Here is a 42,573-nt window from a genome sequence, read left to right as displayed (position 1 = left end):
GAGTCACCCCATGACCTCTACCGACAGCGCACAGAAGGCTCCCGCCAAGGACCCCTGGGACCTGCCCGACGTCTCCGGACTCGTCGTCGGCGTGCTCGGCGGCACCGGGCCGCAGGGCAAGGGACTCGCCTACCGGCTCGCCAGGGCCGGGCAGAAGGTGATCATCGGCTCCCGGTCCGCCGACCGTGCCCAGGCCGCCGCCGGGGAACTCGGCCACGGCGTCGAGGGCGCCGACAACGCCGAGGCCGCGCGCCGCAGCGACATCGTGATCGTCGCCGTACCGTGGGACGGCCACGGCGACACGCTGAAGTCGCTCAGTGCCGAGCTGGCCGGCAAGCTCGTCGTGGACTGCGTCAACCCGCTCGGCTTCGACAAGAGGGGCGCCTACGCGCTCAAGCCCGAGGAGGGCAGCGCCGCCGAGCAGGCCGCCGCGCTGCTCCCGGACTCCCGGGTCACCGCCGCCTTCCACCACCTGTCGGCCGTGCTGCTCCAGGACCCGGAGATCGAGCGGATCGACACCGACGTCATGGTGCTCGGCGAGCAGCGCGCCGACGTGGAGATCGTGCAGGCGCTCGCCGGGCGCATCCCGGGCATGCGGGGCGTCTTCGCGGGCCGGCTGCGCAACGCCCACCAGGTCGAGTCGCTGGTCGCCAACCTGATCTCGGTCAACCGCCGCTACAAGGCGCACGCGGGGCTGCGGCTCACCGACGTGTGACCTTCGTCCGGCGGGTCCGGGCCGACCTTCCTACGAGCCGCCGCCGGCCATGGGGGACACTGTTCGCCGTAGCAGTGTCCCCCGACAGGAGCCACCCGTCATGCCCCGCATCGCCCTCTACACCCTCGTCGTCTGCGTGCTCTCCGTGGCCGCGGCCGTGGTCTCCTTCGTCCAGGGCAGCTGGCTGGGGATCGTGTGGGTGCTGCTGGCGGGCCTGTCGTCCAACATGACCTGGTACTACGTCAAGCGGGCCCGCGCCGCCGCGCAGGACGGGCCGGTCACGGGCTGAACGTGCACACCTCGGGGGTGCCGTTCCAGAACCGGTACAGCCAGTAACCGCAGTCCGAGAAGGCGGTGTCCACGCCCAGCCCGCGCAGGATCGTGTCGATCAGGGAGAAGAACGCGGTGTTCAGCGACGGCACCCACAGCAGCGCGAACACGAACAGCAGTCCGAACGGCGCGAACGGCTCCACCTGCCGCTTCACCCGGTACGACAGCCACGGCTCCAGCACGCCGTAGCCGTCCAGCCCCGGCACCGGCAGGAAGTTCAGCAGCGCCGCCGTCACCTGGAGCAGCGCGAGGAACGCCAGCGCGTACCGGAAGTCGCGCGGCACGCCGTCCAGCGCGTGCAGCCAGAACGGGGCGGTGCACACGGCCGCGAACAGCGCGTTCGTCAGCGGGCCCGCGGCTGAGATCAGGCTCAGCCGCCGGCGGCTCCGGATGCGGCCCCGCTCGATGAACACCGCGCCGCCCGGCAGCCCGATCCCGCCCATGATCACGAACAGCACCGGCAGCACGACGCTCAGCAGCGCGTGCGTGTACTTCAGCGGGTTCAGGGTCAGATAGCCCTTGGCGCCGATGGTGATGTCGCCGCTGTGCAGGGCGGTGCGGGCGTGCGCGTACTCGTGCAGGCACAGGGAGAGGATCCAGGCCGCCGTCACGAACAGGAACACCGCGACGCCGGGCCGCGCGGCATAGCCGGTCCAGGTGGCCCAGCCGGCGACCGCCGTCACGGCCAGGATCCCGACGAAAACCGGACTGATCCTCCGGTCGCCGGGTCGGATGGTGGCGGTGGTCATGGGCGGCTCCTGCTCCTGCGACGGGCGGACGGATTGAGACGGGCGGACGGATTGATCCGGGAGTTCCCGGCGGACACGGGGAAAACGTCTCGCACGCGCCGTCCGGTTCCTGGACAGTATGCGAATGCCACGCAAGAGGGTGTTCTACGAGGACTGGCAGCTGGAGTGCTGCGGCACGCCGTTCGCGGTGGGCGACGAGGTGACCTGGACGCTGGTCGCCTGCGCCGGGACGGACCGCCGGTACGGCGCCGAGGCCTGGGTGCAGAACCACGGCGGGACCGACGGGCGGACCGCGGGGCGGGTCCGGGAGATCGAGCTGGTGCACCAGGAGTACACCTGCCGCCCGGTCGCCGTCGAGCCCCCCGGCCCCGGGCAGGGGCTCGTCCTGCGGTCCACGGGACGCGGGCTGGAACCGGTGCCCGGCTCCGTGACCCGGGAACCCGTCGACCGCTGTCCGGAGTCCTTCGAGGAGCGTGACCTCGGCACGGCGGACGGCCTGAGCCGCGTCCGTCGTACCGTTGGCGTCCTCGTCACCCTCGACCTCGACGGGGCGGCCGGCCCCGGCCGGTGACCGCCCCCTGACCGCTTCCCGAGCCTCGGAGACAATGAACCCCGTGCGTTACCGCCTCCTCGGCCCCACCCAGGCGCTCCGCCCCGACGGCACGGCCGTCCCGGTCGGCGGGGCGCGGCTGCGCGCACTGCTCAGCGTGCTGGCGCTGCGGGCCGGGCGGACCGTGCCGGTGGGCGTGCTGGTGGACGAGGTGTGGGGCGCGGACCCGCCCGCCGACGCCGCCGGGGCGCTCCAGGCGCTGGTGGGCCGGCTGCGCCGGGCGCTCGGCGCGGACGCCGTCGCCTCCGCCGAGGGCGGCTACCGGCTCGCCGCCACCGCGGACGACCTGGACCTCACCCGCTTCGACCGGCTCACCGGCGACGGCCTCGCCGCCCTGGCCGAGGGCGACGCGGCCAAGGCGGCCGCCGTCCTGGACGACGCCCTCGCGCTGTGGCACGGCCCGGCCCTCGCCGACCTGCCCGACCACACCGCGGAGGCCGCCCGCTGGGAGACGCGCCGCCTCGACGCCCTGCGCGCCCGGCACACCGCCGCCCTCGCCCTCGGCCAGGCGGAATCCGCCCTGCCCGAGCTGACCGCCCTGTGCGACGCCCACCCCCTGGACGAGCCGCTCCAGGCCCTGCGCCTGCGCGCCCTGCGCGACCTCGGCCGCCCGGCCCAGGCGCTCGCCGCCTACGAGGACGTACGCCGCCTCATCGCCGACCGCCTGGGCTCCGACCCGGGCCCCGAACTGCGCGCCCTGCACACCCGCCTGCTGACCACGACCGACGGAGCCGGCCACCTCCCCGGACCGCCCCGGACCGACCGGTACGGCGACGGCGGTCCGGTCGGCCGGTACGGCGAGGGCACCGTGGGCGGACACGGTGGCCGATACGGCGACGGCGCCCCGGGCGGTCGCGGCGGCTTGGTCGGTGACGGCGGCCCCGGCCACCCCAGCGGCCGGTACGGCGAGGGCGCCCCGGACGGCCGTGGCGGCTTGGGCGGCCCCACCGGCCCGTACGGCGACGGCGACCCAGGCGGTCGCGGCGACCCCGGCGGTCACGGCGTCCCGGGCGGCCCCGGTGAACCGAATGGTCACGGCGAGCGGGCCGGCGCCTCCGGTCAGGGCGGGCAGGGGAACATCCCCGCCCGGCTCACCTCCTTCGTCGGCCGGGAGGCCGATCTCGCGGCGATCGGGGCCGATCTCGGGACCGCCCGCCTGGTCACCCTGCTCGGGCCCGGCGGTGCCGGGAAGACGCGGCTGTCGCAGGAGGCCGCCGAGGCGGTGCGGGACTCCGTGCGCGACGGGGTCTGGCTGGCCGAACTCGCCCCCGTGGACGACCCGGAGGCCGTGCCGCAGGCCGTGCTCACCGCGATCGGCGCCCGCGAGACCGTGCTGCACGGCGCCGGCGCCGAGGGCATGCGTGCCGTGGTCGACGGGCACGACCCGCTGGACCGGCTGGTGGAGCACTGCGCCCGGCGCCGGATGCTGATCGTCCTCGACAACTGCGAGCACGTCGTCGAGGCCGCCGCCCGGCTGGCCGAGCGGCTGCTGGCCCGCTGCCCCGGGCTGACCGTCCTCGCCACCAGCCGCGAACCCCTCGGCGTTCCGGGGGAGCTGGTGCGCCCGGTGGAGCCGCTGCCCGAGCCCGTCGCGCTCCGGCTGTTCGCCGAGCGGGGCGCCGCGGCCCGCCCCGGCTTCCGTGTCGAGGAAGACCCCGAGGCCTGCGCCGAGATCTGCCGCCGCCTGGACGGACTGCCCCTCGCCATCGAACTGGCCGCCGCCCGGCTGCGGATGCTGTCGCCCCGGCAGATCGCGGACCGCCTGGACGACCGGTTCCGGCTGCTCACCTCCGGCAGCCGCACCGTGCTGCCCCGCCAGCAGACCCTGCGGGCCGTCGTGGACTGGTCCTGGGACCTGCTGGACGCCGACGAACGCGACGTCCTCGCCCGGCTGTCCGTCTTCGCGGGCGGCTGCGACCTGGCCGCGGCCGAGGCCGTGTGCGGGCCCGTCGCCCTGGAAGCCGTCGGTTCCCTGGTCGACAAGTCCCTGGTGGTGGCCGCCCCCTCGGCCGACGGCACGATGCGCTACCGGCTGCTGGAGACCGTCGCCGAGTACGCCGCCGAACGGCTCGCCGAGGCCGGCCGGCGCACCGAGGCGGAGCGCGCCCATCTGACGTACTACCGCGAACTGGCCCGCACCACCGACCCGTTGCTGCGCGGCCCGGAGCAGCGCGCCGCCATCGCCCGGATCCAGCTGGAGTACGAGAACCTGCGCACCGCCCTCAGACACGCCGTCGCCGCGCGCGACGAGCAGGAGGCGCTGTGCCTGGTGCTGTCCCTGGTGTGGTTCTGGCAGATGCGCGACCAGCGGATCGAGGCCCGCACCTGGTGCCGCGAGGTCATGACGCTCGGCCCGGACCCGTTCACCGAGCCGGTGCGCCGCGCGGAACCGGTGTGGCAGCGCTGCACCGACACCCCGCCGCCGTACACCGGGGAACTGCTCCACGAAGCCCGGCGCGGTCTCCACCTCGCCCACATGGCCTGCATGGACACCGAGCTGGACGCCTGGCAGAGCCCCGAGGCGCGGGCCAAGCTGCGCACCGTCGCGGAGGTCTACGACGCGGGGATGCCGCAGACCTGCCGGGCGCCCGGCATGGTGTGGTTCTTCGCGGTGATGCTCACCGGCGGGGCCGAGCGGATGCGGACGATCGTCGACGCCAACGTACGCACCTGCCGGGAGACCCCCGGCTTCGAGTGGGAACTGGCCGGCGCCCTCCAGTGGCGGGCCAACCTCCTGGCCAACCGTTCCGCCTGGGCGGGTGACGCCACCCGCGACGCGGACGAGGCGCTCGCCCTGTACCGCCGTCTTGGCGACGACTGGGGCACCGCCGAGGCCCTGTCCGCGCGCGGCGAGGCCCGGGAGCGCAAGGGCGCCTACGAAGAGGCCGCCGTCGACTACCGGGCCGCCATCGAACACGCCGAACGCCTCGGCGCCCGCGCCCAGACCGCCGTGCTCTCCGCCCGCCTCGGCAGCGTGCTGATGGAGTCGGGCGAGCTGGAGGAGGGCGAGCGGCTGCTGCGGGAGGTCGTGGCGAGTCAGGAGAACACGCACAGCGAGGCGATGCCCGCCGCCCGGCTCTTCCTCGCCTGCTGGCTCGGCCTGACCGGGAACACCGGCGAGGCCCGCGAGCAGATCGCCCTGCTGCGCGAGGAGTTCAGGGTCGCCAACTTCGTCGTCTTCGACGCCGTGATCCTCTGCCAGGAGGCCCTGCTGGACGCGCTGGACGGCCGTGAGGACGAGGCCCTGGGCCGGGTCCGCACGGCGATGCGGCACGCCGATGACCCGCTCGCCGAGGCCGTCACTCCGCAGCTGCCCTCCCTCGCCCTCACCGCCGGCTCCATGGCGCTGGCCCGGGTCGCCTCCGGTGCCCGCGCCGCCGACGCCGCCCGCGCGCTGGCCGCCGCCGACGCCCTGCTGCCGGACGGGCACATCCTGTCCGGCATGGAGCAGCGGGCCCGCGCCATGGCCGAGGACCGCATCCGGGAGGCGCTGGACGAGCGGGCCTACCGGGCGGCCTACGCCGAGGGCGGTGGCCTCTCCCTCGCGGAGGCCACCGCCCTGCTCTGAGCCACGGCGGACGTCAGCTCTTCGTACGGAACTTGTGGATCGCGACCGGCGCCATCACCGCGGTGATCGCCACCGCCCAGCCCACGGTCACCCACAGATCGTGCGCCACCGGGCCGCCCACCATCAGGCCCCGGGCCGCGTCGGCGAGCGTGGACAGCGGGTTGTAGTCGGTGAAGGCCCGGAGCCAGCCCGGCATCGACGCGGTGGGCGCGAAGATCGAGGAGCCGAACTGGAGCGGGAACAGCACCAGGAAGCCCACGCCCTGCACGGACTGCGCGCTCTTCAGGATCACGCCGAGGGTGAGGAAGACCCACATGATCGAGGAGGCGAACAGCGCCGACAGGCCCACGGTGGCGAACAGTCCGGGCCAGTTGGTGATGTGGAAGCCGACCAGCACGGCGACGACCATCAGCACGGCGGTCGCGAACAGCATCCGGCCCAGCTCCACGGCGATCTTCGCGAACAGCACCGAGCCGCGCCCGATCGGCAGCGACCGGAACCGGTCCATCACACCGCTGTTGAAGTCCTGGCTGAAGCCGGTGCCGACCCCCTGGGACAGGGTCATGCTCATCATCGCCAGCATGCCCGGGATGACGTACTGGACGTACCGCTCCTGGCCGCCGCCGAGCGCCTGCCCGATGGAGCCGCCGAAGACGTACACGAACAGCAGGGTGAAGACGATCGGCATCAGCAGCGCGTCGAACATCGACTCCGGGTCCTGCCGGATCCACAGCAGGTTGCGGCGGATGAGCGCGCCGGTGTGCCGCAGGTGCCCGCGCAGCGGGATACGGACGTCGGCGGCGCCCGGCGTGGCGTTGGTGGTGACGGCGCTCATACGGCGGCCTCCTGGCGGGCGTCGGCGGGCGTGGTGTCCTGCGGGGCACCGGCGCGGTGGCCGGTGAGCGACAGGAACACCTCGTCCAGGCTGGGCAGTTCGGTGGTGATGGAGGAGAGGGTGATGCCGCGCGCGGTGACCGCGCCGACCACGGCCGTCAGCTGCTCGTCGCTGAGGATCGGCACGAGCAGGGTGCCGGACTCGTTGTCCACGGTGGTGGTGGCGAGGCCGGTGATGCCCAGCTCGTCCAGCATCGTGGCGAGCGGGCCCAGCTCCAGCGGGTCCACCGGGCGCACGCGCAGGGTGCGGCCGCCGACGCGGGCCTTCAGCTCCTCGATGCCGCCGGTCGCGATCACCTTGCCGCGGTCCACCACGGTCAGCTCCGAGGCGAGCTGCTCGGCCTCCTCCATGTACTGGGTGGTGAGCAGCACGGTGACGCCGTCGCCGACCATCGCCTGCACCTCCTCCCACACCTCGTTGCGGGTACGGGGGTCGAGGCCGGTGGTCGGCTCGTCCAGGTACAGCACCGCCGGGCGGCCGATCATGGAGGCGGCGAGGTCGAGGCGGCGGCGCATGCCGCCGGAGTACGTGCTCGCCGGGCGCTTGGCGGCCTCCGTCAGGGAGAACCGCTCCAGCAGTTCGTCGGCACGGGCGCGGGCGTCCTTGCGGGAGAGGTCCAGCAGCCGGCCGATCATGTACAGGTTCTCCCAGCCGGGGAGCTTCTCGTCCACCGAGGCGTACTGCCCGGTGAGGCCTATCACCCTGCGCAGCTGCCGGGGCTGGCGCACGACGTCGTAGCCGGCCACGGTCGCCCGGCCGGCGTCCGGGGTGATCAGGGTGGACAGAATCCGTACGAGGGTCGTCTTGCCGGCGCCGTTCGGGCCCAGCACGCCCATCACCGTGCCCTCGCGCACGTCCAGGTCGACGCCGTCCAGCGCCTTGGTCTCGCCGTAGTGCTTGACCAGTCCCCGCACGGTCACGGCGTTCCGTCCGCCGCCGGGGTTCTCATCGATTCGCGTCATGGGGACGACCATGTCAGGCCCCACCGACAAACCACCGACAACCGGCCGACAACCCACCGACAGCCCCCCCGGCACCGGAGTCGTCCGGGGGCGGACAGGGGACAGCCCCGCCGACGGGGGAGGATCAGCGGGGCTGCCGGTGGTGCCGTGGTGGCCAGGGCCTCTCGTTCGGATCAGGCCGGGCTCCTGATCCAGCCTGATCCGAACGGAAAACACTAGTGGACGGAGTGCTCCTCCAGCGGGAACGCCCCGCCGACGACGTCCTCCGCGAAGGACTTCGCCGCGGACCCCATGACCTCGCGCAGGTCCGCGTACTTCTTGACGAACTTCGGGACGCGGCCGGACGTGAGCCCCAGCATGTCGGTCCACACCAGGACCTGCGCGTCCGTCTCGGGACCGGCGCCGATACCGACCGTGGGGATGTGCAGCGTCCGGGTCACCTCGGCGGCCAGCTCGGCCGGGACCAGCTCCAGGACCACCGCGAACGCCCCCGCGTCCTGCACGGCCTTGGCGTCGCGCAGCAGCTGCGCCGCCGCCTCCTCGCCGCGCCCCTGGACGCGGTAGCCCATCGCGTTGACGGACTGGGGGGTGAGCCCGATGTGTGCCATGACCGGGATGCCGGACTCCACCAGCAGCCGGATCTGGTCGTGCGAGCGCTCGCCGCCCTCCAGCTTGACCGCGCCGACGCCGGCCTCCTTGACCAGCCGGGTCGCCGAGCGCAGCGCCTGCACCGGACCCTCCTGGTAGGAGCCGAAGGGCAGGTCGGCGACGATCAGGGAGCGGCCGGTGCCCCGGACGACGGCCGCCGAGAGCATCGTCATCTGGTCGAGGGTGACGGGCACGGTGGTGTCGTACCCGAGGTGACAGTTGCCCGCCGAGTCGCCGACCAGGAGGACCGGGATGCCGGCCTCGTCGAAGACGGACGCGGTCATCGCGTCGTAGGCGGTGAGCATGGGCCACTTCTCGCCCCGCTCCTTGGCGAGGGTGATGTCGCGGACCGTGATGCGGCGGGTGCCCTTCCCCCCGTACAGCGCCTTGCTGCCGTCGGAAGGCTTGTTCTGGGCAGCCGAAAGCTGCGTCATGGCAACGGCTCCTTCAGTCATCTCGAAGCGCCCGTACGGCGTCTCCGGATCGACTCCATGGTGGCACCTCGTGCCATTCAGGGCCAGAGCACCCCCGTGATCCTTGCCGTCATCCCGAAGCCACCCTTCCGCTTCGGGCAAAGTCAACCCCCCGTACGGGTAAGTTCTCGGCAAATTAATTAAGATACGAGACGGTTCCGTATCGGAATCCGATTAGGCTCGAACACATGACTACTTCCGTCCCTGCCTCCCGGATACCCGAGGCGGTGCACCGCCGCCGCTGGGCCATCCTCGGCGTGCTGATGCTGAGCCTGCTCATCGTGGTGCTCGACAACTCGATCCTGAACGTCGCCATCAAGACCATCTCCACCCCGGCCCCGACCGGCCTGGGTGCCACGCAGAGCCAGATCGAGTGGGCGATCAACGCCTACACGCTCGTCTTCGCGGGCCTGCTGTTCACCGCCGGACTCATCGGCGACCGCCTCGGCCGCAAGAAGGTGCTGCTCGGCGGCATCGCCCTGTTCGGCATCGGCTCCGCCCTCGCCGCCGAGTCCGGCTCCCCGGGCCAGCTGATCGCCTACCGCGCCCTGATGGCCCTCGGTGCCGCCTTCGTCATGCCGGCCACCCTCGCCGTCCTGATGAACGTCTTCGAGCGCGACGAGCAGCCCAAGGCCATCGGTATCTGGGCGGGCGGCGTCGGCCTCGCCATCGCCATCGGCCCGATCACCGGCGGCGCCCTGCTCGACCACTTCTGGTGGGGCTCGGTCTTCTTCATCAACGTGCCGATCGTGATCATCGCGCTCGGCCTGATGCTCTGGCTGGTCCCCGACTCGCGCGACCCGAACCCGGGCCGTCTGGACCCGATCGGCGTCGTCCTGTCCGTCGTCGGCCTGGTGCTGCTGGTCTACGGCATCATCAAGGGCGGCCAGCTGGCCGACTTCACCGACCCGACCGTGCTCGCCACGATCGCCGGCGGCGTCGTCGTGCTCGCCGCCTTCGTCGTCTTCGAGAAGCGCAGCGACCACCCGTCGCTGGACGTCAGCTACTTCAAGAACAAGGTGTTCTCGGCCGCCATGGCCGCCATCGCGCTGGTCTTCTTCGCGCTGATGGGCGTCACCTTCTTCTCGGTCTTCTACACCCAGAGCGTGCGCGGTTACTCGCCGCTCAAGTCCGGCCTGCTGATGCTGCCGCTGGCCGCCGCGCAGATGATCTTCGCGCCGCGCGCCCGCCTGGTGGTCCAGCGGTTCGGCAACAGGGCCACCACCACCGTCGGCCTGGTGGTGATCGCGGGCACGCTCGCGACCTTCGCCACCTTCGACGCCGACACCCCGATCTGGCTGCTGGAGGTCATCTTCTTCCTGATGGGCGCCGGCATGGCGCACATCATGACGCCGACCTCGGTCGTCATCATGCAGGCGCTGCCCCGCGAGAAGGCCGGTTCCGCCTCCGCGCTGAGCAACACCTTCCGCCAGGTCGGCGGCGCCCTCGGCATCGCCGTCCTCGGCTCGGTGCTCGCCACCGCCTACCGCAACGGCATCGAGGACAAGCTGACGCCGCTGCCCGCCGCCCTGCGCGACAAGGCCGGCGACTCCATCGAGGCCACCCTCGGCATCGCCGAGAAGCTCGGCCCCCAGGGCAAGCTCCTGGTCGGCCCGGCCGCCGACGCCTTCCTGCACGCCATGCACGTCACGGCCCTGTGGGGCACCGGCGTCGCCCTGATCGGCGCCCTGGTCACGGCCCTGTTCCTGCCGGGCAGGCCGCAGCCGGACGAACAGCAGAACGAGGAAGCGGAACTGGTCGCCGCGCTGGACTGAGGCGCCGGCCACCCGGCCGACGAACCGGTGTCCACCGAGGCTCCACGGGGGGAGGAGGCGGCTGCGGGAGAATTCCCGCAGCACACCGAGAGGACGGAATGACGTGAGCCTTGCCGACAACCAGCCGGGCGCGGCCGGCCCCGCCCGGGGCCGGCCCCGCAGCGAGGCCGTGGAACAGGCCATCCTGGAAGGCGTGATGCAGCTCCTGGAGGACGGCGTACCGCTCGCCGAACTCTCCATCGAGCGCATCGCCCGCACGGCAGGGGTCGGCAAGGCCACCATCTACCGCCGCTGGAGCGGCAAGGAGGAGCTGTTCGTCGACGTCCTGCGCGCCGCCGAACCGCCCGACCCCGAGCTCCCCGGCACCTCCATGCGCGACGACCTGATCGTCCTGCTGGAGTCCCTGCGCAGGCGCGGCCTGGTCAGCCGCGCCTCCGCGATCCTGCACAACGTCTACGTGCAGATGAAGTCCAGCCCCCGGATCTGGGCGGCCTACCACGCGAGCGTCGTCGCGCCCCGCCGTGCCCTGATGCTGGAGGTGCTCCGGCGCGGGCAGCGCGACGGCGAGCTGCGCGAGGACATCGACCTGGAACTGGCCAACGACATGTTCGTCGGCGCCATGCTGGTGCGCACCACCATGCGCCCCCAGGGCGACCTCCCCGAGGACCTGGCGGAGCGGATCGTGGACGCGACCCTCGCAGGACTACGGCCCGTCAGCTCCGGTACGACATCGCACTAATGTGCCCGTTCTGTCACAGACACCCGCCACCACGCGCCCGACCGGAACTCCCCGGCACCACCCGTTCGTCCTCGTCTTGCGTACGGCCGTCATGGGACGGTGGAACGGAGCCGGTCATCCCCTAGGGTCGGACCCAGGGGGCGAACGGTGTGCACGGCAGGCAGTGAGGCAGACGGTATGGCGCAACAGGCGTACATGACGGAGACGGCTGACGGCGGCTCGGGGCCCGAACGCCCGGGGTCCCGGCTGCGGCGCCTGATGCACCGTCTGCTGGCCCCCTGGCGGGGCGACCCGGGCATCTGGCGCCGGGGCGCCGTGCTCACCGGGATCACCCTGCTCCTCGCACTGGTGATGCTGCTGCACGCGCACGTCCCGAACACCGTGGGCAACCTGGGCAGCCTCACCGAGACCTTCCTGCCCTGGCTCGGCGTGTTCGTGCCGGTCCTGCTGCTGCTCGGCCTGTGGCGGAAGTCGGCGATCACGCTCATCGCCGTGCTCCTCCCGGCGATCGTCTGGCTCAACCTCTTCGGCGGGCTGCTCACCGACAAGTCGAACGGCGGCGGCGATCTGATGGTGGCCACGCACAACGTCAACGCGGACAACCCCGACCCGGCGGGCACCGCGCGTGAGGTGGCCTCCTCGGGCGCCGACGTCCTCGCGCTGGAGGAGGTGCCCGCCGCGAAGGTGCCGGTCTACGAGCGGGCGCTCGCGCCGACGTACAAGTACCACGCGGTCGAGGGCACGGTCGGGCTGTGGAGCAAGTACCCGATGAGCGGCGTGCGGGCCGTGGACATCAAGCTCGGCTGGAAGCGGGCGATGCGGGCCACCGTGGCCACGCCCGAGGGCCCGGTCGCGGTGTACGTCGCCCACATGCCCTCGGTCCGGGTGAAGCTCAAGGCCGGGTTCACCGCGCGGCAGCGGGACACCAGCGCCGACGCGCTCGGCGAGGCCGTCGCCGACGAGACGCTGCCGCGGGTCATCCTGCTCGGCGACCTCAACGGTACGATGAACGACCGCTCGCTCAACGGCGTCACCTCCCAGCTGCGCTCCACGCAGGGCGCGGCGGGCAGCGGGTTCGGCTTCAGCTGGCCGGCGTCGTTCCCGATGGCACGCATCGACCAGATCATGGTCAAGGGCGTGGCGCCGGAGAGCAGCTGGTCGCTGCCGCGCACGGGCAGCGACCACCTTCCGGTGGCGGCCCGTGTGAACCTGGACACGCGCTCGTAACCTGCCGGAATAGCGGGCCTGGGAGACTTTGTTCATCAGCTGAACAATTCAGCTGCTCCCCCTTCGCTTTTGAAAGGCACAGGCCCCTCCATGCCCCTGGCCCTGCTCGCCCTGGCCGTCGGCGCTTTCGGTATCGGCACCACCGAGTTCGTGATGATGGGGCTGCTCCCCGATGTCGCGGACGACCTCCACATCTCCATCCCGTCCGCCGGCCACCTGGTCTCGGCGTACGCGCTGGGCGTCGTCATCGGCGCCCCGCTGCTGGCCGCCGCCACGGCCCGGATGTCCCGGCGCACCGTCCTGATCGCGCTGATGGCGCTGTTCGTGGCGGGCAACGCGCTGTCGGCGTTCGCCCCCGGCAACGGCTCCCTGCTGGCGGCCCGCTTCGTCAGCGGACTGCCGCACGGGGCGTTCTTCGGGGTGGGCGCGGTCGTCGCGACGAACATGGTCCCGCCGGAGCGCAAGGCCCGCTCGGTGTCGCTGATGTTCCTCGGCCTGACGGTCGCCAACATCGCGGGCGTCCCGGCGGCCACGCTGATGGGCCAGCACCTGGGGTGGCGGGCGACGTTCCTGGGGGTGAGCGCGATCGGCCTGGTGGCGATCGCCTCCCTGGCCTTCCTGATCCCGCGCGACCACACGCACGCCCCCTCGACGGGCCTGCGCGGTGAACTGGCCGCGCTGCGGTCCCTGCCCGTGTGGCTGGCCCTCGGCACGACGGTGGCGGGCTTCGGCGCGCTGTTCGCTGCCTACAGCTATGTGACGCCGATGCTGACCGGGGCGGCGGGGTACGCCGAGACGAGCGTGACCCTGCTGCTGGCACTGTTCGGCGTGGGCGCGACGGCGGGCAACCTGCTGGGCGGCCGGCTGGCGGACCACTCGCTGCGCGGCACGCTCTTCGGCGGCCTGGGCTCGCTCGTGGTGGTCCTCGCCCTGTTCCCGCTGCTGATGCGGACGGAGTGGAGCGCGGCGCTGGCGGTGACGCTGCTGGGCACGGCGGCGTTCGTGACGGGCTCGCCCCTCCAGCTGATGGTGATGGAGAAGGCCTCGGCCGCTCCCTCCCTGACCTCCTCCGCCAACCAGGCCGCCTTCAACCTGGCCAACGCGGGCGGCGCCTGGGTGGGCGGGCTCGCCCTGGCCGCGGGCTGGGGCACGACGTCCCCGGCGCTCACCGGGGCGGGGCTCGCGGTGCTGGGCCTCGGCGTGGCCGGAGCGGCGTACGCGGTGGACCGCCGCCGGGTGGCTCCGCCGGTGGGACGGGTGGTCGCCACGCACGTGCCCGAGGGCTCGAACGCGCTGCACCACTGACGCCCGCCGCCCGCCCGTTCCCCCGAAGGCCCGCCCGGACATCGGCCGCGGAGTCCGGGCGGGCCGCTCTCGGTGGATCAGGCGTAGGTCAGGCTGATCTGCCGGCCGTTGACCGTCCAGTGCTGTCCGCGGTCGAAGCCGTCGCAGGGCCGGGTGCGGACCTCGGGGGTGTTCCAGGTGTTGGCGAGGCAGTAGCCGGACGCGTAGGTGAGCCTGATCATGTCACCGTCGATGGTCCAGTGCTGGCCGCGGTCGAAGCCGTCGCAGGGCCGGGTGCGGACCTCGGGGGTGTTCCAGGTGTTGGCGAGGCAGTAGCCGGACGCGTAGGTGAGCCTGATCATGTCACCGTCGATGGTCCAGTGCTGGCCGCGGTCGAAGCTGTCGCACGGCCGGGTGCGGACTTCCGGGGTGTTCCACGTGTTGGCGAGACAGTAGTTGCCCGCGCGGGCGTGGGAGCCCGGTTCCGCGGCCGTCGCGCTGACGGCCGGCAGGAACGAGGCCGTCAGCGCGACGATCACCGCGGCGACGGTCCTGCGCAGTCCGAGGGTCATGGGGCATCACCTTTCACACCGGCGGGTTGAGCGACCCACGGGCTGGGCCGATGCGTTGCTTTCCAACCCATCGGGTGACAAACGGTGACACGCGCCATGTCACCCGGACGGCCCACAAATGCCATTCGGTCGTGTGACCCCCCGCCGCCCCTCCGGCTCACCTCACGAAGGCCCCGCACCGGTCGGCCAGGTCGGCCGGCTCCCGGTCCGGCACCAGTTCGCACCAGACCGTCTTGCCGCCCGGCCCCTGCTCCACCCCCCATCTGTCCGCCAGCGCGGAGACGAGGACCAGTCCCCGCCCGCACTCCGCCGTCTCCGCCGCCGACAGCACGGTGGGCGTTCCGCGCGGGTCCGGGTCCGTCACCTCGACGCGGACCCGGCCCGGCTCGTTCGCGCCGAGCACCCTGATCCTGACCGGCGTTCCCTCGCCCACGTGCTCGACGACGTTGGTCAGCAGTTCGGTCGCGCACAGGCGGACGTCGTAGCCGTACTCCCGCAGCCGCAGTCGTACTTCGGGTACGGCCTTCGGCGTCGCCCGTACGCGCAGTTCGACGGGCCGCGTCACTCGCCCGCCGCCTTCCTGAGCACGGCGGCGAGCGCCCGTGCCGTGGTCATGTTGCAGTTGCCCAGCGCGACGAGCCCCGTGGTCTCCCCGTACCGGGCCGCGAAGCTCGGCAGGTGGAGGGTGAGGGACGGCAGCGTGATGCCGTGCAGGGCGAGGGCGGCGCGCAGCTCCTCTACGCAGAGGGTGACGTCGTAGGGCGTGGGGGAGTGGTCCGACATGGGGTTGCTCTGCCTTCTGTGCGTTGCGTGACGAACACCTCACAGAGTGTCGCCCGGTTCGCTACCGTGGAAGCGGTTTCGCGTCCACGACGCGAACGGCGGAATCAGCACGGTGAGTTACGGCGGTGAGCGCGTGGTTCGGCGTAAGGACATCGACGGCTCGATGAGCGTCCCGACCTTCTACGGCAAGGAGCTGCGGTGGAAGCGGGAGGCGGCGGGCCTGTCGCTGGAGGCGTTCCTGGAGAGCAGCTTCTACGGCAAGTCCTACCTCAGCGACATCGAGCACGGCCAGCGCCGGATGCCACTCGACCTGGCCCGGCACGCGGACCGGGTGCTGGGGACGGACGGGTTCTTCGAGAGGCATTGCGAGGATGTGCGGAAGGCGAGGAAGGGCAGCCACGCCGAGTACTTCGCGGATGTACTTGAGCTGGAGAAACAGGCGGTGGAGATCGAGGAGTGGGATCCGATGCTGATTCCGGGGCCGCTCCAACTGGAGCCGTACATCAGGGCCGTGATTCTCTCCGCGTACCCCTCGGAGTCCGAGGAAGTGCTCGCGGCCAAGGTAGCCGACCGACGCGCTCGGGCCTGGCTCTTCGAGGACACGGCTTCGCCGGAGAGCTGGGTGGTGCTGCACGAGTCGGTCCTTTGGCAACCGTTCCTTCCCCCGGATGAGATGGCGGAGCAGTTGGCCCACCTGGTGGAGGTGATGCGTAAGCGCCGCGCGTTTCCGCAAATCGTGCCGCGGAATATGGGTCCCCACCCGTTCATGATGGGGATGTCGAGGTTCCTGACCTTCCGTGATGCCCCTCCGCTCATGTACACCGAGGGGATGTACCACGGGCAGTTGATCGATGACCCGGGACTCGTGAAGCAATACTCAAGGGCATACGGTCGTCTGAGGGCCGCCGCACTGGACCCCGTGACGTCCCTGAGACTCATCGAGCAAGCAGCTGAGGACTACCGAAATGGCAAGCATCCCGGTCGACTTGAGTAACGCCCTCTGGCGCAAGTCCACCTACAGCAACGGAGACGGCGGCCACTGCGTCGAGGTCGCCAGTGACTTCCCCGGTGCCGCTCTCTGGTTCAAGAGCAGCTACAGCAACGAAAGCGGCGGCAACTGCCTCGAAGTCGCCGACGACATCCCCGGCCTCGTCCCCGTCCGGGACTCCAAGGTCCCTCACGGTCCCGCCCTCCTCCTCTCCGCCACCGCCTGGGCCCCCTTCGTCGCCTCGCTGAAGTAGAAGGCGTCCGGGGTGCGTCCGGGTGCCTCCCTGGCCGGTCGAGGGCACGCAGACCATCGCTTTTTGTGATCGAGGCGTTGCGCTGGGTAGTGTCCCGTGTGTGATTTCCAAGGGGCGGCACCAGGACGGGGATGTCGCGGCAGCCCTGGAACGGGCGAAGCGGGCCGGGTGTCAGGTGGTACCGGACAAGAACGGACACCGATGGGGCTGGGTGGTGTGCTGTTAGGCGAACGGATCGATCGTTTCGTCCGGGAGCACCAGCACTGAAAGGACCCGCCGCCGTGCCAGAGTGGAGCTTCACCCTCCTGGTCAACCAGCCTCTCACCGCCGAGCAGGCGGATGTCTTCGACCACTGTGATGCCTTCGCGGACGGGTCCGTCTCCTACACACTGGGCCCCGAGAACCCAGGAGACTTCGCGCGTGTTCCGGATGCGAGCGCGCTGAGAGAACTGTCGTGCGACATCGACGCTCCGACGCTCCTGGACGCCGTCGCCCAAGTGGCCCGCGACCTCCGACTCGTTCCCGGCCTGCGGGCGGTCGGTGTCCGGTACGACGACATCGTGACCCTGGAGGAGGCCACCCGGCGCTCCGGACGGGAGTTGTCCCGGCGGCAGGAGGCGTCCGCCGGGTTTCCGGCCCCCGAACCGGGCGTGGGGGGAACGGAGTTCTACTCCTGGCGCAAGATCGCCGCATGGCTGGCCCGCCTCGGCGACGACGTGCCCGAGACGCCCCCGGACCTCCGCGTCGCCGATCTGGCCCTTCGCCTGGCCGATGCCCTCGAAGCCGTCGACGTACCTCCGGGCGTGCTGCGTGCCCTGGGGCTCCCGCTCCCCGCCACCTGAGCCGTGCCTCCCGTCCCGGTGGGCACTCGGGGGGTTTGGCAGGGTTTCGTAAAGACGCCGGTCGGGACCCAACCCGACCCACCGGCCCACCCGTCTGAAGGACCAGCGAGGCGCAATCGGGCGCTTTGGGATCGAAGCGGGTCTCGCCGGACGCCGGGGGACCCAGGGGAGGGAAGCCCATGAACGGGACGAAGAAGACGAGGGCGCGGGGCGTCCGGGCGGCCGTGATCGGCGCGCTGGGCCTGGCCGCGGTGACGCTGGCCGCCGTGCCGGCGTTCGCCAAGGGCGACGTGGACATCGCCGCGCCCCGGACGGCACACGTCGGCAAGACCTTCACCATCACGGCGCACGGCGACGACGACAGCGCCGGCCACCTGCACCAGCTGTGCCTGGAGGAGCGCACGGGCAAGCAGCCGTGGCACCAGGAGACCTGCAGCGCCGTGGTCGGCGGCGAGGCCCGGGTCACCGCGCACGGCTCCGCCGCACACCGCGGCGACCTGCAATTCCGTGCGGTGCTGTACGGCCTGACCAGCAAGCACGACCACCACCCCGTGCGGCTGCACGCCTCCGAGGTCGTCACGGTCCGCGTCCGCTGAGTCCGGCCGCGCGGCGGTGAACCGGCCACCGGTCGCGGCGAGAGCGCACCGGTGGCCGCGCCCCCACCAGGGTCTCGGCGTCGACCACCCGCCGGGTTCCGGCGCCCGGCGGGGCGAGACGTATCCGCGGGCGCCGGACGGACTGGGGGCTGATCCAGACACGGTCGTCTCGGTGGCCGGATCGGCACCGTACTGGAGGTGCGGTCCGGCCCCGCCCGGCGCACCGAGACGGCCGGCCGTGCGCTTGAGCAGCGGCGACGTGGCGGCTCCCGGCCGTCCGGCAGCTTCGGCGTACCCCGCGCCCCCGGCGACCGCGGCCGCCTCCGCGCGGTCCAGCCGGTCAGCACTTCTCTTCGCGAAGTCGACATCAAATCGGCTTCGAGTAAAGGAAGTTGATCACGGCACACGGAATTCTCCTCCGCTGACGCCGGTGGAGCGCTACGGAGCGAGCGCGGTCGCGCGTCGCGCCTCCGGAAAGGCCGCTTCCGGTCCACGCGGGGAAGGCCACCGGGGCGCCCGAATGATCATCGTGAAGGCGTAGTTCGCGGTTCCCGCAAGTCGTACGCCAGCCATTCACGGGCACCGGAATAGTTCCCGCCGCTCCGCAAAGATCTCGCCAAGATTCAAGCGACCGGCACGCGAGACGGACCCGGATGGCCTCTCTCTTACCTTTTCCGGCATTCGTCCTTGACGTGTTCACACTTATGCTCACCCCTCGATCTTTCACAGGTTCCTCACAAGGAGGTTGAGGGTGCGTCAGCACACACCCCCGTCACCCAGATGGAGACGGGGGCCTTTCCGAAGAGTGGCCGCGCCCATAGCCGGCACGCTCGCCCTGGCCGTGTCCGTCTCGCTCCTCGACGGGAGCGAGACCGCCTTCGCCGCACCGCCTGTCCAGTCCCCGGCAGCGGTCGCCAAGGCCAAGAAGCACTGGGCGACGCAGGCGGCCGATCTGCCGTCGGCCCGCGTGGCCGCCCGGCTGTCGGGCAAGCGGGTCGAGGCGCTGTCGGAGCGCACCGAGACGTCCACGACGTGGGTCAACCCCAACGGGTCGCTGACCACGGAGCTGTCGGCCGGACCGGTGCGGTTCAGGCGCGGCGGGAAGTGGGTCGGTGTCGACCTGGATCTCACGGCCCGTGCCGACGGATCGGTCGCGCCCGCGGCCCACCCGGAAGGCCTGGTCCTGGGCGGCAAGGGCGGTTCCAGGCCCGCGTCCATCAAGGCGGCGGGCAAGGCCGCGCCCCGCACCCTGGTCACTCTCGGCCAGGGGCAGGAGCAGGTCGCTCTCCAGTGGAAGGGCGGCCTGCCCGCACCGGTCCTCAACGGGCCGAAGGCCACCTACCGTGACGCGGTACCCGGCGCGGACGTGGTGGTGGAGGCCACCCGGTCCGGCTTCGAGCAGTACGTCGACGTCAAGCAGCGCCCCGCCGCCGACGGTTACGCCTACACCATGCCGCTGCGGGCCAAGGGCCTGAAGGCCAAGCAACTGGCCGACGGCAGCGTGCTGTTCACCGACCGGAAGACGGGCAGGAAGCGGGCGGTGATGCCCGCCCCGGTGATGTGGGACGCCACCGTCGACAAACGCTCCGGCGAGCACACCCACCGGGCCAAGGTCGGCCTGAAGGCCGTCCAGCACGGCTCGGACATCGACCTGGTCTTCACCCCGGACGCGAAGTTCCTCGCCGACAAGGCGACGAAGTTCCCGGTCACCGTCGACCCGTCCACCTCCTCGCTGTCCAACGTCTTCGACACCTACGTCCAGCAGGGCGAGACGGTCGACTGGTCCGCCGACACCGAGCTGGACTGGGGCAACCCGGGCACCAAGAACGCCGACGGCACCCCGCGCACCGCGCAGACCTTCATCTCCTGGAACACCACGCCGATCCAGGACGCACTGGTCTCCAGCGCCAAGCTGAGCCTGTGGAACTTCCACTCGGGCAACACCGACTGCAAGGCCTACCCGTGGGAGGTGTGGTCCTCCCCGGCCGCCACCACCTCCAGCCGGTGGACCAACCGGCCGACGATGACGGCGCAGAAGGCCGTCTCCACGGAGACCACGGGCAACTCCGGGTGTCCCACCCAGCCCGACGGCTGGATCAACGCCGATGTGACCGCGCTGACGCAGGAGTGGGCCTCGGCCAAGGCCACCCGCGGGAACATGGGCATCCGCGCCTCGAACGAGTCGGCGGTCGAGCAGTGGAAGCGGGTCAACTCCGCCAACGCGGCCAGCAACCCGCCCAAGCTGACGGTGACGTACAACTACCGGCCCAAGACCGGCACCGACCGGCAGGCCGGCGCGCCGTTCTTCAAGGACTCCTCGGGCACCTGGTACGTCAACACCACCACCCCGACCCTGCGCGACACCTTCACCGACGTCAACAACGACAAGGTCGACGGCACCTTCCAGATCTACGATGCCGCCACCAACGCGCAGGTCGGCAACGTCCTGGTCTCCCCGTACGTGCCGAGCGGACAGCCCGCCTCCGTCAAGGTCCCGGCCGGCGTCCTGACCAACGGCAAGACGTACAAGTTCCGCACCAACCCCTACGACGGCACCCACTACAACCTCGACTGGTCCGCCTGGACCACCTTCACCGTCGACACCTCCGCCCCCTCCGCGCCCGCATCGGTGACCTCCACCGACTACCCCACCGACCAGTGGGTCAAGGGCGCCGGACAGGCGGGCAAGTTCACCGTCACCCCGCCGTCCGGCGACCAGAACGGCATCGAGTGGTCCCTGGACGGCGTGACCTGGACCAAGGTCGCCACCTCCGGCACCACCCCGGTCACCTTCTCCGTCACCCCGGCCAAGGCGGGCACCAACACCTTGCAGGTGCGGGCCACCGACAAGGCGGAGAACAAGTCCGAGCCGGTGTCCTACACCTTCCACGTCGGACCGGGCGGCGTCACCGCACCCGACGACGGCACCCGCACCGCCGCCCGCGTCCCGCTGACCGCGGAGGCCGACGGCTCCAAGTACGACAAGGTCACCTTCTCCTGGCGCCGCGGTGACGCCGACACCTGGGCGCCGATCCCGGCCGGTGACGTCACCAACTCCGGGCAGCCGCTCACCTCGTGGCCGCTGGCCCTGAGCGGCGGGAAGAGCCCGAAGCTGACCTGGAACGCGACCTCGAGCGTCGACCCGGACGGCAGCGTGCAGGTCAGGGCCGACTTCACCGGTCCCAACAGCGCGTCCACCTCGTCGGACCCGATCAGCGTGATCGTGGACCGCTCCGCGGACGGCGCGGCCACCGCCGACGTCGGGCCGGGTTCGGTGAACCTGCTCACCGGTGACTACACCCTCTCCGGCACCGATGCCTCGTTCTTCGGCATGACGGTGTCCCGCACCGCCTCCTCGCGCACCCCGGACGCGGGTGCCAAGCAGGAGGGCCAGGCGCCGGTCTTCGGCAAGGAGTGGCTGTCCGGCACCACCGCCGAGACCGTCGACTCCGACTACACGCAGATCGTGAAGACCTCCGGCACCTCACTGGACGTGGCCACCGCGGGGGGCGACACGATCAAGTTCACCGCCAACGCCGCCAAGACCGGCTGGGTGCCCGAGACCGGCTCGGAGGACCTGACCCTCAAGGGCTCCTTCGCCTCCGGGGACTTCACCCTGTCCGACACCGACGGCACGGTGACCACCTTCTCCAAGGTCAGCTCCTCGGCGACCACATGGACGGTGACCAGCTCGCTCGCCGACGGCCTGACCAACTCCACCACCAAGGTGGTCTCCGAAGCCGTCACCTCCGGCGGCAAGACGCTGGCCCGCCCCAAGCGGATCATCGCCTCCACCACCGCCACCACCCTGGCCGCCTGCGAGGCCGACCCGTCGACCAAGGGCTGCCGGGTGCTGGAGTTCGTCTATCCGACGACCACCACCGCCACCGCTTCCTCCTTCGGCGACTTCGCCGGGCAGGTCTCCCAGATCAAGCTGTGGTCCACCGCCCCCGGCGCCTCCGCCGCCACCGCCGTCGCCGTGGCCCAGTACGCCTACGACGACGCCGGCCGGCTGCGCGAACAGTGGGACCCCCGCATCAGCCCCGCGCTGAAGACCGCCTACGCCTACGACAGCGCAGGCCGGGTCACCACGCTCACCCCGCCCGGACAGCTGCCGTGGACGTTCGGCTACGGCAAGGCCGGCTCCAACCCGGCGGCCGGCGACGGCATGCTGCTCAAGGCCTCGCGCCCCACGCTCACCCCGGGCAGCGCGAACCAGACCGACGGCACCGCCACCACCAGCGTCGTCTACGGCGTTCCCCTGAGCGGCAGCGCCGCCCCGGAGAACCTCGGCGCGAGCGCCACCGCGTCCTGGGGCCAGAACGACACCCCGACCGACGCCACCGCCGTCTTCCCCGCCGACCAGGTGCCCGCCTCCAACGACGGGATCAACCTGACCGCCGGCGGCTACACCCGCGCCGGCATCCACTACCTCGACGCCTCCGGCCGCGAGGTGAACACCGTCACGCCCGGGGACCACATCTCGGTCACCGAGTACGACCAGTTCGGCAACAAGGTCCGCTCCCTGACCGCGGGCAACCGCGAACTGGCCCTGGCCGCCACCCAGGCCCAGAAGGACCAGCTCACCGACCTGGGCATCAACGCCCTGTCCTCCGCCGAACGCGCCCAGCTGCTCTCCAGCACCTCGGTCTACAGCGCCGACGGCCAGCGGGAGACCGACGCCTACGAGCCGCTGCACCCGATCACCCTGGCGTCCGACCTCACCAGCGGCACCAGCACCCTCGCCGCGGCCGGCAGCCAGGTCATGGCCCGCCGGCACACGGTCAAGGAGTACGACGCCGGCCGGCCCACCGACGGCACCGCCACGGTCAAGAACCAGGTCACCAAGGAGACCGTCGGCGCCCAGCCGCGTTCCTGGCCCGACCTGCTGGCCGACGCGCGGGTGACCGCCACCGGGTACGACTGGGCCAAGGGCCTGCCCACGACCAGCACCAAGGACCCCGGCGGCCTGGCACTCACCACCACCACCGGCTACGACGACCAGGGCCGGGTCACCAGCACCAGGCTGCCCGCCTCCGCCGGGAACGACGCCGGCACCACGGTGACCAGCTACTACAGCGGTGACGGGGTCGGCACCTGCGGCGGGCGCCCGGAGTGGGCCGACGCGGTCTGCCAGACCGGACCGGCCGCGGCCATCACCGGCGGCGGCTCCAACCCCACCACCCTGCCCACCAAGACCACCCAGTACGACCGGTGGGGCAACCCCACCACCGTCACGGAGACGTCGGGCAGCACCACCCGCACGACCACGACCGGCTACGACGACGCCGGCCGGCAGTCCACGGTCACCGTCACCGGCGGCCTGGGCACCGCTGTCCCCTCGGTGACCACCACCTACGACAGCGCCACCGGCCAGACCGCCAAGCAGATCTCCACCGCCGGCGGCACCATCAGCAAGGCGTACGACCAGCTCGGCCGCCTGATGTCGTACACCGACGCGGACGGGGCGGTCACCACCACCCAGTACGACGCGCTGGACCGGCCCAGCAAGGTCACCGACAGCGTGCCGTCGACCACCACCTACGCCTACGACACATCCATCGACCCCCGCGGTCTGACCACGTCGATCACCGACTCGGTCGCCGGCACCTTCGGCGCCCGCTACGACGCCGACGGCAAGCTGAACAAGGAGACGATGCCCGGCGGTTACACCATGACCGAGGCCAAGGACCCGGACGGCACCGCCACCAGCCGCACCTACACCCGCGACAGCGACGGCACCGTCCTGCTCGCCGACGGCGTCACCGAGACCGCCCAGGGCCAGTGGGCCACCCACGCCGGCACCCCGGGCGTCACAGCCTCCCAGGCCTACGCCTACGACAAGGCCGGACGCCTGTCCCAGGTCCAGGACACCACCCCCGACGCGGTGTGCACCACCCGCGCCTACAGCTTCGACAAGAACACCAACCGCAAGGCCCTCGCCACCTCCGCGGCCACCGTCGGTACCGACTGCACCACCAGCGGGGCCACCACGACCGGTTACACCTATGACAGCGCCGACCGGCTGGTGAACAGCGGCTACACCTACGACGTCTTCGGCCGCACCACCGCCCTGCCCGGCTCGACCATCGGTTACTACACCAACGACCTGGTCCAGCAGCAGACCGCCGGGAACCAGCGCCAGACCTGGACCCTCGACTCGGCCCTGCGCCGCCGCGGCTTCACGACCGAGAGCAACGCCACCGGCACCTGGACCCAGACCGCGTCCAAGCGCAACCACTACGACTCCGACAGCGACAACGTCGGCTGGATCGAGGACACCGCCAACGCGACGGTGACCCGCAGTGTCGAGGGTCTGGACGGCAACCTCGCCGCCATCACCGCCAAGACCGGTGGCGTCGTCCTCACCCTGGCCAACCTGCACGGCGACATCGCCCTGCAACTGCCCGCCGACAGCGGTACCGCGCCGACCGTCCTCGACTTCGACGAGTACGGCAACCCGCGCACCGACCAGCCCGCCACCCGCTACGGCTGGCTCGGCGGCAAACAGCGCTCCAGCGAGACCGTCACCGGTCTCACCCTCATGGGTGTGCGCCTCTACAACCCCGCCACCGGACGCTTCCTGTCCGTCGACCCGGTTCCCGGCGGCTCTGCCAACGCCTACGAGTACTGCAACGGCGATCCCGTCAACTGCTTCGACCTCGACGGGAAGTGGTCCTGGCGCCACTACTACCGGAAGGTGACGAAACGGGTCCACCACTGGGTGCGACGCCACCCGACGGTGCGCCGCGTGTACTACGGCTCCGTCCGCCTGGGCGGCCGCGTGTACCGCAACCACTACGTCCGAGCCTGCACGGTATGGGGCGGAAGCGCAGGTGGCGCGGTCGTCGTCTACGGTTGGTGGGCTGGACCGGTCGACTGGGCCCTGGCCGGGATCACCGGCGGCTTCGGCTGTGCCGGCGGAATGATCGGTTACAGATGGAACTGAGGAGAAGAGGCGGCAGGATGCGCTCCCCGGATCGTAAACCCGACCACATCGGGTCCGTCATCGCTTCCATCGCCGGCGTGGGCAGTATGTATCTGGCCCACCTCGCGATGCCGAGCCTGTCACTCGGCTTCCTGGTCATCCCCGGAATCATCGTCGGGGCGCTGATCGCGATCGCGATACGCAGGCCGTGGAGCGCGAGGTAGCGAACCGACCCGAGCGTGAGTCGCGTGTGACCGGGTGACAGCCACACGGCACCGCGTCGCACCCGGTGACGGGCGGCGGGCAACGCAAAGGGGCGTGAGGTCCGCCAGGACCCCACGCCCCCTTCCGCCGGCCGCTCAGGCCGGCGGAAGCGCGTCAGCGCTGCTTGCCGGCGTTCTTCGTGAACGACTTGACGTAGCCGTCCGCCGGGGAGCCCACGCCCGTCACGTCGTCGTAGCCCTTGGTCGCGGACAGCGAGCTGTCCTTGCCCAGGCTGCGGACGGAGTAGAGCAGGCCCTTGCTGTCGTCCACGCCGTTGGCGTAGTCGACGCGGATGACCGCGAGACCCTGGCCCGTGGGGTTGTCCGTGACGTCGTGGTAGACGCCCTTGTCGCCGGACTTGGCGTAGATCGACGGGTTGGCGAAACCGATCGCCTGCCCGCCGCGCGCCTCCTGGGCCAGGGCCTGGACACCCGCGATGGTCGGCGCGGCCAGCGAGGTGCCGCCGATGCGGTACTCGCTGTACTGCTGCGACCCGTCGGGGAAGGTCTGGGTCTGGCCGACCAGGAAGCCGGTGTTCGGGTCGGCGATGGCCGCGATGTCCGGGACGACGCGGTTGCCGGAGGCGTTGTTCGCCTTGGCGAGCGCGTCCGGGACGACGCCCTTCTGGTAGTACGGCTCGGCGACCGTGCTGCTGGTGCCGCCGCCCGCACCGGAGTTGAAGGTGCCGGGGAAGTTCGTCCAGCTCTTGCCGTCGGCCGACAGGGTCGCCTTCTCGGTGCCCCAGCCGGTCTCCCACAGGTACTTGTCGTCCTTGCCGACCGCGAGGGACGTGCCGCCGACGGCGGTCACCCAGGCGGAGTTGGCCGGCGTGTCGACCTGCTTCACACCGGTGTTGGCGACCTGGTCGCCGTCGTCACCGGAGGAGAAGTAGAAGCCGATGCCCTGCACCGCGCCCAGCTGGAACACCTGGTCGTAGGCGGCCGCGAGGTCCGGCGTCTGGTTGGCCTCGACGTCACCCCACGAGTTGGAGACGATGTCGGCCAGGTGGTTGTCGACCACCTTGCTCAGCGAGTCGAGCAGGTCGTCGTCGTAGCAGGACGCCGCACCGACGTAGGTCACGTCGGCGTCGGGCGCGACCGCGTGCACGGCCTCGACGTCGAGGGTCTCCTCGCCGTACCAGCCGGCGGCACCGCACTCGTCCGTCTTGGTGTACTGGTTCGGCAGCACCTGGTGCAGCTGGCTGGTCTTCCACGCCTTGTCGCCGTTGTTCGCCGCGTACTTGCCGGCGTCGTAGGCGATGGTCGGCGAGGCGTAGGCGTCGGTGATGGCGACGCGGACGCCCTTGCCGGTGTACTTGCCGGCGCCGTAGGCGGCGCGCAGCTGCTTGCCGGTGTAGCCCTTGACGGCGTACGGCTGCTTCTGGCCGTACGCGCTCGGCAGCGTGCTCGCGATGTTGGAGCCGTAGTACGAGGAGAACGGCCCGGCGTTCTTGAACACGGCGCTCGGCGGCGGCAGCGTGTCGTCGTGGTTCGCCTTGTGCGGGGCGCTGTCCAGACCGGTGACGGTCAGGACGGTGCCCTTGAGGGCGGCCGGGACGGAGGCCGTCTGCGCCGGGGCGCGGTAGGTCTTCGAACCCTTGGCGAAGTTGTGCAGCTGGGTGCCGAACGCCTTCTCGGCGGCGGCCACGTCACCGGAGACGGCGACGTAGTGCTGGGTGACCTCGGTGACCTTCAGACCGGACGCCGTCAGCCAGGACTTGACGGCCTCGACCTGGGCCTTGGTGGCGCCGAAGCGGGACTGGGCCTGCTTGGCGCTCAGGTACTTGCCGTACTGGGGCGAGCTGGGGTCGGACACGGCCTTGGCGTAGGCGGCGAGGCCCGACGCGTTCTTGCCGGCGAGGTAGACCCGGGCCTTGACCTGGGCGCCGTTCGAGGTGGCGCCCTTGTCCGCCTTGGCGGTGGCCCACAGCGGCTTGGTGCCCTTCAGTACGTCACGAGCGGGGCTGTCCGCGGCGTGGGCCGCGGGTATGCCCAGCGCCAGCGCACCGGCGATCATGGGCAGTGTCGCTGCCATGCTCACGGCGCGCGTCTTGGCGCGGTTGGATCTCATAGAACCCCCTGCGATGCGATACGCATGCACGTAGTGGTAGGTGCATCGCGACTCCGTGCGCCGGCCCGCGGCGGTGGTGTCGGCCGGCGAATGGATCACACGATGGGGGCAACTCTGGCCGATGAACCGTTCATGCCAGGGGAACGTAATGGTCAAGAGAAGCTCAAGTAACCGTCACCTGGGGGGATTTGGGCTCTTTTTCCTTACGGCTGCGTTACGAAGCGACTTGTTCCCTGGTCAGGAAAGCGGCTCGGCGCCGCGCTCCTTGAGCATCCCGGCCATCACCTGGAGTTCCGACTGCTGCGCGTCGACCATGCCCTGGGCCAGCCGTTTCTCCACGCCCACGGTGCACTTGGCGACACAGCCCTCCGCCATGTGGATGCCGCCCTTGTGATGGTTCGTCATCAGCTGCAGGTAGAAGACCTCCGCCTGCTTCCCGCTGAGCGTCCGGAGCTTGCTCAGCTGGGTGTCGGTCGCCATGCCGGGCATCAGCGAGCCGTCCTTGGGCGTCACCATGCCGCCCATGCCCATCCAGGTCATCGGCGGATCGGCCGACACCTTGGGCAGCCCCCACAGATCCAGCCAGCCGAGCAGCATCCCGCGCTGGTTGGCCTGCGTCTGCGCGATGTCGTAGGCGAGCCGCCGTACGTCCTCGTCCTTCGTGCGGTCCCGGACGATGTACGACATCTCGACGGCCTGCTGGTGGTGCACGGCCATGTCCCGCGCGAACCCGGCGTCCGCCGAGTCCGCGGCCGGCGTCTTCACCGCCGCCGTGCCGTCACCGGAATCGGCGACCGCGTAGGTGATCCCGCCGGCCGCGACGAGCACCGCCGCCGCGGCCCCCGCCGCCCAGCCGGCGACGCGCCGGCTCACTTCATCACTCCGCCGGTGCAGGAGGCGCCCGGCTCGGGCGTCTGCGGGCCCTGGACGAAGTCCGAGAAGAACTTGTCCACTTCGGGGTCCTTCGCGCTTCTGACGGTCACCTGGTGGCCCCACGCCGACAGGATCAGCGGCGCGGCCTGGCTCTCGTACGGGCTCATCAGCGAGTACGGCGTCTGCTTCACCTTCGCCGCCAGCGCCTCGACATCGGCCTTGCTCGCCTTGTCGGTGTACGTCACCCAGACCGCGCCGTGCTCCAGCGAGTGCACCGCGTTCTCGTCCTGCAACTGCCGGGTTTAGACGTCGCCGTTGCAGTCGGCCCACACCGGGTTGTGGTTGCCGCCGACCGGCGGGTGCATGGGGTACGACACCTTGGTCGTCACATGCGTCCGCGCCAGCGTGCCCTTCCAGGTGCGCACGCCGTCCTTGCCGGTGGTGAAGTGCCCGGAGTCCCCGGAATTCTTGCCGTCGACGTTCTTGCCGTTGTCGCCGGCGGCCGCGGACGAGTCCTTCTTGCCGGACCCGGAGTCCACGAGGGCCACACCGCCGACCACGAGCCCGGCGACGACCACCACGGACGCGCCGATGACCAGCGCCCGGTTGCGGCGCTCGCGGGAGCGCTCGGCGCGGCGCATCTCCTCGATGCGCGCCTTGCGCGCCGCGTTGCTGCTGTTGCTGGCGGAACCCATGAGGCGTTGTCCTTCTGGGGAAAGGGACGGACGGGGGTGGTGGGGCCCGCTGATCGTAATGGCGAGGTGGGTGCCTGCCGTAGACCGCGTGCGGCAAATGAGAAAATTTGCACCGCCGATGCGTATTATCTACGCTCGCTGACATGCGGCTGCTGCGTTCCACCGACCTCGCCCTGCGCATCCTGATGCGCCTCGCGGTCACCACCGATCAGACGCCCGCGACCCGCAAGGTCGCCGAGGACATGGGCGTGCCCTACACGCACGCCGCGAAGGTGGTCGCCGAGCTCCAGCACATGGGCCTGGTGGATGCGCGCCGCGGCCGCGGCGGCGGCCTGGCGCTCACCGGGCGGGGCCGTACGGCCTCGGTCGGCGCGGTGGTCCGCAGCTTCGAGGGCGAGGACGAGGTGGTGGAGTGCGAGGGCCCCGCCCCCTGCCCGCTGCGCTCGGACTGCCGCCTGCGCGGTGCCCTGCGCCGGGCGCAGGAGGCCTTCTACACGTACCTGGACCCGATCACCCTGGACGAGATCGTCAAGGACCCGACGGGCCCGGTCCTGCTGGGCATCACGACGGGCCCTTCCGGCACCCCTCTTTCCTGAGTCTCCTGAGACACCGCTGTCGCCCGAGCGCGCGGACACGGCGAAGGGCCGCCCACCGGTCACCGGTGGACGGCCCTTGCGCGGTGCGCTCAGTTGCCGGAGGCGAGCCACAGGTCGGGCCCGAAGACCTCGTAGTGGATGTCGGCCGGGGCCACACCCTTCTCGATCAGCTGGGTGCGCACGGCGCGCATGAAGGGCAGCGGGCCGCACAGGTAGGCGCGGGTGCCGGAGGCCACGGGGATGCCGGACAGGTCGACCAGGCCGGTGTGGGTGCCGGGCTCGGCGTCACGCTCGTAGAAGAAGTGCGCGGCGCAGTCCGCGAGCTTGCCGGCGTACGCCTGGTGGTCGGTGCGCAGGGCGTGGTCGGCGGGGGAGCGGTCGCCGTGCACCACGGTGACCGGGGCGTCGTGCCCGTCCTGCGCGAGCGCGGCCAGCATCGCGACCATGGGGGTCACGCCGATGCCGGCGGAGGCGAGCAGCAGGGGCCGCCCGGCGATGTCGTCGAGCACCAGGTCGCCGTACGGCTCCGACAGTTCGAGCACGTCGCCCACGCGGACGTCGGCGTGCAGGTGGCGGGAGACCTCGCCGTCGGGAGTCGTGCCGCCGTGCACCCGCTTGACGCTGAACTGCCGCTCCGACTCGCCGGGGGCACCGGACAGGCTGTACTGGCGTATCTGGCGGGCGCCGTCGGCGAGCTTCACCCCGACGGAGACGTACTGCCCGGCCCGGAACGCCCGCACCGGGGCGCCGTCGGCCGGCCGTACCCGGAAGGTGACCACGTCGGCGGTCTCCTCCGTGCGGCCCACGACCTCCCAGGCGTGCAGCTCCTTGGTGCCGCTCTCCTCGTAGAGGCGCTTCTCGATGGCGATGAGGGCGTTGGCCATCAGCCAGTAGACCTCGGTCCAGGCCTCGGCGACCTCGGGGGTGACGGCGTCGCCGAGGATCTCGGCGATGGCGGCGAAGAGGTGCTCGTGCACGATCGGGTACTGCTCGGGCACGACACCCAGGGAGGCGTGCTTGTGGGCGATGCGGCTGAGCATCGCGTCCGGGCGCTCGTCCGGGTGCTCCACCAGGTATCCGGCGAACGCGGCGATGGAGCCCGCGAGGGCCGACTTCTGGGCGCCGGAGGCCTGGTTGCCCCGGTTGAACAGGTCACGCAGCAGCTCCGGGTGCGCCGTGAAGAGGCGCGCGTAGAAGCGATCGGTGATCTGTTCGATGGCCGCACCCACGGCGGGGAGGGTGGCGCGGACGGTGGCAGCGGACTGCTCGGACAACATCGCGGGCTCCTTGCGATCTCGACTGATCGAACGCTATGAAAACTTGCATCTGAGATGCAAATTAAACGGGCGTGTTCTCCCTCACTCCGTGACCGGGCCCGGCCATGACGGATGCCGGCGCCGGCAGGCAAGATGGGCGACAGGGCAGTAGACCTGCCGTAGAGAGGCGTTCAGCACGCGGACGCCGGGGTGATCAAGGTCCGCAACACGCAGGAAACGCGGTTGTGGTGCAATGCTCCTGACCAGCAAGGATGGGGAATCGGAAGATGGACAAGCAGCAGGAGTTCGTGCTCCGGACCTTGGAGGAGCGCGACATCCGGTTCGTACGCCTGTGGTTCACGGACGTGCTGGGCTTCCTGAAGTCCGTGGCCGTGGCCCCCGCCGAGCTGGAGCAGGCCTTCGACGAGGGCATCGGCTTCGACGGCTCGGCCATCGAGGGCTTCGCCCGGGTCTACGAGTCCGACATGATCGCGAAGCCGGACCCGTCCACCTTCCAGATGCTGCCGTGGCGCGCGGAGACGCCCGGCACCGCCCGGATGTTCTGCGACATCCTGATGCCGGACGGCTCCCCCTCCTTCGCCGACCCGCGCTACGTCCTCAAGCGCGCCCTGGCCCGCACCTCCGACCTGGGCTTCACCTTCTACACCCACCCCGAGATCGAGTTCTTCCTGCTGAAGGACCGCCCGCTGGACGGCTCCCGCCCCACCCCGGCCGACAACTCGGGCTACTTCGACCACACGCCGACCAGCATCGGCATGGACTTCCGCCGGCAGGCGATCACCATGCTGGAGTCGATGGGCATCTCGGTGGAGTTCTCCCACCACGAGGGCGCGCCGGGCCAGCAGGAGATCGACCTGCGCTACGCGGACGCCCTCTCCACGGCCGACAACATCATGACCTTCCGTCTGGTCATGAAGCAGGTGGCCCTGGAGCAGGGGGTCCAGGCCACCTTCATGCCCAAGCCGTTCTCCGAGCACCCGGGCAGCGGCATGCACACCCACCTCTCCCTCTTCGAGGGCGACCGCAACGCGTTCTACGAGTCGGGCGCGGAGTACCAGCTGTCCAAGGTGGGCCGTTCCTTCATCGCCGGCCTGCTCAGGCACGCGGCGGAGGCCTCCGCGGTCACCAACCAGTGGGTCAACTCCTACAAGCGCATCTGGGGCGGCTCCGAGCGCACGGCCGGCGCGGGCGGCGAGGCGCCCTCGTACATCTGCTGGGGCCACAACAACCGCAGCGCCCTGGTCCGCGTCCCGATGTACAAGCCCGGCAAGACCGGCTCCGCCCGCGTCGAGGTCCGCTCCCTCGACTCCGGCGCCAACCCCTATCTCGCCTACGCCGTCCTGCTGGCCGCCGGCCTCAAGGGCATCGAGGAGGGCTACGAGCTCCCGCCGGGCGCCGAGGACGACGTCTGGGCCCTCTCCGACGCCGAGCGCCGCGCCATGGGCATCGAACCCCTCCCGCAGAACCTCGGCGAGGCCCTCACCCTCATGGAACGCAGCGACCTGGTGGCCGAGACCCTGGGCGAGCACGTCTTCGACTTCTTCCTGCGCAACAAGCGCCAGGAGTGGGAGGAGTACCGCTCCGAGGTGACCGCGTTCGAGCTGCGGAAGAACCTGCCGGTGCTGTAGCGGCAGGTCAGGGCGGATTTCCCAGTTGATCCGACGGGTGGTGGCCGACGGTCGTGGACCGTCGGCCCTGCCGCGTCTCACTGACCCTGGGCCGTCCCTGGGCCGTCCCTGGGCCGTCCGGCGCCGGATCGGTGCCCTCGTACAGGTCGTCCACCGCCTTCCGGGCCCGTGCGTCACTACTCGGCGGCGGTCACGAGGGCAGGCTTCCACGCGCGGTCGTTGAAGTCGGTACGCCGAAGTGCGCCGGCGCCGTCGAGGCGAGTGAAGATCGGCCGCTTGGTGACAGAGGGGCCGTCCACTCGTAGCCACGGAAGGGCCTTTGCTGCTTCGTCGACGATTGAGCGTGCGGCGCCTGACATCACCGGCTGACACCAGGGCCTGTCCTCGGATTCACCAGAAGTGAGATCGTCCCCGATCGCGGCCGAGAAGTCTCCGGATCAGCAAGTACGTGCCCACGGCAATCAAGGTCGCCCCCAAAAGGATCAAGGCCACCCCGATAGCGATCAGGAATGTCCCGATAAGGACCAGAAGTGCCCCAAGCAGGACCAAGAGCGCCCCGATAATGAGGAGAAAGATCGCGAGGACGGTCACGGTTGTCTCCTGTCCTCCCTCCCGCTCTGCCTCCTTCCCTGCTCCCGTGGGAACACACCGCCTCACGCTCGCTGACGGCTTGCCGCGGACAAGAGGTCAGCCCACGCTCCGCTGGTTCCCATCGGGGCCGGCGCCACCCTGCTTAACCTGTATGACCGTCTCCGGTTGTCCATGTCCGATCTGCAGCATCGATCAGTCCTGTGCGCACGGGCCGGCCATGTTCACGGATGAGCTGCACTGCTCGTCCCAGCCCTAGAGAATCGAATCCGCGCATCCGCCTGCGCTGAAGTCGGCCATTGAAGACTCCGGCATGCACGCCAGCGGGTTGCGCCCGGTCTGCCACCCAGTAGGTGGCGCCGCTGCGGAGGGTGGCCAGAGCCATCACGGACGCCTCGTCATCACCGGCCAACAGCGGTTCCAACACATGCCGTTCCATGGTCACCCTCCGTCCGGAGCCTGCGGTACCGCAACCCCAGCAACCGCCCCGCGGTGCGCCCCTCGGGGCCCGCCCAGGGATCGGTGTGGCGATCCGGCTGGGGCCTGTCCGCTAGGAGCGTGGGTCAGTAACAGGCAGTTGGCCGAGCCGTCCAGGGCGACGCGGCCCATCCTGACCATGCCGAGCTTCTGCGTGAGGTGCAGCGACTGGGTGAACAGGTGTGCGTGGCCGTGGTCAGCTTTGCCGACGGAAGTCCAGCATGCAGAAGACCTTGTCGTAGCGGCGTTCGCCGACGGCGACGAAGTCGGGCAGACGCCCGTATTCGGTGAAGCCCAGCGACCCGTAGAGGCGCAGGGCATTGGTGTTGTCGCCACGGGCATCCAGAGTGAGGACCTCGATACCCGCCTCCCGGGCATCAGCGATCAAGGCAGTGGTCAGCGCCCGACCGACACCACGACCATGGGCAGCAGCATCTACCGCGATCTTCTCAAGATCGGCGTGTGGCCGATGGGTCGGCCGGGCATAGCGGAGCCAGTACCCCAACCCGACAAGCCGACGGTCGAGGTAAGCGGCCCGCAAGGCCGCATCCCCGGCCTGCACCGCAGAGACGATGTGGCCGAGAAGATCGGCTACCTCATCCCGCGAGGGTGGTTCGACCCAGCCCAGCGCAGCACCTCCACTGACCAGGTCCACCAGGATCTGGTGGGCCGTCTCGGTAAACCGGACCTCCAGCTCCGGATCGGAAGTCAGCTCCATGGCGTCAAGGATGGCTGGCTCAGTGGTCACACTGCTGGGCATGGCGCGATTCATGCCCCGCAGCCTAGGTCAGCCCAAGGCCCCGCGCTCCAGCCTCGGCGGAGGCCAATCCGTTCCTGACCCACGTTCCTAGGTCAGGAACAGAGGGCCCACCCCGACTGCCATGGGGGGCGCTTTGTTCGATCGCAGTTCAGCCCCGCGTCGGTACTGATTCCGTGAAGTCGCTCGGGGCCGCCGTCAGTTCCTGCGCAACAAGCGGCAGGAGTGGGAGGAGTACCGCTCCGAGGTGACCGCGTTCGAGCTGCGGAAGAACCTGCCGGTGCTGTAGGGGCAGGTCAGGGCGGGTTTCCCAGTTGATCCGATGGGAGAGACCGGTGGTCATGGACCATCGGTCCCTCCGCGCCTCACTGACCCTGGGCCGTCCCTGGGCCGTCCGGCGCCGGATCGGTGCCCTCGTACAGGTCGTCCACGGCCTTCCGGGCCCGTGCGTCGCTACTCGGCAGCGGTCACGAGGGCAGGCTTCCACGAGCGGTCGTTGAAGTCGGTACACCGAACCGCGTCGGCTCCGTCGAGGCGAGTGAAGATCGGCCGCTTTTAGTGACTCGGGGCTCTCTCAGCGTTGCCTCTTCAGGGTGAGGACTGCGGCAGCGATGGCGGTCATCCGATTGGGACTACAGCGAGCTCTGCGGAAGATGTGCCAGGACTTCAGTCGCGCGCCGCCTCGCTCGCGCCGCCGACAAGGCCCGGTTGATCGTTCGCTGGGTCGCGGTGAGGTCTTGGTGCGGAAGGCGTCTGATTGGGGTGGTCACCCAGGAGCCGGCGTCGATGTAGGCGCGGTCGGCGAGGATGGGCACGCCTTGGCGTTGGCAGATCCGGATGATGTGGTGGGTGTGGGCTGCGGTCAGGCTGTGGGTTCGGCCGGGCAGGGCGGGCGAGATCCACAGCAGGTTGCCCGCGGGGTCGACGATGACCTGCACGTTCACGCCGTGGCGTGCTTCTGGGAGAAGTCGGCCCGGCTGCCGCCGACCCGGTCGCACTCGGCAAGCGTTCCGTCGAGCAGGACGTGATCGGGACCGGCCTCCCACAGGACCCGCAGCAGGCCGGGCGCCCGACGGGCGAGGTGGCCGACGACGGCGGTCACCCGCACGGGTGGCGATGAGCATCGTTACCCACTCGGCCAGGGCGTGTGGCAGGTCAAGTGAGGCAGGATAGGGCACCAACGAGGTACCTGCGCTGATGAGTTGAGGCGTCGGACCTCTCTCAACGACACAGGAGCCTCGTGCGTTGCGGGACGCCGGCCGGTCACCCGATCAGTGGCCACACTGAAAGAACACTCGGCATTTTCGGCGCCGCGCTTGCGGTTTCCAGCATTGCCACCCCGGCGGCGGCCTACGGCCCTCGGAGCGGAATCAGTACCGGCGATACCGTGGTTGACGACGGCCTCATACCTGGGCAGCCCGTCATCCACGAGAGGGGTGACGGCGTCAACCCGCCAGCGGAGCTGGGTGACCCCTCCGAGTGGGGCGTTGTAAAGCTAGAAATCAATGATTCGCCCGCTCTGGTGCAAGGGAATACCTGCGAGAATGTGACTCATGGCAAGTGGTGCTATGGGTACGATCTGGTGTCGGCTGGAAAGAAGTGCTACTCGAACTACATCGCGGATGTGAGTCACAAGACAACGGTCAGGGTCCAGAACGTTGATCATTCAAGTGACCTCCTACGCCAACTCAACACAAGGCGCGGCATGGACCTGCTATGCATATTATTCTAATGCGTAATTACGTCCGCCGTGATGAGGGTTGATCTCCCTCGGGTGGGTCATCACTCCGGGCGCACACAGGCCCGGAGTGATGCCGCATCAGGGCCGGAAGGGGAAAGTGTGAACTTTTGGGGTGCTCGGGTCGCGTCGTTTGCGGTGCCACTCGGGCTTGGCTTGTTGATTGGCCTGATAGGGCCTACCGCTGAGCATTGGGGCGGCCGTTCGGGTGCGGCCGTGGGTGCCGTTTTCACCGGCGGGTGGCCGTGGGCCTGTTACGCGTTTCTGGTGGGCTATTTCCGCCGGTCTAAAATGGAATCGGTTGCTCTGGCGCCCCTGGGGCTGGCTATCGCTGTTGTGGCCTACTACCTGACTAAGGGGAGCTTGGCCTCCCTGGATGGACTGGATTCCTCAGGTGCGGGATCATCTGGAATTGCCCTCTGGGGTGTGCTGGCATTCATCTTCGGAGCACCCCTTGGGCTCCTGGGGAACCTCGCGCAGGTGCCGGGCATCGGCGGTCTGGGCTTCCGGCTGCTTATTCCCCTGGTGGCTTTTTATGAGACTTCCATGCGTCTGGAGGCGGAGTCGCGTGGGCCTAGTCAGGTAGTTCTGGGTACCTGGACCACCGTTCGGTTCACGGCTGTTGCCGTTGCGGTCGCTCTGGTGGGCCACACGGTCTGGGGTTGGTGGAGGTCACGCCGTATTCGTTCCGCCGGGGTGGGCGTTGGCCAGTGAGGTTTTCTCAGTGACCGCGACGTTCAATTCGCTCGCCGGCCAGCACTTCCGGCTCTACTCTCGCGAGGATCGGGAGCAACGGAAGGGCAGGCATGGCCAGTCACGGCACAGTCAAAGCCATCAACGGACTGACCGCGCGTTGGGCCGCGGCCCTGCCCCACGACGGCACGGTCTTCGCCGCAGCCGGAGTGTGGCCGTTGCTCGGCCTCCTCGCCGACGGTGCCTCAGGTCCCGCCCGGCAGGAACTCTCGGATGCACTCGGCATCCCGGCGGACGGCGCCGCAACGGCGGCACGAGACCTGCTCTCCACGCTCAGGGCGACGCGTGGCCTGAGTACGGCTCTGGGACTGTGGACCCGCGGCACCCTGCCCATCGAACCGGCCTGGCTGGACCAACTGCCCGCCGACGTGCACGGGCAGCTCACCGGCGACCCCATCAGCGACCAGTTGCACCTCGACGCCTGGGCGGCCAAGTGCACGGACGGGCAGATCGACGCGATGCCGATCACGGTGAACGACAAGACTCTGCTGGTGTCAGCCAGCGCCCTGACCCTCCGCACCGACTGGATCCGGCCCTTCACCCCAGGCGGAATCGAATCCGAAACAGGGCCCTGGCGCGGCAAGGACCTGGCCGGCCTGCACCGAACCACCAGTCTCCTGAACCGGGTCGGCGTGGCGGACACGGCAGCCGGCCCCCTCACCGAACTCCAGATCATCGGCGCCCATGGCATCGACGTCCACCTGTACCTCGGGACACCTGAAGCAACCGCGGGCCAGGTACTGGCTGCCGCCGTGGGCGCACTCCACGACCGCCGTGCCATGGTCCCTGGTGATCACCTCCCTTACGGCACTCCAGGCCCCGGGCTGTCCGTGACTCGTGTCCCCAGCGTCGACGGCGAACCCACGCTCCACGTATCCACCGTGCCGTTCACCGTCAAAGCCCACCACAACCTGCTCGACCACCCCGACCTGTTCGGCCTGCGCACGGCGACGGACGCCTCGCAAGGCCACTTTCCCGGCATCAGTGCCAAGCCTCTTGCTGTCCAGGCCGCCGCACAGGCGATGACGGCGACGTTCGGCGCACGCGGCTTCCGCTCCGCGGCCGTCACCGCCTTTGCCATGATGGCCGGTGGCATCCCGCGCTACCCCTTCCGAGCCCGCGAGATCAGCGCCCGCTTCGACCGCCCCTTCGGGTTCCTCGCTCTGCACCGCACCTCCCGACTCGTCCTCAACGCAGGCTGGGTCGCCAACCCCGACACCTTCGAGGAAGCCTCCTGGGACTGGTGAACGCCCCATGAGACGCAGGGCCGCAGAAAACTCGGCCAGGCACTGAGGTTTTTCAGCAAAGATCATTTCCAGTGCCCGTTGAGGACGAGGGCGGCGCGGGCGATGTCGCTGATCCGGCTCGGGCTGAGCGTGACGTGCTTGAGCGCGCGCCAGCGTCCCTTCAGTTCGGCGGCGGTCCGCTCGCCGAGTGCGCGCAGGTCTCTGATCAGCATGTTCGTGGCGCGGGTGTCGGCGTACAGGGCCTGCTCGGACTGGCCTTTCGGGCGGCGGGTCGGGACGCGGATGCCGATGCCGGCGCCGATGTAACCCTTGTCCGCCAGCGTCGGCAGGCCCTGGGCGGCGGCCTTGTACAGGGTGGGCAGCGCGTGGAGGCGGGCGGCGTGATGTCGGGCGCGGAGCCGGGTTCGACCTCGGCGACCCACAGCGGCGTGCCGTCCGGGGCGGACAGGAACTGCACGTTGCCGCCGAACGCCTTGTGCTTCTGGATGAACCACAGGTCATTGCCGTTCTCGCCGTCCCCGGCGGCCCGGTCGCACTCGATCAGCGTGCGGTCCAGGATCACGTGCGCCATGCCCTGCGTCTGACAGCTCTTCAGGACCTCGTTCAGGTCGGGGGCACGGGCGGCGAGGACGTCGATGCCTTCGTGCAGGTAGCGGTAGCCGGTGGCCTGGGAGACGCCGGCATCGCGAGCCAGGCAGTGCACGCAGCCACGCTCGCGGAACCAGCGCAGCACCAGCACCGCCTGGCGGAACGGGTTGTCGCGGACGATCTTGTGGTGAGAACCGTCCTACCAGGGGCTTCACGTCTGTCCGCCACCGGCACTGCCCGCCCGATACATTCGTAACCGCCCGGATCGCACTGTTTCGCAATGATTATTTCGCTGAGAAAACCTCAGTGTGAGGTGTTTCAGCGTGGCCACTGATCGAGTGATGACGTAACCGTCCGCAACGGACGAGGCTCCCGTGCCATTGAGGGAGGTGTTCGGCCTCTCAATTCGCTGGCACAGGAGTTCTGTTGGGTTTCTATCCTGTCGTCATCGCCCTGGGGCGGCAACACTGAAAGACCTCAGTGTCCAACTGAGTGAGCGTTTTCAGTGCTGCCGCTCCAGAGTGAGGATCGCGGCGGCGATTGACGTCATTCGATTTGGACTGCACCGATGCCCTGGCGCTCGCAGATCCGGACCCGGTCGCATTCTGCGAGGGTGCCATCCAGCAGGACGTAGTTGGGGTCTGCTTCGCGCAGAGCGCGTGGCAGGCCGGGCGCGCGGTCGGCAAGCAGGCCGACCACCGCGCTCGTGTAGGTGTATGTGCTGTGCCGACGGCTATGCCGAAGCCAGCCGCGATCTGGGCGAGGGTGTCGTGCCTGCGCAGGTACACCAGGCCGACCAGGGCACGCTGGTGCGGCGGGAGCTCGCAGCGGCGGTCACCCTCGTGGGTGACGACGAGCATGGTTACCCAGGCTGGTTCGGCACAGCCGCGGGCAAGCCGAGCCGTATGTCGAACGCCTCCTCAACGGGCAAGGGGTCCTGTCCGTTGAGGGCGTCTACCTCGTCACCCGATCAGTGGCCACGCTGAAAGACCTCAGTGTCTAAGTGAGTGACAACACAGGCGGACAGCGGCGAACGTCCACACACGCTGACGGACCATCGCAGCAGCTCAGAGAGACCCGGGCCCAAGGTCGAGCGCCCGCCGAAGTGGCTTCGGGACGAAGAGGTCAGCGATGGCACCACCGGGCCGTCTGTCGGCCGTCGAAGGGTGGCCCACAGTCACCGGACGATCTTGCTCGGTGACCAGCACACCACCTTTCCCCCGTGGCCGGCGGCGGCCGCGCCGGGACGCCGGGAATTTCCCGCCTCCGGAGGCGCACACGCGTGCCTCGGCGCTTCCGGTACCCGCTCTCCGGGGCCGCCGGTGCTCACCGGCCCGGGTCGGGCCAGGTGTCCACGAGGGCTCGCAGGTCCGGGAAGCGGGGGCCGGGGACCGGTTCGTCGGTGGTCTCGCCGTTCAGCCAACACACCTGCTGGGTGCCGCCGTCCCCGGTGTCGAACAGGCAGCACGCTCCGCCGGCGGCGGCGGTGAGGCCGGTGAACACCTCCCGGACGGTGGCCGACCGCTCGAACATGCGGCTCATCGGCGACGTCGCCGCCCAGAACTCCATCGACGCGTAATCGGGGTGCAGCGGGGACTCGAACCGGACCGTCAGATAGACGTACCCGATCGCGACCCGCCCGTCCGCCTCCGGCTCGTGGCCGCAGTGCTCCGCGTACTCGCGCACCACGTCGTCGACGCCGAACAGGAGGGACGTGTCGAGTTCGAACGTGCCGCCCGCGGAGCAGTCGACCGGCTCGCTCTCGAAGCGGGACGTGAACGGGAGGGTGAGCCGGACGCCCCCGGGCAGCGTGAGCGCGAGCGGCGGCACGTCACGGGACGGCGGCGCCAGCCCGGCCAGGTCGGTCAGCGCCCCGGCGACGTTCCGGGGAGGCAGATGGATGTCGTAGCCGTAGGTCAGTCCCATGTCTCCCCCTCCGCCGGGCCGGACCGCACCTTCTCATGCCCCTGGGGATCGTCGCCCGGGAATTACCGGCCGCCACCCGTCCACCCCTGCGACAATCGCGGCACGCCACCGATGCCGAGGGAGTGCCGTGAAGGACGCGACGGAGCTGATCAAGGCCCTGACGGGACTGGCCTGGCCGCTCATGGCGGGCCTGGTGCTGTGGCGGCTCTTCCCGCTGATCAAGGAGATAGCCAGGTCACGGGGGTTCACGATCAAGGTCGGCGAGGCGCAGCTGTCGGTCCAGGAGTACTCGGAGAGTCTGATCCGGACCACGGCCGACATCCAGGGCAGGCTGGCGGCCGTCGGCGCACCGGCGGCCGCGCACACCCTGGACTCGGTGCTCTGGGTGGACGACCGCCCCGAGAACAACGCCACCGAGGTGGCCCAACTCCGCGAGCTGGGCGTCGAGGTCACCTCGGTGAAGTCGACCGACGAGGGGCTGCGGGCCCTCGCCCGCGCCCGTCGCCCCTTCGGCGCGGTCGTCTCGGACCTGAGCCGCAGGGAGCGCGGCCGCACCAATCGCGCCGCCGGCCTCGAACTGATCCGGGAACTGCGCGCCCAGGGCGACACGGTCCCGGTCTTCGTCTACGCGACCCCCCGCGCGCTCGCCCAGCGCGCGGAGATCACCGGGGCCGGCGGGGACGGGGTGGCCAGATCGTCCACGGAACTGTTCGAACTCCTGCGGGGCGTGGGCGAGTTCCCGGCGCGGCGGAGCTGAACCGGCCGGCTCAGGGGGCCCAGACGCCGCTGATGTCCTTGCCGGCGGCCGCGTTGCCCGCGTGCGTGCTCAGGCCCTGGGTGTCCTCCAGGGTGCGCAGTACGTCGTAGTGGTTGTAGGTGGTGGAGTTGGAGGACCCGGCGGCCACCGGCTGGCCGTACAGCACGGTCGGGATGCGGTTCCCGCTCTTCGAGTCGTCCTCGTCGAAGGTGACCACGAGCAGGCTGTTGTGGGTCTTGGCCCAGCTCGCGTAGCCGCCCAGGTTGTTCTTCAGCCAGGTGTCACCGGTGGACACCGAGCAGTCGTGCATGTCGCTGCACAGGTTCGGGGTCACGAACGACAGCTGGGGCAGCGTCGAGTAGTCGGCCGGGAACTGGGCGAAGGTCTTCGCGCTCGACGTCGGCACGTTGCCGAAGCCGAACCAGGGGTTGTGCTTGCGCGCGTACGTGCCGCTGCTGCACGTCGTCGAACCCTGGCTCGGCAGCGACTCGTTGTAGCTGGCCCAGCTGCGCCCGGCGGCGATCAGCTCGGAGGCCAGGTTCGGGGCGGAGGAGAAGCCGGGGGTGTAGCAGCTGTCGTCCGTGATGCCCTGCGTGGCGCCGGAGAACAGGTCGAAGTAGTTCGGCTGGCTCGGGTGCGTCAGCGCGTACGACTGGGTCAGATTGGCGCCGCCCGCCTTCAGCGAGTTGATGTACGGCGCGCTGGACGACCCGATGACCTGGCTGTACGAGTGGTTCTCGAAGACCACGACGACCACGTGATCGGGGCTGGGCACGGCGCCCGCGGCCTGCGCGGTGCCGCCGCCGGGCGCGGCCCACAGGCCGGCCGCGGCGGCGAGGGCGACGGCGGCCGTCACGACGGTGCGGGCACGGCGGAACGGGGAACTGCCGGACACATCGACCTCCGAGGGGAAGCGGGACGGGCGGTACCGACTAAGCATGCACACGCCAATATTCCCCACTCTTGCCATGCCCGACCCCGCGCGTGAAGACCCGATGAACTACTGGGTACCCCCGCCCCCATGGCGAACATCCTCATCGGCACCTGCGGCTGGACCGACCGCGCCCTCCTCGCCTCCGGCTGGTACCCGCCGGGCCGGCGCGACACCGAGGGCCGCCTGCGCCACTACGCCACCCGCTTCCCCGTGGTGGAGGCCGACTCCCCGTACTACGCCCTGCCCACGGCCGGCACCACCGCCCGCTGGGCCGAGCGCACCCCCGACGGCTTCCGCTTCGACGTCAAGGCGCACGCCCTGCTCACCGGGCACCCGGTCCGCCCCGCCGCGCTCCCCGCGGACCTGCGGGGCCGGGCCCGCGACGACGCCCTGTCGGCCGAGGTGTGGTCCCGCTACGCCGAGGCACTGGAGCCGCTGCGCCGCGCCGGCCGCCGCGGCACCCCTGTC

At 70.5% G+C, this 42,573-nt stretch carries 35 protein-coding genes and 4 pseudogenes; 20 read left to right on the top strand and 19 right to left on the bottom strand.

What is annotated here, in order from left to right:
• Positions 1–10 precede the first annotated feature (10 nt).
• The gene (gene npdG, locus FRZ03_RS32460; protein WP_146468640.1) at positions 11–715 is read left to right on the top strand and encodes an NADPH-dependent F420 reductase; all 705 of its coding nucleotides are present in this window, start codon (positions 11–13) and stop codon (positions 713–715) included.
• Between the two features lie 49 nt (positions 716–764).
• On the top strand, positions 765–1,004 hold the full coding sequence (locus FRZ03_RS32455; RefSeq protein WP_180331348.1) for a hypothetical protein: 240 nt from the start codon (positions 765–767) through the stop codon (positions 1,002–1,004).
• Here FRZ03_RS32455 and FRZ03_RS32450 read toward each other — a convergent pair.
• The gene (locus FRZ03_RS32450) at positions 994–1,794 is read right to left on the bottom strand and encodes a site-2 protease family protein (protein ID WP_146468638.1); all 801 of its coding nucleotides are present in this window, start codon (positions 1,792–1,794) and stop codon (positions 994–996) included. The genes FRZ03_RS32455 and FRZ03_RS32450 overlap by 11 nt on opposite strands.
• Before the next feature lie 124 nt (positions 1,795–1,918).
• On the opposite strand from FRZ03_RS32450, the gene FRZ03_RS32445 reads away from it, so the two are divergent.
• Positions 1,919–2,365 carry a DUF6578 domain-containing protein gene (locus FRZ03_RS32445; RefSeq protein ID WP_261399433.1) on the top strand — a complete coding sequence of 149 codons (447 nt, stop codon included), beginning with the start codon at positions 1,919–1,921 and terminating at the stop codon, positions 2,363–2,365.
• A 34-nt stretch (positions 2,366–2,399) separates the two neighbouring features.
• Positions 2,400–5,972 carry an AfsR/SARP family transcriptional regulator gene (locus tag FRZ03_RS32440; RefSeq protein WP_146468636.1) on the top strand — a complete coding sequence of 1,191 codons (3,573 nt, stop codon included), beginning with the start codon at positions 2,400–2,402 and terminating at the stop codon, positions 5,970–5,972.
• Between the two features lie 13 nt (positions 5,973–5,985).
• On the opposite strand, the gene FRZ03_RS32435 is transcribed toward FRZ03_RS32440, so the two are convergent.
• From FRZ03_RS32435 to panB, 3 genes are all read right to left on the bottom strand, one after another.
• Positions 5,986–6,807 carry an ABC transporter permease gene (locus tag FRZ03_RS32435; RefSeq protein ID WP_146468635.1) on the bottom strand — a complete coding sequence of 274 codons (822 nt, stop codon included), beginning with the start codon at positions 6,805–6,807 and terminating at the stop codon, positions 5,986–5,988.
• Complete coding sequence (locus tag FRZ03_RS32430; RefSeq protein WP_186785743.1) at positions 6,804–7,829, bottom strand: ATP-binding cassette domain-containing protein; 1,026 nt, start codon at positions 7,827–7,829, stop codon at positions 6,804–6,806. Before FRZ03_RS32430 ends, FRZ03_RS32435 begins: the two co-directional genes overlap by 4 nt.
• A 215-nt stretch (positions 7,830–8,044) precedes the next feature.
• Positions 8,045–8,911, bottom strand: a complete 867-nt coding sequence (gene panB, locus FRZ03_RS32425) for a 3-methyl-2-oxobutanoate hydroxymethyltransferase (protein ID WP_146468633.1) — start codon at positions 8,909–8,911, stop codon at positions 8,045–8,047.
• A gap of 227 nt (positions 8,912–9,138) precedes the next feature.
• Here panB and FRZ03_RS32420 point away from each other — a divergent pair, with 227 nt between their 5' ends.
• From FRZ03_RS32420 to FRZ03_RS32405, 4 genes are all read left to right on the top strand, one after another.
• A complete protein-coding gene (locus tag FRZ03_RS32420; RefSeq protein ID WP_186785742.1) occupies positions 9,139–10,725 on the top strand; it encodes an MFS transporter in 1,587 nt (528 codons plus the stop codon).
• A 103-nt stretch (positions 10,726–10,828) separates the two neighbouring features.
• Entirely contained in the window at positions 10,829–11,464 is a 636-nt protein-coding gene (locus FRZ03_RS32415) for a TetR/AcrR family transcriptional regulator (protein WP_186785741.1), read from the top strand.
• 258 nt (positions 11,465–11,722) lie between these two features.
• Positions 11,723–12,691, top strand: a complete 969-nt coding sequence (locus FRZ03_RS32410; protein ID WP_398661605.1) for an endonuclease/exonuclease/phosphatase family protein — start codon at positions 11,723–11,725, stop codon at positions 12,689–12,691.
• A gap of 90 nt (positions 12,692–12,781) precedes the next feature.
• A complete protein-coding gene (locus FRZ03_RS32405; protein WP_146468631.1) occupies positions 12,782–13,996 on the top strand; it encodes an MFS transporter in 1,215 nt (404 codons plus the stop codon).
• 77 nt (positions 13,997–14,073) lie between these two features.
• Here the strand turns inward: FRZ03_RS32405 and FRZ03_RS32400 are convergent, their stop codons facing one another.
• The 3 genes from FRZ03_RS32400 to FRZ03_RS39540 all read right to left on the bottom strand — a co-directional run bounded on the left by FRZ03_RS32400 (position 14,074) and on the right by FRZ03_RS39540 (position 15,330).
• Entirely contained in the window at positions 14,074–14,547 is a 474-nt protein-coding gene (locus tag FRZ03_RS32400) for an RICIN domain-containing protein (protein WP_146468630.1), read from the bottom strand.
• Positions 14,548–14,704: 157 nt separating this feature from the next.
• A complete protein-coding gene (locus tag FRZ03_RS32395; RefSeq protein WP_186785740.1) occupies positions 14,705–15,112 on the bottom strand; it encodes an ATP-binding protein in 408 nt (135 codons plus the stop codon).
• The gene (locus FRZ03_RS39540) at positions 15,109–15,330 is read right to left on the bottom strand and encodes a hypothetical protein (RefSeq protein WP_186785739.1); all 222 of its coding nucleotides are present in this window, start codon (positions 15,328–15,330) and stop codon (positions 15,109–15,111) included. The genes FRZ03_RS32395 and FRZ03_RS39540 overlap by 4 nt, the downstream gene beginning before the upstream one ends.
• 163 nt (positions 15,331–15,493) lie before the next feature.
• Here FRZ03_RS39540 and FRZ03_RS32390 point away from each other — a divergent pair, with 163 nt between their 5' ends.
• The 6 genes from FRZ03_RS32390 (at position 15,494) to FRZ03_RS40710 (ending at position 25,161) form a co-directional block, all read left to right on the top strand.
• Positions 15,494–16,324, top strand: coding sequence for a helix-turn-helix domain-containing protein (locus FRZ03_RS32390; RefSeq protein ID WP_146468629.1), 831 nt, complete (start codon positions 15,494–15,496; stop codon positions 16,322–16,324).
• Positions 16,317–16,571, top strand: coding sequence for a DUF397 domain-containing protein (locus FRZ03_RS32385; RefSeq protein ID WP_261399432.1), 255 nt, complete (start codon positions 16,317–16,319; stop codon positions 16,569–16,571). The genes FRZ03_RS32390 and FRZ03_RS32385 overlap by 8 nt, the downstream gene beginning before the upstream one ends.
• Positions 16,572–16,852: 281 nt before the next feature.
• On the top strand, positions 16,853–17,413 hold the full coding sequence (locus FRZ03_RS32380; protein WP_146468627.1) for a hypothetical protein: 561 nt from the start codon (positions 16,853–16,855) through the stop codon (positions 17,411–17,413).
• Positions 17,414–17,592: 179 nt separating this feature from the next.
• A complete protein-coding gene (locus tag FRZ03_RS32375) occupies positions 17,593–18,009 on the top strand; it encodes a hypothetical protein (RefSeq protein WP_146468626.1) in 417 nt (138 codons plus the stop codon).
• An 805-nt stretch (positions 18,010–18,814) separates the two neighbouring features.
• The gene (locus FRZ03_RS32370) at positions 18,815–24,958 is read left to right on the top strand and encodes a DNRLRE domain-containing protein (RefSeq protein ID WP_464862701.1); all 6,144 of its coding nucleotides are present in this window, start codon (positions 18,815–18,817) and stop codon (positions 24,956–24,958) included.
• Positions 24,959–25,035: 77 nt separating this feature from the next.
• On the top strand, positions 25,036–25,161 hold the full coding sequence (locus tag FRZ03_RS40710) for a hypothetical protein (RefSeq protein WP_261399431.1): 126 nt from the start codon (positions 25,036–25,038) through the stop codon (positions 25,159–25,161).
• Positions 25,162–25,315: 154 nt separating this feature from the next.
• Here FRZ03_RS40710 and FRZ03_RS32365 read toward each other — a convergent pair whose 3' ends face one another.
• From FRZ03_RS32365 to FRZ03_RS32355, 3 genes and pseudogenes are all read right to left on the bottom strand, one after another.
• The gene (locus FRZ03_RS32365) at positions 25,316–27,271 is read right to left on the bottom strand and encodes a S53 family peptidase (protein ID WP_146468625.1); all 1,956 of its coding nucleotides are present in this window, start codon (positions 27,269–27,271) and stop codon (positions 25,316–25,318) included.
• Between the two features lie 237 nt (positions 27,272–27,508).
• Positions 27,509–28,144 (bottom strand): DUF305 domain-containing protein, encoded by a 636-nt coding sequence (locus FRZ03_RS32360; protein ID WP_146468624.1) that lies wholly within the window; start codon positions 28,142–28,144, stop codon positions 27,509–27,511.
• Positions 28,141–28,839: pseudogene (locus FRZ03_RS32355) on the bottom strand (DUF3105 domain-containing protein). Before FRZ03_RS32355 ends, FRZ03_RS32360 begins: the two are co-directional and overlap by 4 nt.
• 143 nt (positions 28,840–28,982) lie before the next feature.
• Here FRZ03_RS32355 and FRZ03_RS32350 point away from each other — a divergent pair.
• Positions 28,983–29,435, top strand: a complete 453-nt coding sequence (locus FRZ03_RS32350; protein WP_146468623.1) for an RrF2 family transcriptional regulator — start codon at positions 28,983–28,985, stop codon at positions 29,433–29,435.
• Between the two features lie 89 nt (positions 29,436–29,524).
• Here the strand turns inward: FRZ03_RS32350 and FRZ03_RS32345 are convergent, their stop codons facing one another.
• Complete coding sequence (locus tag FRZ03_RS32345; RefSeq protein WP_146468622.1) at positions 29,525–30,712, bottom strand: globin domain-containing protein; 1,188 nt, start codon at positions 30,710–30,712, stop codon at positions 29,525–29,527.
• 266 nt (positions 30,713–30,978) lie between these two features.
• Here FRZ03_RS32345 and FRZ03_RS32340 point away from each other — a divergent pair, with 266 nt between their 5' ends.
• Positions 30,979–32,340 carry a glutamine synthetase family protein gene (locus FRZ03_RS32340; RefSeq protein ID WP_146468621.1) on the top strand — a complete coding sequence of 454 codons (1,362 nt, stop codon included), beginning with the start codon at positions 30,979–30,981 and terminating at the stop codon, positions 32,338–32,340.
• 390 nt (positions 32,341–32,730) lie between these two features.
• Here FRZ03_RS32340 and FRZ03_RS32330 read toward each other — a convergent pair whose 3' ends face one another.
• Together FRZ03_RS32330 and FRZ03_RS32320 are read right to left on the bottom strand one after the other, a co-directional pair.
• Positions 32,731–32,931: a hypothetical protein gene (locus FRZ03_RS32330; protein ID WP_146468620.1), complete on the bottom strand. Its 201-nt coding sequence runs from the start codon at positions 32,929–32,931 to the stop codon at positions 32,731–32,733.
• 670 nt (positions 32,932–33,601) lie between these two features.
• Positions 33,602–34,165, bottom strand: a complete 564-nt coding sequence (locus FRZ03_RS32320; protein WP_146468656.1) for a GNAT family N-acetyltransferase — start codon at positions 34,163–34,165, stop codon at positions 33,602–33,604.
• Positions 34,166–34,364: 199 nt separating this feature from the next.
• On the opposite strand from FRZ03_RS32320, the pseudogene FRZ03_RS41355 reads away from it, so the two are divergent.
• Positions 34,365–34,451: pseudogene (locus tag FRZ03_RS41355) on the top strand (glutamine synthetase); the annotation flags it as partial.
• Positions 34,452–34,736: 285 nt separating this feature from the next.
• On the opposite strand, the pseudogene FRZ03_RS32305 reads toward FRZ03_RS41355, so the two are convergent.
• Positions 34,737–35,343, bottom strand: a pseudogene (locus FRZ03_RS32305) (transposase family protein).
• Positions 35,344–36,706: 1,363 nt separating this feature from the next.
• Between FRZ03_RS32305 and FRZ03_RS32295 the strand changes: the two are divergent.
• Positions 36,707–37,900, top strand: a complete 1,194-nt coding sequence (locus FRZ03_RS32295) for a serpin family protein (RefSeq protein WP_146468618.1) — start codon at positions 36,707–36,709, stop codon at positions 37,898–37,900.
• A gap of 62 nt (positions 37,901–37,962) precedes the next feature.
• Here FRZ03_RS32295 and FRZ03_RS39535 read toward each other — a convergent pair whose 3' ends face one another.
• The 4 genes and pseudogenes from FRZ03_RS39535 to FRZ03_RS32280 form a co-directional block, all read right to left on the bottom strand.
• A complete protein-coding gene (locus FRZ03_RS39535) occupies positions 37,963–38,202 on the bottom strand; it encodes a transposase family protein (RefSeq protein WP_261399435.1) in 240 nt (79 codons plus the stop codon).
• On the bottom strand, positions 38,106–38,639 hold the full coding sequence (locus tag FRZ03_RS40705; RefSeq protein ID WP_261399437.1) for a hypothetical protein: 534 nt from the start codon (positions 38,637–38,639) through the stop codon (positions 38,106–38,108). The genes FRZ03_RS39535 and FRZ03_RS40705 overlap by 97 nt, the downstream gene beginning before the upstream one ends.
• A gap of 440 nt (positions 38,640–39,079) precedes the next feature.
• A pseudogene (locus FRZ03_RS32285) lies at positions 39,080–39,348 on the bottom strand (helix-turn-helix domain-containing protein); the annotation flags it as partial.
• A gap of 466 nt (positions 39,349–39,814) precedes the next feature.
• Positions 39,815–40,414 carry a hypothetical protein gene (locus FRZ03_RS32280; protein ID WP_146468617.1) on the bottom strand — a complete coding sequence of 200 codons (600 nt, stop codon included), beginning with the start codon at positions 40,412–40,414 and terminating at the stop codon, positions 39,815–39,817.
• A 127-nt stretch (positions 40,415–40,541) separates the two neighbouring features.
• Between FRZ03_RS32280 and FRZ03_RS32275 the strand changes: the two genes are divergently transcribed.
• Entirely contained in the window at positions 40,542–41,171 is a 630-nt protein-coding gene (locus FRZ03_RS32275) for a response regulator (RefSeq protein WP_186785737.1), read from the top strand.
• 10 nt (positions 41,172–41,181) lie between these two features.
• Here the strand turns inward: FRZ03_RS32275 and FRZ03_RS32270 are convergent, their stop codons facing one another.
• Entirely contained in the window at positions 41,182–42,066 is an 885-nt protein-coding gene (locus tag FRZ03_RS32270) for an alkaline phosphatase family protein (protein WP_146468615.1), read from the bottom strand.
• 126 nt (positions 42,067–42,192) lie between these two features.
• Between FRZ03_RS32270 and FRZ03_RS32265 the strand changes: the two genes are divergently transcribed.
• Positions 42,193–42,573, top strand: a 381-nt coding sequence (locus tag FRZ03_RS32265; RefSeq protein ID WP_146468655.1) for a DUF72 domain-containing protein, incomplete at its 3' end; no start/stop codon positions are given.

The sequence above is a fragment of the Streptomyces misionensis genome (assembly GCF_007896895.1).
Lineage (GTDB): Bacteria > Actinomycetota > Actinomycetes > Streptomycetales > Streptomycetaceae > Streptomyces > Streptomyces misionensis_A.
Note: the sequence above shows the minus strand (reverse complement) of the source record. Positions and strands in the feature narration are given on the sequence as shown.

Bases quoted from the DNA above. Each gene is read 5' to 3' on its own strand.
- npdG (WP_146468640.1), top strand. From the start codon at position 11: ATGACCTCTACCGACAGCGCACAGAAGGCTCCCGCCAAGGACCCCTGG.
- FRZ03_RS32455 (WP_180331348.1), top strand. From the start codon at position 765: ATGGGGGACACTGTTCGCCGTAGCAGTGTCCCCCGACAGGAGCCACCC.
- FRZ03_RS32450 (WP_146468638.1), bottom strand. From the start codon at position 1,794: ATGACCACCGCCACCATCCGACCCGGCGACCGGAGGATCAGTCCGGTT.
- FRZ03_RS32445 (WP_261399433.1), top strand. From the start codon at position 1,919: ATGCCACGCAAGAGGGTGTTCTACGAGGACTGGCAGCTGGAGTGCTGC.
- FRZ03_RS32440 (WP_146468636.1), top strand. From the start codon at position 2,400: ATGAACCCCGTGCGTTACCGCCTCCTCGGCCCCACCCAGGCGCTCCGC.
- FRZ03_RS32435 (WP_146468635.1), bottom strand. From the start codon at position 6,807: ATGAGCGCCGTCACCACCAACGCCACGCCGGGCGCCGCCGACGTCCGT.
- FRZ03_RS32430 (WP_186785743.1), bottom strand. From the start codon at position 7,829: ATGACGCGAATCGATGAGAACCCCGGCGGCGGACGGAACGCCGTGACC.
- panB (WP_146468633.1), bottom strand. From the start codon at position 8,911: ATGACGCAGCTTTCGGCTGCCCAGAACAAGCCTTCCGACGGCAGCAAG.
- FRZ03_RS32420 (WP_186785742.1), top strand. From the start codon at position 9,139: ATGACTACTTCCGTCCCTGCCTCCCGGATACCCGAGGCGGTGCACCGC.
- FRZ03_RS32410 (WP_398661605.1), top strand. From the start codon at position 11,723: ATGCACCGTCTGCTGGCCCCCTGGCGGGGCGACCCGGGCATCTGGCGC.
- FRZ03_RS32405 (WP_146468631.1), top strand. From the start codon at position 12,782: ATGCCCCTGGCCCTGCTCGCCCTGGCCGTCGGCGCTTTCGGTATCGGC.
- FRZ03_RS32400 (WP_146468630.1), bottom strand. From the start codon at position 14,547: ATGACCCTCGGACTGCGCAGGACCGTCGCCGCGGTGATCGTCGCGCTG.
- FRZ03_RS39540 (WP_186785739.1), bottom strand. From the start codon at position 15,330: ATGTCGGACCACTCCCCCACGCCCTACGACGTCACCCTCTGCGTAGAG.
- FRZ03_RS32390 (WP_146468629.1), top strand. From the start codon at position 15,494: ATGAGCGTCCCGACCTTCTACGGCAAGGAGCTGCGGTGGAAGCGGGAG.
- FRZ03_RS32375 (WP_146468626.1), top strand. From the start codon at position 17,593: ATGAACGGGACGAAGAAGACGAGGGCGCGGGGCGTCCGGGCGGCCGTG.
- FRZ03_RS32365 (WP_146468625.1), bottom strand. From the start codon at position 27,271: ATGAGATCCAACCGCGCCAAGACGCGCGCCGTGAGCATGGCAGCGACA.
- FRZ03_RS32350 (WP_146468623.1), top strand. From the start codon at position 28,983: ATGCGGCTGCTGCGTTCCACCGACCTCGCCCTGCGCATCCTGATGCGC.
- FRZ03_RS32345 (WP_146468622.1), bottom strand. From the start codon at position 30,712: ATGTTGTCCGAGCAGTCCGCTGCCACCGTCCGCGCCACCCTCCCCGCC.
- FRZ03_RS32340 (WP_146468621.1), top strand. From the start codon at position 30,979: ATGGACAAGCAGCAGGAGTTCGTGCTCCGGACCTTGGAGGAGCGCGAC.
- FRZ03_RS32320 (WP_146468656.1), bottom strand. From the start codon at position 34,165: ATGCCCAGCAGTGTGACCACTGAGCCAGCCATCCTTGACGCCATGGAG.
- FRZ03_RS32295 (WP_146468618.1), top strand. From the start codon at position 36,707: ATGGCCAGTCACGGCACAGTCAAAGCCATCAACGGACTGACCGCGCGT.
- FRZ03_RS32280 (WP_146468617.1), bottom strand. From the start codon at position 40,414: ATGGGACTGACCTACGGCTACGACATCCATCTGCCTCCCCGGAACGTC.